Source organism: Pseudomonas sp. MWU15-20650, from assembly GCF_023242475.1.
Taxonomy (GTDB): domain Bacteria; phylum Pseudomonadota; class Gammaproteobacteria; order Pseudomonadales; family Pseudomonadaceae; genus Aquipseudomonas.
This window is the reverse complement of the sequence record NZ_JALJFG010000034.1, coordinates 1-57224: the sequence shown is the minus strand read 5'-3', so window position 1 is coordinate 57224 and position 57224 is coordinate 1. Positions and strand designations below refer to the sequence as shown.

General features: G+C 61.1%; 51 protein-coding genes, 1 tRNA gene and 1 pseudogene (1 of these 53 running past the window's edge). 12 read left to right on the top strand and 41 right to left on the bottom strand.

Features of this window, described 5'->3' with window-relative positions:
* Together M5B43_RS21845 and M5B43_RS21840 are read left to right on the top strand one after the other, a co-directional pair.
* Positions 1-27 carry the final stretch of an ABC transporter permease gene (locus tag M5B43_RS21845; RefSeq protein WP_248752024.1) on the top strand. The gene continues 1572 nt to the left of window position 1, outside the view, so only the last 27 of its 1599 coding nucleotides appear in the window; its start codon lies beyond the left edge, outside the window; its stop codon occupies positions 25-27.
* Entirely contained in the window at positions 24-839 is an 816-nt protein-coding gene (locus tag M5B43_RS21840; RefSeq protein WP_248752023.1) for an ABC transporter ATP-binding protein, read from the top strand. Before M5B43_RS21845 ends, M5B43_RS21840 begins: the two co-directional genes overlap by 4 nt.
* Positions 840-894: 55 nt before the next feature.
* On the opposite strand, the gene M5B43_RS21835 is transcribed toward M5B43_RS21840, so the two are convergent.
* Complete coding sequence (locus M5B43_RS21835; RefSeq protein WP_248752022.1) at positions 895-1968, bottom strand: fatty acid desaturase; 1074 nt, start codon at positions 1966-1968, stop codon at positions 895-897.
* A 101-nt stretch (positions 1969-2069) separates the two neighbouring features.
* Here M5B43_RS21835 and M5B43_RS21830 point away from each other — a divergent pair, with 101 nt between their 5' ends.
* Positions 2070-3074: an AraC family transcriptional regulator gene (locus tag M5B43_RS21830; protein WP_248752021.1), complete on the top strand. Its 1005-nt coding sequence runs from the start codon at positions 2070-2072 to the stop codon at positions 3072-3074.
* A gap of 114 nt (positions 3075-3188) precedes the next feature.
* Here M5B43_RS21830 and M5B43_RS21825 read toward each other — a convergent pair whose 3' ends face one another.
* A complete protein-coding gene (locus M5B43_RS21825; RefSeq protein WP_248752020.1) occupies positions 3189-3554 on the bottom strand; it encodes a response regulator in 366 nt (121 codons plus the stop codon).
* A gap of 38 nt (positions 3555-3592) precedes the next feature.
* On the bottom strand, positions 3593-4279 hold the full coding sequence (locus M5B43_RS21820) for a Crp/Fnr family transcriptional regulator (protein WP_248752019.1): 687 nt from the start codon (positions 4277-4279) through the stop codon (positions 3593-3595).
* Positions 4280-4362: 83 nt separating this feature from the next.
* Between M5B43_RS21820 and M5B43_RS21815 the strand changes: the two genes are divergently transcribed.
* Entirely contained in the window at positions 4363-4890 is a 528-nt protein-coding gene (locus tag M5B43_RS21815; RefSeq protein WP_248752018.1) for an Mpo1-like protein, read from the top strand.
* 53 nt (positions 4891-4943) lie between these two features.
* Here M5B43_RS21815 and M5B43_RS21810 read toward each other — a convergent pair whose 3' ends face one another.
* From M5B43_RS21810 to dibA, 6 genes are all read right to left on the bottom strand, one after another.
* Positions 4944-5924: a sulfate ABC transporter ATP-binding protein gene (locus tag M5B43_RS21810; protein ID WP_248752017.1), complete on the bottom strand. Its 981-nt coding sequence runs from the start codon at positions 5922-5924 to the stop codon at positions 4944-4946.
* A 3-nt stretch (positions 5925-5927) separates the two neighbouring features.
* Positions 5928-6800 (bottom strand): sulfate ABC transporter permease subunit CysW, encoded by an 873-nt coding sequence (gene cysW / locus M5B43_RS21805; protein ID WP_248752016.1) that lies wholly within the window; start codon positions 6798-6800, stop codon positions 5928-5930.
* A gap of 13 nt (positions 6801-6813) precedes the next feature.
* Positions 6814-7632, bottom strand: coding sequence for a sulfate ABC transporter permease subunit CysT (gene cysT, locus M5B43_RS21800; protein WP_248752015.1), 819 nt, complete (start codon positions 7630-7632; stop codon positions 6814-6816).
* A gap of 80 nt (positions 7633-7712) precedes the next feature.
* Complete coding sequence (locus M5B43_RS21795) at positions 7713-8723, bottom strand: sulfate ABC transporter substrate-binding protein (protein ID WP_248752014.1); 1011 nt, start codon at positions 8721-8723, stop codon at positions 7713-7715.
* A gap of 63 nt (positions 8724-8786) precedes the next feature.
* Entirely contained in the window at positions 8787-8969 is a 183-nt protein-coding gene (gene oscA / locus M5B43_RS21790; RefSeq protein ID WP_060755534.1) for a sulfur starvation response protein OscA, read from the bottom strand.
* 280 nt (positions 8970-9249) lie between these two features.
* Positions 9250-11163: a phosphodiesterase DibA gene (gene dibA / locus M5B43_RS21785; RefSeq protein ID WP_248752013.1), complete on the bottom strand. Its 1914-nt coding sequence runs from the start codon at positions 11161-11163 to the stop codon at positions 9250-9252.
* A gap of 166 nt (positions 11164-11329) precedes the next feature.
* Here dibA and desA point away from each other — a divergent pair, with 166 nt between their 5' ends.
* Both desA and M5B43_RS21775 read left to right on the top strand, forming a co-directional pair.
* Positions 11330-12514 (top strand): delta-9 fatty acid desaturase DesA, encoded by a 1185-nt coding sequence (gene desA, locus M5B43_RS21780; protein ID WP_248752012.1) that lies wholly within the window; start codon positions 11330-11332, stop codon positions 12512-12514.
* A 188-nt stretch (positions 12515-12702) separates the two neighbouring features.
* Positions 12703-13704 carry a sensor domain-containing diguanylate cyclase gene (locus tag M5B43_RS21775; protein WP_248752011.1) on the top strand — a complete coding sequence of 334 codons (1002 nt, stop codon included), beginning with the start codon at positions 12703-12705 and terminating at the stop codon, positions 13702-13704.
* A gap of 138 nt (positions 13705-13842) precedes the next feature.
* On the opposite strand, the gene M5B43_RS21770 is transcribed toward M5B43_RS21775, so the two are convergent.
* The 11 genes from M5B43_RS21770 to M5B43_RS21720 all read right to left on the bottom strand — a co-directional run bounded on the left by M5B43_RS21770 (position 13843) and on the right by M5B43_RS21720 (position 22516).
* Entirely contained in the window at positions 13843-15051 is a 1209-nt protein-coding gene (locus M5B43_RS21770) for an HDOD domain-containing protein (protein WP_248752010.1), read from the bottom strand.
* Positions 15052-15214: 163 nt separating this feature from the next.
* Entirely contained in the window at positions 15215-16492 is a 1278-nt protein-coding gene (gabT, locus tag M5B43_RS21765; RefSeq protein WP_248752009.1) for a 4-aminobutyrate--2-oxoglutarate transaminase, read from the bottom strand.
* A 182-nt stretch (positions 16493-16674) separates the two neighbouring features.
* Positions 16675-18117 (bottom strand): NADP-dependent succinate-semialdehyde dehydrogenase, encoded by a 1443-nt coding sequence (gene gabD, locus M5B43_RS21760; protein ID WP_248752008.1) that lies wholly within the window; start codon positions 18115-18117, stop codon positions 16675-16677.
* Between the two features lie 288 nt (positions 18118-18405).
* Positions 18406-18720, bottom strand: coding sequence for a RebB family R body protein (locus M5B43_RS21755; RefSeq protein WP_248752007.1), 315 nt, complete (start codon positions 18718-18720; stop codon positions 18406-18408).
* 50 nt (positions 18721-18770) lie between these two features.
* The gene (locus M5B43_RS21750; RefSeq protein WP_248752006.1) at positions 18771-19085 is read right to left on the bottom strand and encodes a RebB family R body protein; all 315 of its coding nucleotides are present in this window, start codon (positions 19083-19085) and stop codon (positions 18771-18773) included.
* 83 nt (positions 19086-19168) lie between these two features.
* On the bottom strand, positions 19169-19492 hold the full coding sequence (locus tag M5B43_RS21745; protein ID WP_248752005.1) for a hypothetical protein: 324 nt from the start codon (positions 19490-19492) through the stop codon (positions 19169-19171).
* Positions 19493-19532: 40 nt separating this feature from the next.
* Positions 19533-20159, bottom strand: coding sequence for a hypothetical protein (locus M5B43_RS21740; protein ID WP_248752004.1), 627 nt, complete (start codon positions 20157-20159; stop codon positions 19533-19535).
* An 82-nt stretch (positions 20160-20241) separates the two neighbouring features.
* Positions 20242-20820 (bottom strand): hypothetical protein, encoded by a 579-nt coding sequence (locus tag M5B43_RS21735; RefSeq protein ID WP_248752003.1) that lies wholly within the window; start codon positions 20818-20820, stop codon positions 20242-20244.
* Between the two features lie 18 nt (positions 20821-20838).
* A complete protein-coding gene (locus M5B43_RS21730) occupies positions 20839-21066 on the bottom strand; it encodes a RebB family R body protein (protein ID WP_003187543.1) in 228 nt (75 codons plus the stop codon).
* Positions 21067-21169: 103 nt separating this feature from the next.
* Entirely contained in the window at positions 21170-21712 is a 543-nt protein-coding gene (locus tag M5B43_RS21725) for a sigma factor-like helix-turn-helix DNA-binding protein (RefSeq protein ID WP_248752002.1), read from the bottom strand.
* Between the two features lie 87 nt (positions 21713-21799).
* Positions 21800-22516: a Crp/Fnr family transcriptional regulator gene (locus M5B43_RS21720; RefSeq protein ID WP_248752001.1), complete on the bottom strand. Its 717-nt coding sequence runs from the start codon at positions 22514-22516 to the stop codon at positions 21800-21802.
* A 207-nt stretch (positions 22517-22723) separates the two neighbouring features.
* Here M5B43_RS21720 and M5B43_RS21715 point away from each other — a divergent pair.
* Positions 22724-22800 (top strand) — tRNA-Arg (locus M5B43_RS21715).
* A 57-nt stretch (positions 22801-22857) separates the two neighbouring features.
* On the opposite strand, the gene M5B43_RS21710 is transcribed toward M5B43_RS21715, so the two are convergent.
* From M5B43_RS21710 to M5B43_RS21700, 3 genes are all read right to left on the bottom strand, one after another.
* Entirely contained in the window at positions 22858-23463 is a 606-nt protein-coding gene (locus tag M5B43_RS21710) for a hypothetical protein (RefSeq protein WP_248752000.1), read from the bottom strand.
* Positions 23460-24032 carry an RNA polymerase sigma factor gene (locus M5B43_RS21705; RefSeq protein ID WP_248751999.1) on the bottom strand — a complete coding sequence of 191 codons (573 nt, stop codon included), beginning with the start codon at positions 24030-24032 and terminating at the stop codon, positions 23460-23462. The genes M5B43_RS21710 and M5B43_RS21705 overlap by 4 nt, the downstream gene beginning before the upstream one ends.
* Positions 24033-24118: 86 nt before the next feature.
* Entirely contained in the window at positions 24119-25768 is a 1650-nt protein-coding gene (locus tag M5B43_RS21700; protein ID WP_248751998.1) for a VWA domain-containing protein, read from the bottom strand.
* 633 nt (positions 25769-26401) lie between these two features.
* On the opposite strand from M5B43_RS21700, the gene M5B43_RS21695 reads away from it, so the two are divergent.
* Both M5B43_RS21695 and M5B43_RS21690 read left to right on the top strand, forming a co-directional pair.
* Positions 26402-28048, top strand: coding sequence for a M10 family metallopeptidase C-terminal domain-containing protein (locus M5B43_RS21695; protein WP_248751997.1), 1647 nt, complete (start codon positions 26402-26404; stop codon positions 28046-28048).
* An 82-nt stretch (positions 28049-28130) separates the two neighbouring features.
* Positions 28131-29504 carry a M10 family metallopeptidase C-terminal domain-containing protein gene (locus M5B43_RS21690; RefSeq protein ID WP_248751996.1) on the top strand — a complete coding sequence of 458 codons (1374 nt, stop codon included), beginning with the start codon at positions 28131-28133 and terminating at the stop codon, positions 29502-29504.
* Between the two features lie 125 nt (positions 29505-29629).
* Here M5B43_RS21690 and M5B43_RS21685 read toward each other — a convergent pair whose 3' ends face one another.
* Together M5B43_RS21685 and M5B43_RS21680 are read right to left on the bottom strand one after the other, a co-directional pair.
* Entirely contained in the window at positions 29630-32194 is a 2565-nt protein-coding gene (locus tag M5B43_RS21685; RefSeq protein ID WP_248751995.1) for an autotransporter outer membrane beta-barrel domain-containing protein, read from the bottom strand.
* A 71-nt stretch (positions 32195-32265) separates the two neighbouring features.
* Entirely contained in the window at positions 32266-32958 is a 693-nt protein-coding gene (locus M5B43_RS21680; RefSeq protein ID WP_248751994.1) for a hypothetical protein, read from the bottom strand.
* Between the two features lie 181 nt (positions 32959-33139).
* Here M5B43_RS21680 and M5B43_RS21675 point away from each other — a divergent pair.
* A pseudogene (locus tag M5B43_RS21675) lies at positions 33140-33283 on the top strand (hypothetical protein); the annotation flags it as partial.
* Between the two features lie 95 nt (positions 33284-33378).
* Here the strand turns inward: M5B43_RS21675 and pgaD are convergent.
* The 13 genes from pgaD to M5B43_RS21610 form a co-directional block, all read right to left on the bottom strand.
* Entirely contained in the window at positions 33379-33861 is a 483-nt protein-coding gene (gene pgaD / locus M5B43_RS21670; protein WP_248751993.1) for a poly-beta-1,6-N-acetyl-D-glucosamine biosynthesis protein PgaD, read from the bottom strand.
* Positions 33862-33863: 2 nt separating this feature from the next.
* Positions 33864-35204, bottom strand: coding sequence for a poly-beta-1,6-N-acetyl-D-glucosamine synthase (gene pgaC, locus M5B43_RS21665; RefSeq protein ID WP_248751992.1), 1341 nt, complete (start codon positions 35202-35204; stop codon positions 33864-33866).
* A 2-nt stretch (positions 35205-35206) separates the two neighbouring features.
* On the bottom strand, positions 35207-37204 hold the full coding sequence (gene pgaB, locus M5B43_RS21660) for a poly-beta-1,6-N-acetyl-D-glucosamine N-deacetylase PgaB (RefSeq protein WP_248751991.1): 1998 nt from the start codon (positions 37202-37204) through the stop codon (positions 35207-35209).
* Between the two features lie 12 nt (positions 37205-37216).
* Positions 37217-39697 (bottom strand): poly-beta-1,6 N-acetyl-D-glucosamine export porin PgaA, encoded by a 2481-nt coding sequence (gene pgaA / locus M5B43_RS21655; RefSeq protein ID WP_248751990.1) that lies wholly within the window; start codon positions 39695-39697, stop codon positions 37217-37219.
* 299 nt (positions 39698-39996) lie between these two features.
* The gene (locus M5B43_RS21650; protein ID WP_248751989.1) at positions 39997-41493 is read right to left on the bottom strand and encodes a YdgA family protein; all 1497 of its coding nucleotides are present in this window, start codon (positions 41491-41493) and stop codon (positions 39997-39999) included.
* A 147-nt stretch (positions 41494-41640) separates the two neighbouring features.
* The gene (locus M5B43_RS21645) at positions 41641-42273 is read right to left on the bottom strand and encodes an NADH:ubiquinone oxidoreductase subunit N (RefSeq protein ID WP_248751988.1); all 633 of its coding nucleotides are present in this window, start codon (positions 42271-42273) and stop codon (positions 41641-41643) included.
* Between the two features lie 80 nt (positions 42274-42353).
* The gene (locus tag M5B43_RS21640; RefSeq protein WP_248751987.1) at positions 42354-43802 is read right to left on the bottom strand and encodes a TolC family protein; all 1449 of its coding nucleotides are present in this window, start codon (positions 43800-43802) and stop codon (positions 42354-42356) included.
* Entirely contained in the window at positions 43799-44707 is a 909-nt protein-coding gene (locus M5B43_RS21635; RefSeq protein WP_248751986.1) for an efflux RND transporter periplasmic adaptor subunit, read from the bottom strand. Before M5B43_RS21635 ends, M5B43_RS21640 begins: the two co-directional genes overlap by 4 nt.
* The gene (locus M5B43_RS21630) at positions 44704-44913 is read right to left on the bottom strand and encodes a DUF1656 domain-containing protein (RefSeq protein WP_012721577.1); all 210 of its coding nucleotides are present in this window, start codon (positions 44911-44913) and stop codon (positions 44704-44706) included. Before M5B43_RS21630 ends, M5B43_RS21635 begins: the two co-directional genes overlap by 4 nt.
* Positions 44910-46988, bottom strand: coding sequence for an FUSC family protein (locus M5B43_RS21625; RefSeq protein ID WP_248751985.1), 2079 nt, complete (start codon positions 46986-46988; stop codon positions 44910-44912). The genes M5B43_RS21630 and M5B43_RS21625 overlap by 4 nt, the downstream gene beginning before the upstream one ends.
* The gene (locus M5B43_RS21620; RefSeq protein ID WP_248751984.1) at positions 46985-47404 is read right to left on the bottom strand and encodes a MarR family transcriptional regulator; all 420 of its coding nucleotides are present in this window, start codon (positions 47402-47404) and stop codon (positions 46985-46987) included. The genes M5B43_RS21625 and M5B43_RS21620 overlap by 4 nt, the downstream gene beginning before the upstream one ends.
* A 327-nt stretch (positions 47405-47731) precedes the next feature.
* Positions 47732-47986 (bottom strand): DUF2789 domain-containing protein, encoded by a 255-nt coding sequence (locus M5B43_RS21615; RefSeq protein WP_248751983.1) that lies wholly within the window; start codon positions 47984-47986, stop codon positions 47732-47734.
* A 34-nt stretch (positions 47987-48020) separates the two neighbouring features.
* Positions 48021-49631, bottom strand: a complete 1611-nt coding sequence (locus M5B43_RS21610) for a glycosyltransferase family 39 protein (protein ID WP_248751982.1) — start codon at positions 49629-49631, stop codon at positions 48021-48023.
* 193 nt (positions 49632-49824) lie between these two features.
* Between M5B43_RS21610 and M5B43_RS21605 the strand changes: the two genes are divergently transcribed.
* Positions 49825-51990, top strand: coding sequence for an outer membrane assembly lipoprotein YfiO (locus tag M5B43_RS21605; RefSeq protein ID WP_248751981.1), 2166 nt, complete (start codon positions 49825-49827; stop codon positions 51988-51990).
* Complete coding sequence (locus M5B43_RS21600) at positions 51987-52691, top strand: DUF3142 domain-containing protein (protein ID WP_248751980.1); 705 nt, start codon at positions 51987-51989, stop codon at positions 52689-52691. The genes M5B43_RS21605 and M5B43_RS21600 overlap by 4 nt, the downstream gene beginning before the upstream one ends.
* A gap of 89 nt (positions 52692-52780) precedes the next feature.
* Here the strand turns inward: M5B43_RS21600 and M5B43_RS21595 are convergent, their stop codons facing one another.
* The 3 genes from M5B43_RS21595 to M5B43_RS21585 are packed head-to-tail and all read right to left on the bottom strand — an operon-like array spanning position 52781 to position 56865.
* Positions 52781-54259 (bottom strand): efflux transporter outer membrane subunit, encoded by a 1479-nt coding sequence (locus tag M5B43_RS21595; protein WP_248751979.1) that lies wholly within the window; start codon positions 54257-54259, stop codon positions 52781-52783.
* Positions 54256-55314 (bottom strand): HlyD family secretion protein, encoded by a 1059-nt coding sequence (locus tag M5B43_RS21590; RefSeq protein WP_248751978.1) that lies wholly within the window; start codon positions 55312-55314, stop codon positions 54256-54258. Before M5B43_RS21590 ends, M5B43_RS21595 begins: the two co-directional genes overlap by 4 nt.
* A gap of 15 nt (positions 55315-55329) precedes the next feature.
* A complete protein-coding gene (locus tag M5B43_RS21585; protein WP_248751977.1) occupies positions 55330-56865 on the bottom strand; it encodes an MFS transporter in 1536 nt (511 codons plus the stop codon).
* Between the last annotated feature and the right edge of the window lie 359 nt (positions 56866-57224).

Sequence of the window (57224 nt, the reverse complement as noted above, 5' to 3'; positions counted from 1 at the left end):
CGCGCCACCCGCTGGAGACACGCATGAACGTACCTATCGTCAGCTTCAACCATGTGGGCAAGAGCTTTGACGTCGATGGCTTCGAACTGGAGGCTATTCGTGAATTCAACCTGGACATTGCCGAAGGCGAATTCGTCGCGATTGTCGGCTCCAGCGGATGCGGAAAATCCACCTTGCTGCGCCTGCTGGTAGGGCTCGATACGCAGTTTCGCGGCCAGATCCAGGTCGACGGCAAGGCCGTGAGCGGCATCGGTGGCGAGCGCGGTATCGTGTTCCAGGAACACCGCCTGTTTCCCTGGCTAACCGTGGCGCAAAACATCGGCCTGGGCCTGGTCAACGAAGCGTTGAGCGAAGCCGAACGCACCCGGCGCATCCGCGACTTTATCGAGCTGGTCGGCCTCACCGACTTCACCCGTGCCTATCCCCACCAACTGTCCGGCGGCATGGCGCAACGGGTGGCGATTGCTCGCGGCCTGGTGGCCAGCCCGCGCATCCTGTTGCTCGACGAGCCCTTCGGCGCCCTCGACGCGCTGACCCGCCAGCAGATGCAGGACGAGCTATTGGCGATCCGCGCCCGCGCCAAGATCACCACGGTGCTGGTGACTCACGACGTGGAAGAGGCGATTGTCCTCGCCGACCGCGTGGTGGTGATGGAGCCCCGGCCTGGGCGAATCAAACAGGTCGTCGACATTGCCCTGCCCCATCCGCGCCAGCGCAGCAGCTTCGAATTTCACCAACTGCGCGAAGAACTGCTGCATGAACTGATCAGCGACGGCCACTACCAGCCGCCCGTGCGCGAACAGATTCGCGACCTGCCCCTGGCCTTTATTGCCTGCTGAATACGCCAGAGGCTGTAAGGCACAAACCTGTCTGTGGATTACCGGAAGGTAATCTTCACACCGGCGCAGCCTGGTTCACTTCAGACTGCGCCTGCTCCGCGCGTTCAAACCGATTGGCGCGGGCGAACGTGCCGAAATCATTGAAGCGCACGCCCATCTCAGCCATCACTTTGTGCGCCACCTTGGCGGTCATCTGGCGGATGTAGAAGGGTTCTTTGACCACGAAGTGATGAATGCCGTGGGTGCTGCCGAAATTGAAGCAGAACGCCTGCAACGGCCACAGCCACCAAGGGTTCAATACCTGGGTTTGCTGGATCACATTGCCCAGCTCCACATCGCCGTAGTAATGCATGTTGGAGCTGACAAAGTGCAGGCAAAACGTGCGCAACACGTTGGGGCCGATGATCACCACGGCGGCGATGTCGATCACCTGCATCATCTGCAAGGTGCCGGCTGACCATTCGATCGGCGCGCCCATCAAGCTGGCGATGCCGTTGGCGGCATGAAAGCCGAGAAACACATACCACGCGCCCCAGTGCAGCAACGCCAACGGTGCGTACACCAGCAGCGAGCGCTTGAGGATGCTGAGCTTGTGCTGCCAGGTCTTGGCGCGCAGCAGGCGGATGAACGCCGACATGAGGTTGTCCCCCACCATCAACAGGCGGGCGATGCCCCAGGGTTCGCCATTGGTAATCGCCCGTTCCTCCATGTCGGCCTCGGTGCCGGAAACCTTGTGGTGATTAAGGTGCAAATGCCGACGAATCCAGGGGTTGATGGTGCTCGGCCGCGCCAGCCACACCAGGCCCATCATCAGGTTGTGGGGCAGGCGCTGCTTGCGAAAGTACATGCTGTGGATCAGGTCGTGCTCCAGCTCGTGGGTCAACGAGGCCAGGAAGGCATTGAGTAACAGGCAGGCCCACCAGGCCAGGTGGCCGGTGATATAGAGCGCCGCCGAACCGAGCATGCCCAGCAAGGCAAAGGCCAGGATGCCCGCGCCCAGTGCGTCCTGCTGCAACAGCCAGGGGTGCCGCTGGCGCAATCGCGCGCCTTCGGCCAGGACCACCTCACGGATATGCGCTGAACACTGTTGTGCATTCATCTGCTGGGGGCTTGCAGAAATACCGTCCATGCTTCCATTCTCTTGTGGAGTGATGTGTACATCCTGCACCCGGCAATCTCGCAGGACGCTAGCCACAGACGCCAACCTGTTGACCCCAAGCGCCAATCGCCATGACCGAACCCACCTCCCTCGCCAGCTGGACCCGCGCTTTGCGCAAGCAGCTCGACGCCCTCGGCCTCGACAGCGCCGCACTGTGCGCCCAGGCCGGCCTCGACCCCCAGCAAATGGACGACCCCAACGCGCGCTACCCGCTGTCGGCGACCACGCGTTTGTGGGAGCTGGCAGTGCAGGCCAGCGGTGACCCGGCCATCGGGTTGCGGGTGTCGCGGTTTGTGAGCCCCACCACGTTTCACGCGCTGGGCTATGCACTGGTGGCCAGCGGCAGTTTGCGCGAGGTGTTCGAGCGTATCGTGCGCTATCACCAAGTGGTCAGCGATGCGTTGACGCTGGAGCTTAGTCGAGAAGGCGAACGCTACCGCTTTCGCCTGCTGCAACCGCCGGGCAGCCCGGCACCGGCGCTGGAAGCGATTGATGCGTTTGCGGCGATCTACGTGCGCACCTGCCGCAATCGCCTGGGCCGTGAGTACGCGCCGCTGGCGGTGCACCTGCGGCGACCTGCGCCTGCGGATCCAAAACCGTGGCACACGGTATTCCGTTCGCCGGTGTTTTTTGGCGCCGAGGAAGACCGCTTGGAGTTCGCCGCCCGGGACTTCGACAGCCATCTGGACGACGCCAACCCCGAACTGGCCGCACACAATGAAACCGTGCTCAAACGCACCCTCGCCCAACTGCAACCGCTGACCTGGGAGCGCAAGGTGCGCGCAGCCATCGAGGCGCAATTACCGGACGGCGAACCCAGCGCCGAGCGTATCGCCCAGACGCTGCACTTGAGCCTGCGCAGTTTGCAGCGGCATCTGGCCGATGAAGGCTGTCGGTTTGACGCGTTGCTCAATGAGTGTCGGGAGAACCTGGCATTGCTGCACTTGCGAGACCCGCAAAGCTCATTGGCAGAAATCAGTCATTTGCTCGGGTTCGCCGATACCAGCAGCTTCAATCGGGCGTTCAAGCGTTGGACGGGGATGACGCCGGGGCAGTTTCGCGATGGTTTGCGCTAGATAAATGTGGGGGGGTAGATGGCCTCATCGGGAGCGAGCCCCCTCCCACATTTTGATTTGTGAATACCACCCAATGTGGGAGGGGGCTTGCTCCCGATAGCGATATCCGAGGCACTACAGCCCGCGATCCCGGCGCAAAACCTTCCGCACCCGCGCCACCAACGCCTTGGCGTCGAACGGCTTGAGCAAGTAATCGTCCTCATGCAATTCCAACCCACGCAGCCGATCTTCAATCCCGCCCGGCGTGGTCAGAAACAACACCGGCGTCTGGCCCTTCTGCCGAATCGCCTGCTGCAACTTCCAGGCATTCAGGCCCGGCAGCATCACGTCCAGGATCACCAGGTCGTACTCTGCACTTTCAACCCAGCGCAACGCCGCCATGCCGTTGGCTGCGACTTCCACGCTGTAGCCCGCCTCGTTCAGGCCCTGGGCCATCCGCTGTGCTTCTTCGGATTCATGTTCCACTAACAGCACGCGCATAACACACCTCGATTAAACAGGCTTGCAGGCTAACACCCTCAGGTGTGCGCCGCCTCACGCAAGCGCTGGGCATCGAGGATTTCGATCTCGCCGTAGCCCAGGCGCACAATGCCTTGGGCTTGCAGGTCCTTGAGCAAGGCGTTGGTGGTCTGGCGCGACAGGCTCAACATCGCCGCCAGGTCTTCCTGAGGCAGTTGCAGCACCCGGCGCACGTGCTCGATATCGCCATAGCCCTCGGCGATCATCAGTAACCGATGAGCCACACGTATTGAAGCGGGCATCAGGCTCAGTTGTTCCAGGTTGATAAAACTCAGGCGCAGCTTATGGCTCATCAGCAGCGCCAAGTCGCGCCAATACTGCGGGGTGGTATCGAGGATGTTCAACAGCGCCTTTTGCGGCACCTGCAACAGCGTGCAGGGCCCGACGGCACAGGCATCGTGGGTGCGTGGCAGGCCGTCGAACAGGCAGATTTCACCGAACCAGTGGGGTAACTCCACCAGGCTCAGCACCGCTTCCTTGCCCTGTTCACTCACCGCACTGATGCGCAGGCTGCCTTCCAGCACCGCATACAAGCCACAGGGCGGGTCACCACGCTTGAACAGGTATTGCCCCGCCGTCAGCTGTCGCAGCTTGGCGTGGGCCAGCAGGCTATGCTGAAAAGGGCCGGGCAGGTGGCTGAACCAGTGACCGGTGGCCAGTTGCGGGCGCCATTTCTCTGCATCCATGAGAACTCCGAAGATTGTCGCCCAGCTGACAGTCAGGCACTGGCTGACGGGGCATGATCAAACATCCTACAGGAGGAACAACAATGAAAAGCCTCGTCGACCACCTCAGTCAATACGCCGCGTACCATCGCGACCCGCGCAATATCGCCAGCCACTTTATCGGTATCCCGCTGATTGTGGTCGCCGTGGCCGTGCTGCTGTCACGCCCCGAATGGACGGTCAGCGGGCTCTGGCTCTCGCCAGCGGTGGTGGTTGCGCTGTTTTCGGCGTGGTTCTACCTGCGCCTGGAACGGGCGCTGGGTGGGCTGATGACGGTGCTGATGGGGTTGTCGGTGTGGGCCGGGCATGTACTGGCGGCGCAGAGCACCATGGTGTGGCTCAGCAGCGGTATCGGCCTGTTTGTGGTGGGCTGGGTGATTCAGTTTGTCGGCCACTACTACGAGGGCCGCAAGCCTGCATTTGTGGATGATGTGTCGGGGCTGATCGTGGGGCCGCTGTTTGTGGTGGCGGAGTTGGCGTTTTTGCTCGGGTTGCGGCACGACCTGAAGCAGCAGATCGAAGAACGGTCGGGGCCGGTGGTGCGCCGCGATCTGAAACCCAGAGAAGTCTGAATGTGGGAGGGGGCTTGCCCCCTTCCCACAAGGGTTTTGCGCTGATTTTGGGCTTAGGCTTTTTGCCAGACCTTGGGTTTGAAGAACAACGTTTCACCTCGCGCCAGGCCGGTCAGGCTGTCGTGGTCTTTCACCACTTCGGCCTCGATCAGCTCGCTCTGGCCTTCGACCTTCAGGGTCACGCGTGTGGTAGCGCCCAGCGGGCGGATATCACGTACTTGCGCCGCATGGTGGTCTTCCAGTTCATGGCGCGACAGCGACACTTCATGGGGACGGAACAACACATGCTTGTCCTCGCCCAGGTGCAAGCGGTTGGAGTCACCGAGGAAGTGGTAGACGAAATCGCTGGCCGGGTTTTCATAGACTTCACCCGGTGAGCCGATCTGCTCGATCACACCTTTGTTCATCACTACGATTCGGTCGGCGACTTCCATGGCCTCTTCCTGGTCGTGGGTCACGAACACCGAGGTCAGGTTGATGTCTTCGTGCAGGCGCGCCAGCCAGCGGCGCAGTTCTTTACGCACCTTGGCGTCCAGGGCGCCGAACGGTTCGTCGAGCAGCAGTACCTTCGGTTCCACCGCCAGGGCGCGAGCCAGGGCGATACGCTGGCGCTGGCCACCGGAAAGCTGTTCCGGGTAGCGGTCAGACAGCCAATCGAGCTGCACCATGTTCAACAGCTCATGGACCTTCACCGCAATCTGGCTTTCACTCGGGCGCTGGTTTTTCGGCTTCATGCGCAGGCCGAAGGCGACGTTGTCGAACACGGTCATGTGGCGGAACAGCGCGTAGTGCTGGAACACAAAGCCGACGTTGCGATCACGCACATCGTGGCCGGAAACGTCTTCCCCGTGGAACACGATGCTGCCGGCATCCGGGGTTTCGAGGCCGGCGATGATACGCAGCAAAGTGGTCTTGCCACAGCCGGACGGGCCCAGCAACGCCACCAGCTCGCCACTCTGGATATCCAGGTTGATGCTGTCCAGGGCCTTGAAGGCGTTGAAGTTCTTGCTGACATTACGGACTTCGATCGACATGACTTATTCCTCACCGGCGCTTTTGCGCAGGCGGTTGATTCGGTTCTCGCTCCACTGCTTGAGCAGCAGGATGAAGAGCGCCAGGATCAGCAACAGGCTGGCCACCGCAAACGCGGCAACGTGGTTGTATTCGTTGTAGAGGATCTCCACGTGCAGCGGCAGGGTGTTGGTCACGCCGCGAATATGGCCGGAGACCACCGACACGGCGCCGAACTCACCCATGGCCCGCGCGGTACACAGCACCACGCCGTAGATCAGGCCCCATTTGATATTCGGCACGGTGACGTGCCAGAACATCTGCCAGCCATTGGCGCCGAGCAGGCGCGCAGCCTCTTCTTCCTGGGTGCCCTGCTCTTGCATCAGCGGGATCAGTTCACGGGCCACGAATGGCACGGTGACGAAGATGGTTGCCAGGACGATGCCGGGCAAGGCGAATACGATCTGGATGTCATGCGCCTGCAACCAGGGCCCAAAGAAACCCTGAGCACCAAACATCAGCACGTAGACCAGACCAGCGATGACCGGCGAAACCGAGAACGGCAGGTCGATCAGCGTGACCAGGATGCTCTTGCCACGGAACGAGTACTTGCTCACGCACCAGGCAGCGCTGACCCCGAACACCACGTTGAGCGGCACCGAAATCACCACGGCGATCACCGTGAGTTTGAGTGCCGACAGCGCATCCGGCTCGAGGATCGCGGTGAAGAACGCGCCCAGGCCATTCTTCAGGCCCTGGGACACCACGATAAACAGCGGCAGCAGCAGAAACAGGAAGAACACCAGCCAGCCAAGGCTGATCAGGATACGTCGCGACACCGCGCTGCCACGACGGGCAGCGTTGGCCGAGGACGCAGCGGAAATAGACGATTGGGACATGTTCCGCGCCTCCTTATGGGTGTTCGATGCGCCGCTGCAACAAGTTGATCAGCAGCAGCAGGACAAAGGAAACCACCAGCATCAGCACGCCAATGGACGTCGCCCCGTGGTAGTCGTACTGGTCGAGCTTGACCATGATCAGCAGCGGCAAGATCTCGGTTTTCATCGGCATGTTGCCGGCAATGAAAATCACTGAACCGTACTCACCCACGCCACGGGCAAAGGCCAGCGCGAAGCCGGTCAGCCAGGCGGGCAGCAATGCCGGCACGAGGATGTAGCGGAACACTTGCAGTGGCTTGGCGCCGAGACAAGCGGCGGCTTCTTCGATTTCCCGGGGGATATCAGCCAGTACCGGCTGCACCGTGCGCACCACGAAAGGCAGCGTGACGAAGGTCAGGGCCAGGGTGATACCCAAGGGGGTGTAGGCGATCTTGAAGCCCAGGTCGGCGGCAAACTGGCCGACCAGGCCGGTCGGCGTATACAACGCAGTCAGCGCGATACCGGCCACCGCGGTGGGCAGGGCAAACGGCAGGTCGATCATCGCGTCGATGATCTTGCGGCCCGGGAAGGTATAGCGCACCAGCACCCAGGCCAGCAGTGTGCCGATCACGCCATTGATCAACGCGGCGTACAGCGCCGTGCTGAAGCTCAGTTTCAACGCCGCCAGCACGCGCGGTGCGCTGATGATGTTCCAGAACTGATCCCAGGTGAGTTGAGCGGCGTGTACAAACATCGCCGCCAGCGGGATGAGTACGATCAGGCTGAGGTACACCACGGTGTAGCCCAGCGTCAGCCCGAAGCCGGGTATGACGGGGGAGATACGACGCGACATAAGAGTCCTTGGTTAACGGGTAAAAAACCCTGTAGAAGCTAGCCGGGCCTGGAAAAGCAGGCGCCTACAGGGAGTTCGGCTTACTGGGCCGTGTAAATCTGGTCGAACACGCCACCGTCGTTAAAGAATTTCGGTTGGGCCGTTTTCCAGCCGCCGAAATCTTTGTCGATCGTCACCAGGTCCAGTTTAGGGAACTGTTGGGCGTATTTGGCGGCGATTTTCTCATCGCGTGGGCGGTAGAAGTTCTTCGCCGCAATCTCCTGGCCAGCCGGGCTGTACAGGTGCTTGAGGTATTCAGTGGCGATCTCGGTATTGCCCTTTTTCTCAGCGTTCTTGTCGACCACGGCCACCGGCGGTTCGGCAAGGATCGACAGCGAAGGCACGACAATGTCGAACTTGTCGGCGCCGCCGTCTTCTTTCAACGCCAGAAACGCTTCGTTCTCCCAGGCCAGCAACACATCGCCCTGACCGTTGTTGACGAAGGTAATCGTGGAACCGCGTGCACCGGTATCGAGGATCGGCACATGCTTGAACAGTTCCTTGACGTATTCCTGGGCCTTAGCTTCGCTGCCACCGGTTTTCAGGCCGTAGGCCCAGGCGGCAAGGAAGTTCCAGCGTGCACCGCCGGACGTTTTCGGGTTGGGGGTGATCACCGACACGTCTTTCTTGATCAGGTCGCCCCAGTCCTTGATGCCCTTGGGGTTGCCCTTGCGCACCAGGAACACGATGGTCGAGGTGTAGGGCGTGCTGGCATCCGGCAGGCGGGTTTGCCAGTTTTCCGGAAGGGTCTTGCCCAGCTTGGCGATTTCGTCGATGTCACCGGCCAGGGCCAGGGTCACCACGTCGGCGCGCAGGCCGTCGATCACCGCCCGGCCCTGCTTGCCCGAGCCACCATGGGACTGCTGGATCTTGACGTTGTCGCCTGGGTGGGACTGCTTCCAGAAGTGGGTGAACTCAGCGTTGTAGTCCTGGTACAGCTCACGGGTCGGATCGTACGAGACGTTGAGCAACTCGTAGTCCTTGGCAACGGCGGAACCGGCAAACACGGCACTGGCCAGTGCGGCCAGGGCGTAACGGCGAATCGACGACATAGAAGGCTCCTGAAATGCTGGGGTGTGGGCTTTTTCTTATAAGGGGCGAATCGCCGTGACTGCTTAATTCGGTTTGTTACCCGGGTTCTGCAAACGGAATTTTTCCTTGCGTTCGATCTGTACCACTTGGGCGTTGTGCACCGTGATTTCCACCGCGCCAAACCGCAGATCGCGCAAGGCGCTCTGGATCTCACGCAAAATGGCTGCTTCGTCCTGGCCGTCGACGCTACGTAGAGATGCGCTCATGGTCTCGCTCCTGAAATGAATAGTGCCTCGCAGTGGCGGCACTGCTTGCGGCGTGAGGGCGATAGTAGATAAGCGCGGATATTCTTAAAAATACTATTTAAGAATGTTTATATAACCAGAAAGAATTTTCTGACGGGCCATGGAGTTGCGAGCGGAATTTGCATACAGACACTGAAATCATGTGGGAGGGGGCTTGCTCCCGATGGCGGTGGGTCAGCCAAGGTTTCTAACCTGATACACCGCTATCGGGAGCAAGCCCCCTCCCACAATTGAATGCATTTCAAGTTTGAATGGGGGGGGCTCGGGTCCAGTCGATATCGCCGGCCGGCATCGGCCGTCCAAACCAATACCCCTGCCCCATGTCACATTCCTGGTCCAGCAGGAAGCGCGCCTGCTCCACCTGCTCGATCCCTTCGGCATGCACCTGCATGCCCATGCTTTTCGCCAGGGCGATCACCACGCGCACGATGGCGGCGTCGTCTTCGTCCCACGGCAACCCGGCGACAAACCCTTGGTCGATCTTGAGCTTCTGCACCGGCAGGCGCTTGAGGCGCAACAGAGAAGAATAGCCGGTGCCGAAATCGTCTATCGCCAGGCGCAAGCCCAACTCGCGCAGGCGGTGCAGTTGCTCAAGGGCCACTTCAGGGTCTTCCATCACCGCGCTTTCGGTGACCTCCAACTCAAGGTACGCCGGGTCCAGGCCGGTGGCGTGCAGCACCTGCGCCACCTGCTCATACAACTCGCGCCGGGCGAACAAGCGGCTGGAGACATTGACCGCAATAAAGCTCAGCGGCGCACCGTCAGCCAGCCATTGGCACATCTGGCGGCACGCCTGGTCCATGACCCAAGCGTCGATGTCAGCAATCAGCCCGGTCCGCTCAGCGATGGGGATGAACTCACCCGGCGGCACCAAGCCACGTTCAGGATGTTGCCAGCGCACCAGGGCTTCGACGCCAACCAGGCGGCTGTCATGCAGGTCGTGCACAGGCTGGTAATAGACACGCAGCTCGTGCTGGTCGAGGGCACGACGCAGCTCGCTGGCGATTTCCACGCGATTTTGCGCATGGGCGGTCAACTCTTCGGTGTACAAGGCGTAGCCTTCGCGGCCCGCGCTCTTGGCCTTGAACAACGCAGAGTCAGCGTTACGCAGTAATTGTTCAGCGCTCAGGGCGTCGCTGGGAAACAGGCTGATGCCAATACTGGCGCTGATAAATAGCTGGTTGCCGTCAAAAATGAACGGTTCCTTCATGGCATTGAGCATGCGTTGCGCCAAGGCGGCCGCCTGCACCACCTGTGGACAACTTTCCGCCAGCACGGCGAACTCATCCCCACCCAGACGTGCCAGGGTCACTCCAGGCCCGAACAGGCCCCTGAGCCGTTCGGCCACTAACTTGAGCAATTGATCGCCGACGTTATGGCCAAGGCTGTCATTGATGATCTTGAAGTGGTCCAGGTCCATCAGCAGCAGGGCACAGCCACGCTTGTGCACTTGCGCCGAGGCCAGCGCCTGCTCGGCGCGGTCGGTGAACAGCAGGCGGTTGGGCAGGTCAGTCAGCGGGTCGTGATGAGCCAGGTGCGCCAATTCGTGTTCCGAGTCCTTGATTGCGCTGATATCGGAGAACACGGCGACGTAATGGCTGACATGCCCCAGGTCATCATGAATGACGCGGATGGTTTGCCACTGTGGATAAATTTCGCCGCTTTTGCGTCGGTTCCAGATTTCGCCGCTCCATTCGCCGCACTGTTCGAGGGTCTGGAACATCTGTTGGTAAAAATTCGACGAGTGGCGTCCGGATTTGAACAGGCTTGGCCGCTTGCCCATGACGTCTTCGCGCCGGTAGCCCGTGATCTCGATAAACGCTCGGTTGACGTGCACGATCAGCCCCTGGGTGTCGGTGACCAACACCCCTTCACGGGTGCAGTCGAACACGGCGGCCGCCTGGCGCAGGCGTTCGCGGTTTTCCTTCAAGGGTTGCTGCAACTGGTGGGCACGAGCAAAACGGGTGCATAGCAGGTAGATGGTCAGTGCGCTGAGGGCCACCCACACATAGCCGCGCATCTGCAACCAGCGCACTAATTCCTGCGGCTCATCGAGAAAGTTGATCAATAGCAGATGACTGAGCTGGAGCCACACAACGGAAACCAGCAGGTATACCAGCCCCACACGCAAGGCACCTCGGTACGAATACGGCATATGGTCAGTAATCCTTACCAAAAAAACAAAATCGCCCTACAAAGGCTGCGGATTATAGAATAAGAAACATCCGGTCACTCCTATCTGAAAGGGCGGCTGGTTTTCTCTGTAGGCTTAGTGATAATGCGTGAGCTGTTTTTTTCTTTATCTGAGGGCCATACAGCCTATGTGGTACAACGGTTTTCTTGACCTGTCAGCCTGGCAACTGGTGGCAGTCACGCTGTTGATGACCCACGTGACCATTGTTGGGGTCACCGTCTATCTGCACCGTTATTCAGCCCATCGCTCCCTGGAGCTCAATGCCGGCCTGAAACACTTCTTCCGCTTCTGGCTGTGGCTGACCACGGCACAGAACACCCGTGAGTGGACCGCCATCCACCGCAAGCACCACGCCAAATGCGAAACCGTCGACGACCCGCACAGCCCGGTGGTCAAAGGCTTGTCTACCGTTCTGCGCAAAGGCGCCGAGCTGTACCGCGCCGAGGCGGAAAACCCCGAGACCCTGCGCATCTACGGCAAGAACTGCCCGGACGACTGGATCGAACGCAAGCTCTACACGCCTTATCCACTGCTGGGCGTGGCGATCATGGGCGTGATCGACCTGCTGCTGTTCGGCACCATCGGCATCACCATCTGGGCGATCCAGATGATGTGGATTCCGTTCTGGGCCGCCGGTGTGATCAACGGCCTGGGCCATGCCGTGGGCTATCGCAACTTCGAATGCCGTGACGCCGCCACCAACCTGGTGCCGTGGGGCATCATCGTCGGCGGCGAAGAGCTGCACAACAACCACCATACCTACCCGAACTCGGCCAAGCTGTCGGTGAAGAAGTGGGAGTTCGACCTGGGTTGGGCCTGGATCAAAGTGTTCAGCTTCCTGCGCCTGGCCAAGGTGCAGCGCGTCGCCCCCATCGCCCACCGCGTCGAAGGCAAGGGCCACCTGGACATGGACACCGCCATGGCGATCCTCAACAACCGCTTCCAGATCATGGCCCAGTACCGCAAGTTGGTGATTGGCCCGCTGGTCAAGCAGGAGCTGGAGAAGGTCGATCATTCGGTGCGCCACCAGTTCCATCGCGCCAAACGCCTGCTGTCGCGGGAAACCAGCTTGCTGGATGACCGCCACCACGTGCGTATCCAGAGCATGCTGGAACACAGCCATGCGCTGACCGTGATCTATGAAAAGCGCCTGGCGTTGCAGCAGATCTGGCTCAAGACCAGTTCCAACGGCCACGATATGCTCGCCGCGATCAAGGAATGGGTACATGAGGCCGAGGCCAGTGGCATTCAGTCCCTGCGCGATTTCGCCCACCAACTGAAGACCTATTCGCTGCGCCCTGCGGCGGCCTGATGGAAGAGTGGGAGGGGCTGCCCTCCCACTCACTGGCTTTTTGGCGCCATTTTCCGGGCACCGTCAATCCATCACGATCACGGAACTTCACCGCAATTCCCCTCTCTCAAAGAACACTTCGCCATCATGGTGACCCCTTGTAGTGACCGCCGCTCCATCCTGCGGCGCGCCCAGAGAGAGTTGTTCCGATGGTTCACGAAACCCACTGCCTGCCCGATGTGCCCACTGCCGAACCGCCGCGTCCGGCTGCGGCGGCGACCCTGTTGGCACTGATGCATGCCCAGGGTGAAGTCGAGCGGCTCAGTGAACGTGAACAACTGCTCAGTTCACTGCTGGTCAGCGTGAATGCCGTGCTCTGGGCCATCGATTGGGAAACCCGCCGCGTGTTGTACGTGAGCCCGGCCTACGAGCGCATATTTGGCCGTTCAGCCGGCTTACTGCTGGCCGACCACCGGGAATGGCGCAACAGCATTCACCCCGAAGACTCCGACTACGCCGAGCACAGCCTGACCCGCGTGCTGGAGCAGGGTGCCGTGGAAGACCGCGAGTACCGCATCATCACCGCAGACGGGCAAATCCGCTGGCTCTGTGACAAGTGCTACATCAACCAGCAGGTGGTGCCCGGAGAACCGCTGACCGTGGTCGGTATCGCGGAGGACATCACCGAAAAAAAGTTGCTGGAGCTGGAACTGCACCGCCTCGCCACCACCGACGTGCTGACCCAGAGCAGCAACCGCCGACACTTCTTCGAATGCGCCAACCAAGCTTTCGACAACGCCTGCACCCAAGGCACACCGTTGGCGTTCCTGTTGCTGGACATCGATGATTTCAAGGACGTCAACGACACCTACGGCCATCTGGAGGGCGACCAGGTGCTGCGACGCATCGCCGAGTGTGGCCTTCGGGTGCTGCGTCGTGGCGACCTGTTCGGGCGCATTGGCGGCGAAGAATTCGCCGTCGTGCTGCCCGGTTGTGCGCCAGACATGGCCCTGCAGGTGGCCGAACGGCTGGGAAAGGAGATCCAGGCGCTGAGCTTCAACGCTGAAGGCCGGGATTTCACCGTGACCGTCAGCCAGGGGCTGGCCGGCCTGCGTGAAGACGACTCGACCCTGGACAGCCTGTTCGCCCGGGCCGATGCCGCGATGTATGAGGCCAAGCGCCTGGGTAAAAACCGCGTTATAGAGGGCTAAAACGCGGTCAACCATGTGGGAGGGGGCTTGCTCCCGATGGCGGAGTGTCAGTCGAGATGTTCATCAACTGGCACACTGCAATCGGGAGCAAGCCCCCTCCCACACAAGCGCCCTCCCATATTTGAAATTCATGACCTGCTAGTTTTTGCGCACCCGCGTCAGCTCCGACAGCCCGACTTTGAGCAACCGCGCAGTCTTGCTCCCGGCCAGGGCTTCCAGCCCTTCATGCTCAGTCAGCCGCGCCATTTGCGCCGCCAGGTTCACCACCAGCGCCTCCCGCGAATACACCCCGCCTTCGAGTGAGTAGGTCGCCGCGATCAATTGGCGCAGCTCCAGCGGCAAGCGCCAGCGCGTCCGTAACGCCGAACCGTAGGCCGCGCCAAAGGTATCGAGGGACTCGCCAATGGCTTCGTTATCCAATGCACCGCCGCCCAAGCGCCAATCTTCCAGGCAGCGCAACAAGGCCAAATCACCCAGCCGATGCAGAATACCGGCGCAGTAGCAGCGCTCGTGGTCCAGCTCCAGCATGCGCGCCAGGCGCCGGGCATAGTCGGCGGTGTCCTGGGACAACTGCCAGTGACGCTCGGCGTAGTCCACCAACGCAGGGTCGCCCAGCACTACATTGTGCTTGAGGGCCAGACCCAGGATGAGGTTCATGCTCTGCCCGGGCACCAACTTATGCAGCGCGGCCGACAGGGTTTGCACAGGCGTGCCATGGTGCCCGGCGCTGTTGGCCGCGGCGATCAGCACAGCGGTGATTTGCGGGTCCATGCGCACTTGCTCTTCCAGATGCTTGAGGTCCAGCCCTTGCGGCGCAAGGCTGTGCTGTACGGCGGCTTTTACGTCCACCCGTAACGGCGCACCATCGGCGACTTCGCGGCGACGCTCCAGGAACGCCGGCAAGGTCATTCCCGGCGCCAACGGGGGTATCTCGCAATACACACTTTCGCCTTCGTTAAGCAGCAGGTCTTGCAGGCGCTGGGTCAGCCCTTCCATGTTCAGCGGGCGCGTCAGATAGGCGGTGGGCGCCAGGGGCAAGGCTTCGCGCACGCTGGCGCTGTCATTGCGACTGCTCAGCAGAATAAACGGCAGCGCGGGGGTCCGTCGCTGCTGGCGCACATTGCGCAACAGGCTCAGGCCATCGACGCCCGGAAGCTCCCAGTCCGCCAAGATCAGATCGTAGGTTTTTTCGCGCAACAGCGTGGCAGCCTGCTGCCCATCCGCGCACACATCCAACCGTGCGTCACAACGCACATTCAGCAACACTTGCTTGAGCAGATCCCGCGACCAAGGGTCCGCCTCGGCAATCAACACTCGCGGCACAGCCGGTAAATCAACAGCAGTCATCCAGCACGCTCCATCGGCAATGCTGCACCTTAGACAAAGAAGCCGCCCGTGAGCAAAAAAAACCGCCTAAGCTGTTTTTTTGTTCACGGGCGGCTTCTTTGAGCGGCAAGTTTTAAGCTGCAAGCTGCAAGCGGTGCATCACTTGCAGCTTGTAGCTTGCCGCTTAAAGCTCTGCGAAGCAGTCTTCAATGATCGCCAAGCCTTTGTCCAACTGCTCGTCCGGCGAGGTCAGCGGCACCAGTACGCGCAACACGTTGCCGTAGGTACCGCAAGACAACAGGATCAGGCCCTTGTCACGCGCCTTGGCCACCACAGCGGCGACGGCTGCCGCATTGGGCTTGTGGCTGTCGCCCTCTTCGAACAGCTCGACCGCGATCATCGCGCCCAGGGCGCGTACGTCACCGATCACCGGGTACTTGGCCTGGATGGCCTTGAGGCCAGTGACCAGACGCTCTCCAACTGCCTTGCAGCGATCCAACAGGTGCTCTTCTTCAAACACTTCCATCACGGCCAAGGCCGCGGCGCAAGCGATCGGGCTACCGGCGTACGTGCCGCCCAGGCCGCCTGGGGCGATGGCGTCCATGTATTCAGCCTTGCCGCACACACCGGCCAGCGGGAAGCCGCCAGCGATGGATTTGGCGAAGGTGGTCAGGTCGGCGGCAACGCCCATCTGCTCCATGGCAAAGAAAGTACCGGTACGGCCGGCACCGGTTTGCACTTCGTCGGCGATCAGCAGGATGCCGTGCTTGTCGCACAGTTCGCGCAGGCGCTTCATGAAGGCTTTCGGCGCGACGTAGAAACCGCCTTCACCCTGTACCGGCTCGATGATGATGGCAGCGATATCACGCGGCTCGGCATCGTTCTTGAAGATGCGCTCGATGCTGGCGATGGCGTCGTCAACGCTCACGCCATGCAGTTCGTTAGGGTACAGCGCGCGGAAAATACCGCCTGGCATCAGGCCCATGCCGGCCGAGTACGGCACGACTTTACCGGTGAGGCCCAGGGTCATCATGGTACGACCGTGGTAAGCACCGGTGAACGCGATCACGCCGGCACGGCCAGTGGCGGCGCGGGCGATTTTCACGGCGTTCTCAACGGCTTCGGAACCGGTGGTGACCAGCAGGGTTTTCTTGGCGAAGTCGCCCGGCACCTTGGCGTTCACTTTTTCGCACAGCTCCACGTAAGGCTCGTAGGCCAGTACCTGGAAGCAAGTGTGGGTCAGCTTGTTCAGTTGCTCGGTCACGGCCGCGATGATTTTCGGGTGCACGTGGCCGGTGTTCAGCACGGCGATACCACCGGCGAAGTCGATGAACTCGCGACCTTCAACGTCGGTCACGGTGGCGTTCTTCGCGGATTCGGCGAAGATCGGGTGAATCTGGCCAACACCGCGCGGTACAGCGGCTTCACGGCGTTTCATCAGGGATGCGTTGGTCTTGCTCATAAAGTCCTCATTCGCCACTCATCGGGTGGCGCGGTCCAAGGAATACGTGGCGGGGAGGCAACTACGGCAGCATGCGATGATCGACTGCCACAGCTTTCCCGGCCACTACGAATAACGTCTTGAAACACGCAAAGGGTCAGCGCTCTCGTGCCCTTTGCGTTTGCAGCAATGCCTTGCCGGGCTTAGATGCCCAGGCAGAGGTATTTGATTTCCAGGTAATCCTCGATCCCGTATTTGGAGCCTTCACGGCCCAGGCCCGAAGCCTTGATACCGCCGAACGGCGCCACTTCGTTGGAGATCAACCCGGTGTTGACGCCGACCATGCCGTATTCCAGGGCTTCAGCCACACGGAACACACGGCCCAGGTCACGGGCATAGAAGTAGGACGCCAGGCCGAACTCGGTGTCGTTGGACATCGCGATCACTTCGGCTTCGTCCTTGAAACGGAACAGCGGCGCCAGCGGGCCGAAGGTTTCTTCCTTGGCCACGGCGGCGTTTTTCGGCACGTCGACCAGGATGGTCGGCTCGAAGAAGTTACCTTCCATCACCTTGCCACCGGCCAACAACTTGGCGCCTTTGCTCAGGGCATCGGCAATGTGTTCCTGAACCTTGGCCACGGCTTTTTCGTCGATCAGCGGGCCAGTGGTGGTGCCTTCTTCCAGACCGTTGCCGATCTTGAGTTTGGTCACGGCCACTTTGAGTTTTTCAGCGAACGCGTCGTACACCGAATCCTGGATGTACAGGCGGTTGGCACAGACGCAGGTCTGGCCGTTGTTGCGGTACTTGGAGATGATCGCGCCTTCGACGGCCTTATCCAGGTCGGCGTCGTCGAACACGATGAACGGCGCGTTGCCGCCCAGCTCCAGGGAGACTTTCTTGATGTCCTTGGCGCATTCGGCCATCAGCTGGCGACCGATTTCGGTCGAGCCAGTGAAGGACAATTTACGCACGATTGGGTTGCTGGTCAGCTCGCCGCCGATGTCGCCAGCGCTGCCGGTGACCACGCTCAACACGCCTTTAGGGATACCGGCGCGGTGCGCCAGCTCAACCAGAGCCAGGGCCGAGAACGGGGTTTGCGAAGCCGGCTTGATCACCATGGTGCAACCGGCGGCCAGGGCCGGGCCGGCTTTACGGGTGATCATCGCCGCCGGGAAGTTCCACGGCGTAATGGCTGCGGTCACGCCGATGGGCTGCTTGATCACGATCAGGCGCTTGTCGGGCTGGTGGCCAGGAATCACGTCGCCGTAGATGCGCTTGGCTTCTTCGGCAAACCACTCGATAAAGGAGGCGGCGTAGACAATTTCGCCCTTGGCTTCGGCCAGCGGCTTGCCTTGCTCGAGGGTCATCAGGCGACCCAGGTCGTCCTGGTTTTCGATCAACAGTTCGAACCAACGGCGCAGCTTGTTGGCGCGCTCCTTGGCGGTCAGTGCGCGCCAGGCCGGCAGGGCCTTGTCGGCGGCTTCGATGGCGCGGCGGGTTTCTGCGGCGCCCATCTTCGGCACGGTACCGAGAATTTCGCCCGTGGCCGGGTTGTTGACCTTGATGGTTTGACCGTTGTCCGCATCGACCCAAGCGCCATCGATAAAGGCTTGCTGGCGGAACAACTGGGTATCTTTGAGCTGCATGTCGGCTTTCCTTAACAGCACCGCGCGCACGCGGAGCGAATTAGAGTTGTTGAAAGGCGCCTTGTGGGCTGCCGTCAGGGAAATCAGCCCCAGCACGCGTGATTATTGAACGGCGCACGGGAGACAGAGCGTTTGAAATCTCAAACGAATCCTAGGATCAATGGGGGTACAGGGCAATAGTCTGTTCGAAAAAAAGAACGAAAACGGCGCATTTGCCCCATCTTTCGGATCAAACGACAACACCCCCGGCGCCTTGCGGGCGACGGGGGTGTCGGGGGCGGTTACGGCTTAAGCTTGGAACGATTTGAGGATGGTCAACAGGCTGGTCAGGTTGTCGGCCACGCCGCCTTGCGCAACTTTTTCGGTGGCCGCCGCGCCAGCGGTGGTGTCGACGCTGTAGATCTGCATCACGCCCTGGTTGGTGGCGGCCTGGGCCAGGGTATTTTGTTGCTGTTGGGCCGAGACCGAGTTCTGGAACAGGATCGCCGTGGCCTGGCCCATGGATTGGTAGATCGTGCTCATCGCCATCGCGGGCGATTCGGCAACGACCTTAACGTTAGTCTGGGTGACGGCGTCGGTGATTTGCGGGCTGACTGTGCTCATGGTTGGAACTCCTGGTTTGGGAAAGAACAACATCCGTTATCGCTCAGTGCTTAAGCCTGGAAGGACTTGAGCACGGTCAACAGGCTGGTGAGGTTATCCGACACGCCGCCCTGGGCGACTTTTTCGGTAGCCGCCGCGCCAGCCGTGGTATCGACGCTGTAGATCTGCATGACGCCCTGGTTGGTGGCCGCCTGGGCCAGGGTGTTTTGCTGCTGCTGGGCCGACACAGCGTTCTGGAACAGAATCGCCGTGGCCTGCGCCATCGATTGGTAGATGGTGCTCATCGCCATCGCTGGCGATTCGGCTACCACTTTGACGTTGGTCTGCGTGACCGCGTCGGTGATTTGCTCGTTGACAGTTGCCATGATCAATTTCCTTATTTAGTACACGGTGCATTCCGTGTTCATGAATGAACGTTGCGAAACAAGGGCTGTGAAGCGTGTGTCATTCAAGGTTTTGCAGCGGGGTCCAACGCCGCTTCAATCTGCGCGATCAAGGTTTGGATCAGCGCGTTCACTTCCTGGCGCTGTGCCTCCCGGTCCGGAACCGCACCTTCCAGCATTTGGCGTAGCGCCGCTTCACGCTGCTCGGCGGCGAGTTTTAACGCCTGCTCATTGGCCTTCGACTGCTCAAGCACCTGGGTGGCGCGCTTGAGGGTTTCGTCAACGATGGCTTGTGGCGTTCCGGCGAAGATCTGCGGGTTGCGCAGCATCGCTTCAAGCCGTTGGCGATCAGCAGCGGGCAGGACAGACGGGTTGGGTCGGGGAACCATTTCGATTTCCTCAGGCAGTACGTTGCCGGCGAAAGGGCCGCTAAAGCCGCACCTCGACGTTGTCTTGCCAGAAGCCGGCGAAGTAGAAATACGCCGAGGCATCACAGAACGTCGCCAGCTCTGCGGGCGTAATGGCGCTAGGTTGGTTACCGAAAATGGCCGGTGGTGGCGGCACCAGATTGGCCTCGTTATAGAGGTTGCCGACTTCATAGCAGTTGGCCGCGAACTGGGAACAGAACGAGCCGTTGCCAATCGCCACCGACTCATTGATGCGCTCTACCAGCGTGGTATCGGAGGTCCAGCGCCGAAAGGCTGAAATCATCGCGTTCCACACGCTGTAACGGCCACGGATATCGCCGCTGACTTTGTCGAAATAGAACTGCTTGGCCGCCAGGGCCGCCGCCTCGCCCAACTCACTGCTCACACAGGAGAACACCATCGCGGAACGCGGAGGCTTTTCAAGGCTGAGGTCGGTCAACGACAGCCCCTCACCCACGCTTTCAATCACCAGTGTGTCGCTCACTGCAATCGCCGGGTGAACCACATTCAGGTGCGTCGTATCCTGCGAAAACACCTTGGCCTTGACCAGTTGGCCTGCGCGAATGAACGCTCGCGTTGCGCTGTCTTCTTCTTGTTTCACCGAAAAAATAATATCTCCAGGCTGCATGATGTCGCTCCTCACTTAAGAAAAGTTGCGTTCAAGTTGCTGTTGCACCGCTCCAGAAGGCATCTGCAGCGCTGTGCTCGGTTCAGGCCGCGGGCGCAGCCCGGTTGGCCAAGGTGTCGGCGTACTTGGCGATGCTCTGGTCAATCTTGTCGATGGCCACGCTGGCCGCTTCGGCTTCCATCGCCCCGGCAGCGGCGGCCACGGCGGCAGCGGCACCCACCAGCAGGTCGGTGGCCAGCGCGCCCAATGCGTCCTCGGCGGCGGCAGGCAGCTTGTTGTTGACGATGTTCTCGGTCATTTGCTGGAGCAGCACGGCCTGGGCCGCCAGCGCGATCTTGCTGACGCCGTCGAAATACCCCGCCGCCGCCTGGGCCACCAGCCCCGCCGCCTGGCTGATCATCATGTCGGCCGGGACCGCAATCTGCGCCGGTGCATAGGCGAAGTTCTGCGCATTGGTGAACTGCACCGCCTGCACAATCTGGCTGTTGAGCGCCGCCGTGCTATCGGCCGACGGCGTGCTCACCTGGTTGAGCAGGTGCTCATTCATCCGCGCCATCACTGAGCGCGGGGCCGGGGCCGCAGGTGGTGGTGCGGGTGGGTCAGCTTCCGGGGCGGCTTGCGCGGAGGCGGGGGCGGGTTTCTTTCTACTGAACCACGACATAATCAATCTCCCCAGGGCTCAGCCCTTCTCGCCAATCTGCATGATCAGCGCGACGGCCTTGGAGATCACCGCATTGGAAATCTGGTTCATTGCCTGCTGACTGTTGACCGCGTTCTGCAACGACAGGCCCGCCGCGCTACTGGCCACCTGGTAAAGCGACGCGATGGCCTGGGCCGGCGCCTCTGCCACCACCTTGACGTTGGTTTGGGTTACCGCGTCGGTGATCTGACTGTTGACCTCTGTCATACATCTCTCCTTGATGGCATTTACCCAGGCATGGGCTTGGAAGGTGGCGGCGTGACGCGCTCATACAACTAGAACGCCCCACGCCAGGGTCTGTGAATGCGGTTCAGCGCAAGGCACTGCGCAGCAGTTGCACACGCTTGCGCACCAGTGGCAGCTTGACCTGCAGTTCGGCGGCGATTTGCGGATAAGGCAGGTCGTCGATGAAACGCATCTCAAACAATCGCTGCTGCGAGATCGGTAAGAGCGCCACATGAGCCTCGACCTGTTCCAGGCGCTCATAACACTCCACCCGCTCCAGCACCGACGCGCAGGGGGCGGCGAGCACAGCCAGGTGATCGCGCTCAAGGTCAATCGAATGATCGATCAGCCGCCCCTCGCGCTTGCTGCGCCGCAGGCTGTCGAGAAACACATGGTCGAGCACCAGAAACAAAAACCCTTGAGGGTCGCGAATACGCTCCGGCGAGCGCCGAAAAAACAGCAGGGCCTTGATGGCCGTGGCCGATAACCACTCCTGGCCCTGGTCCTGATTGCCCTTGGCACGCCGCAGGGCGCGGCGCTTGAGTTCTACCTCGACTGCACGCCAACTCGCTTCGAACAAACGGTCATCAGCGCCCCATTGATCCTTGAACCGAACAGTCATCCCCATCGTAAGCACTCCTGTGCGTCCTTGATGAAGGGCCAGTCTGCGAGGACGCGACAGGGGGGCGCTGTTACCTGGGGAACACTGCAACAACTAATTCAAGGCAAAGGCTTTGCGCCGCAAATGCTCGAGATCGTTGATCACCATCCGCTCCAGGCTGCCGCTGATCAGGCCGCTGCGGCGCCACAGTTGCAGTTGAACATTGAGCTTGGGACGACTGGTGTTAAGCATGGACGCCAGCACCCCCTGGCTGCCGGGCAACGACACGCACGGCATAGCCAGCGCCAGGTCGATATCGTCCATATTCGCCAACAGAAACCGCGCCAATCGCGACTCCAGCCGATGCAGGCACACCAACTCCAGCAACTCGATGGCATGGAGCAAACGCACCATCATCAGCATCAACAACCGCCGCAGAAACACCGGCTCTTCAAACAACCGAGCAAAATGTCGGCTGCCCAGTTGCAGCAAACGGGTCGAGCCGCTGGCGAACGTCGAAGACTCACGGCCATGGTCCTTGATCAACGCCGTCTCCCCCACCACCTGCCCTGCGCTCGTACTGCCAATGATCTGCTCCCGACCATCCGGCCCATGCACCACCGAATAAATCCGGCCCTCCACCACCAGTGCAATAAACTCAAGCGTGTCATCCTTGAAATAGAGCAGTTCACGGTCATCCAGCGTGCGCTCCACCATATGAACGGCGGCGTAGCGCAACAAGTGCTCCGGCATACCTCGAAACAGATCAGAGCGGGCAAGCAGGGTTTGTCTTAGCGGGAGATCGAGCATCACGGATCCTTTGGAATGCATGCGTTCACCTGGCCAGGGGAAGGAATTTGCGGCGCGACAGCAGTGCTGAAGCCACAAGAGCAAAGCAAACAAAGGGACGTACGGCGCGGGGAGTTGTGAAAGAACGTGGCAAATGGCCGCTTTTCTCAGTAACGCAGCCTACGCTTGCCAGTGAAAACGCCGGAATGGACGCATCTGGTCGACATGGGTATGATGTCGCCCGCACAAGCATCCGTAGCTCAGCTGGATAGAGTACTGCCCTCCGAAGGCAGGGGTCGTGGGTTCGAATCCCGCCGGGTGCACCAGATACAGACGAAAAAGCCCCAGGTCGAAAGACCTGGGGCTTTTTTGTGGCTGTTGATTCAGCGCTTTTGCAACGCCTCCAACCGCGCCGGCAAGTCCTCCTCGGGAAAGCGCTCATGCAGCGCCAACAATTTTTCATCCGCTGCTTTGCTTTCCCCGGCCAGGCGCAGGTTCACAATCTCTTGCAACTCCTCTTCCAACGAAGGCAGTGCAACCGGCGCTCGCTGACTGAGTTTGGCGACCGGTTCATCCGCCAACGCATCGGCGGCTTCTGCTTGGACTGGCGCGTGCTCGATCCTGGGCGCGACAGCCAGGCGTGCCATCGGCGCTGGTGCGGAGAACGCTTGCGGGGCGGGGCGGGCGGCTTCTGGGCGGGGGGCGGAGAATGTCGCCGTGGAGATTTCGGGTTGTGGCACGGGCGAGCGCAAGACCACGCCGATCATCAGCGCCAAACCGGCCACGGTGGCGAATGCCATTTGCCAGCGCGGGCGTTGGCAGGCTTGTAGCCAGCGTTGCCACAGGCTCGGCTGCGGGGCCGGGGTTTCGCGGCGGGCGGTGGCGAGGATGAAGGCGTCGAGGGACGCGGGCGGCTCACCCGTGCTGTGTTGACGGAAATGCTGGATCAGCACGTCGTCGGTGTCGGGGGTGTGTCGGGAGTCGGTCATGCGGGTATCTCCTCGGACAGCAGGCGGCGCAGTTTCTGCTGGGCGTAACGCAGGCGGCTTTTTACGGTTTCCAGCGGGGCACCGGTGAGGACCGCGATTTGCGGCACTTCGAGGTCGCCGTGCAGGCGCAGCAGGAGGACTTCGCGCTGGTCTTCGGGCAAGTCTTGCAGGGCCGCATCGAGGCGGGCCTGGTCGCGGCTGAGGCTCAACTGTTGCTCGGGGCCGGCGCTGTGGTCGGGCTGGGCATGCAGTTGCTCATCGTAACTGTCGTGCAAGGGGTTGTGGAGGCCGTGTTTGCGCCAGTGATCGATCAGGCGATTACGGGCGATCTGGAACAACCACGTGCGAAAACTCGCCCTGCCCTGTGGCTGGGTGTCGCTGCGGATCAGGCTGAGCCAGGTGTCCTGGTAAATCTCTTCGGCCAGCTCGGCCTTGTTGCTCAGGGACACCAGAAAGCGGTACAAGCCCTGGCGGTGGCGCGTGTACAACACCTCGAACGCGGCACCGTCGCCGCTTCGGTAACGGGCCAGCAGCGATTCGTCGCTGGGTGAATCATCTGGAACGGCCATGTCGTGGGCGAACTCCTTCTGTCTGCCGAAGCAGGACTAAGTGTGGGAGGGGGCTTGCCCCCTCCCACATTTGATCGTGGTCGTGTTCAAGGTCGGGGTTTGAGGCTCTGGGCCAGTTCGACCAGTTGTACGAATTCATTACGCAAGCCGAAGGGATCGTCGCCTCGGGCTGAGCGCGCCAGGGCGGCGGTATCCTGCAAGCCCATGCTGCCAGTGTAGCGGCCATCGCCCTTGAGCTGTTGGGCGAAAGCGGCCACGGCGGCAGCGAAGCGCAGGTCGTCGCTGGCCTGGGTGGGCACGTGGGCGATAGGGCGTTCGATCAACTGGCTGTCACCGCCCGAAGCGGGCTTGTAGCGCACCCGCAGCATCGCGAGTTCAGCGGTTTTGCTTTCGGCCGTCGGCGCATTGGCGTATCGCAAAGGCTCCAACCAGCCCTTCTCGCCCTTGGGCACTATTTCGTACAGTGCCGTCAGCGTATGCCCTGCGCCAATTTCGCCGGCATCGACTTTGTCGTTGTTGAAATCTTCACGCTTCAGGGCGCGGTTTTCATAACCGAGCAAACGGTATTCGCTGACCTGGGCCGGGTTGAATTCCACCTGCACCTTCACATCCCGCGCGACGATCGCCAAGGTTGAGCTGAGCTGGTCCACCAGGACCTTGCGCGCTTCACGCAGGTTATCGATATAGGCGTAGTTACCGTCGCCCGCGTCGGCCAGTTGTTCCATCAGGTGTTCGTTGTAGTTATCTACCCCAAAACCGAGGGTGGTGAGTGAAACGCCGCTTTTGCGCTGATCGACCGCCATCTGCTTGAGGCTGTCGAAGTCACTGACGCCCACGTTGAAGTCGCCGTCGGTGGCCAGCAGGATGCGGTTGATGCCGTTGTCGATAAACCCTTCGCGGGCCATCTGGTAGGCCATTTCAATACCCGAGGCGCCGGCCGTGGAGCCGCCTGCGGTGAGCTGGTCGATGGCGTTGCGGATCTTCGCCTTGTCGCGGCCGGAGGTCGGTTTGAGCACCACACGGGATTCACCGGCATAGACCACCAGGGACACCCGGTCTTGATCGCGCAACTGATCCACTAATAATTTCAGGGTGCTTTTCACCAGCGGCAAACCTTCGCGGCGGTCCATGGAGCCGGACACATCCACCAAAAACACCAGGTTGGCCGGTGCCAGCTGCGCCACGGCGCGGTCGGATGCCTTGATGCCGATGCGCAGCAGTTTCGTGCGCGGGTTCCAAGGTGTGGCGGCGACTTCGGTGGTCACACCAAAGGGCGAGCCGTCGGTGGGCAGCGCATAGTCGTAGGGGAAGTAATTGACCATTTCCTCCAATCGCACAGCGCCTTCAGGCGGCAGGCGACCTTGGTTGAGGAAACGTCGTACGTTGGCGTAGCTGCCGGTATCGACGTCCACGCTGAAGGTGGAGACCGGCATTTCAGCGACGCGATGCACCGGGTTTTCCGGCAGGTTTTCATACTGCTCGCGGGGTTCGCTGCGGTAGAGGCTGGCCACTGAATCGCTCATCATCAAGGGTATTGCCATGGGCGCGGGGGCAACACGCTTGACCAGAGCGTCTTCGATGCGGGCCTGCTCGCTGTGTTGCTTGGCACTGGCCGGTTCGACATGCTTGGCAAGATCTTGGGAAGTGGACAGTCCACATCCCGCCAGCAGCACCCAAGAGGTGATGGCAAGGCCTTGAACGACAGGGCGTAAGAGCGGCGATACAAGACGAGACATGGCGGCTGAACCTCAGTCGTGAATGATGCGTTCACTTGCTCAGACGCGGCAGGTTCCCGGTTCGGGTTAAGCGCTACGTTTTTTCTTAAACATCCGTGGCCAGACAGCGTGTCCTGTAAGTACATATTTGCTTCTTTTATTTTCTAAATAAGTGCTTTTTGAAAAACAACAAAATAAATAACTTCGGAACCAGCTCTAAATCAACCCTGCCTAAAATAACCATTAAAAAAACAACTGAAACAGCATACAACCCCCCTTTTTAAACCCCTATCACGTAACACTTCAACTGTTGGCACCCGCCTCTATCGGTGCGAACTTACCTCCTCGCAAACGGATTTTGCCTACAGACTTAACCATGATAAAAGAATCGCTTCTGGAAGCATTATTACGATGAGAGTCAATACTGGAATACCTGCGTTTTACCCCCCCTATCTTCCCCCTAAAACGTCGCAACAGTTCTTTCGCCCGTCCGATATCTACGGGGTCTTGCGCCCCTTTATCCAACCGTTCACCAGCCACCCCTGGCTGAGGCCATTCCTGCGCCCTATCGTTTGGCCGACGCCCCAGCCAGACAACCGGCCGACTACTCACCAGCCTGACAGTCCAACCTCCCGCACCTGGGATGGAAAAGACGTGACCCAGCGCCCGGACGACCCTTACATCACCAGCGTGAATAAACGTTCCTATAATGAACAGCAGATCATCGAACAGCTCACTCGCGACGTGTCAACGTGGCAAGACAAGAATCAAAACAACAAGACCGAAATTGCCTACTCATTCAACAACGGTGGTTTCAATGAAGTGCAGAAACAGGAAGCGCGACGCTCTTTAACGTCCTGGAGTGATGTGGCCAATCTGGAGTTCACTGAAAGCGGTGGTCCGGCAGAAGGCCGGATAACGTTTGGTCTTTCTAATAGAGTCCCCACCGCAGAAGGGACTTATCCGACGCCAAACGGAAGAGGGGGAGGTGAAACCCTCTACAACCCAAGTATGGCTTCACGCGTGGTGATGACCCACGAAATCGGACATGCCCTCGGTTTGAAGCATCCTGGCCACTACGACGGCAGTGCCTCAGAAAGTCAGCGCGTTTATGCGCAGGACTCTACCGCCCATACCGTCATGAGTTATTTCGGGGACCGCAGCAGTGGCAAACACCTCGGCGCCAAACCCCGCGCCCCGATGATGGATGACATTGCCGCGATCCAGAAGAAGTACGGCGTCAATCATCAGACACGCAAAGAGAACAACACCTACGGGTTCAACTCAAATACTCAACGGGATTACTACACCCTCAATGCCGCTCAGGATAAGTTCATCGCCTGCATCTGGGACGGCGACGGCAATGACACACTGGATGTCTCCGGCTACCGCTCCAACCAGAACATCAATCTCAAGGCCGGGTCTTTCTCAGACGTCGGCGGGCTCAAAGGCAACGTCTCCATCGCCAGGGGTTGCACCATCGAAAATGCCATTGGCGGTTCGGGTCACGATGCGCTGATTGGTAACGAGGCCGACAACCGACTCACCGGCGGCGGCGGTGCAGACCAACTGCGAGGCGGTGGCGGCGCCGATACGTTCGTCTACAACCATGCCAGCGACTCCGCACCCGACCAACCCGATACGCTCATGGACTTCACCAGCGGCACTGACAAGGTCGATGTGTCCAGGGCGATGAAGAGCGCCAATACCTCCACCCTGGCATTTGTCAGCGAAATGACTGGCAAGGCGGGTGACACGGTCCTGGTCTATGACGAGAAAAGTGGCAAAGGTAGCGTGGCGATTGATCTGACGGGCGACGGCAAGGCCGACCTGCTGATCCGGACTCATGGGCAGGTCAAACCCGGGGATATCATCGCGTCTGGAAATAGCACAGTCCTTAATCAACCGCTTGATACCCCGAGCACTCGCTCCACAGTGACGCCTCCCGACCGGCGTCGGCGCTCGAGTACATACACTTACGAGAAAGCCAGCGACTCGCCCTATCACAATGCCGACCTGATCAACGACTTTGTCAGTGGTAAAGACACGATCAACCTCGCGGGCTTGGTAAAGAACGCTGCCACGCCGTTACAACTTGTCGAGCACTATACCGGTCGTATTGGCGATACCGTTGTTAAGTTAAACCCACAAACCGGTCGATACTTTGTGGGTGTGGACCTTACAGGAAATCGCCGTACAGACTTTCTGGTCAAGAGTACCCAGCTCATAAAACCCGACGACATCATCGGTTTGACGACCCCCATAAAGCGTTCAGCCCGTGTCTTTCCACGACCGTTGTAAACCAGCACCTGACAACGCATTCACTGCCGCCATGAGCCTCAACGTTCACGCCTCACGCCGTCTATTAAAAGGATCAAAATAGATGTTTTCAGTTAATCCCAACACCTCTCGCAGTCCGACATTATCCACGTACGCCCACCCACAACCGGGTGTCATAAAAGATACCTCGCTGCCCTCCTACACCACCGATAAAGCCGCCAGGAATATGCTACGCACCAGCGTGGCCAGAGGATTTAAATGGCAAGACAAGAACCGCGACGGCGTCATCGACATTGCCTATGAGTTTTTTACTCCAACTGACCCACGCAGGGTCAGCAACGTCCCCAAAGGCGCCAGTGCGTTAAATGAGGACCAAAAGACGCGGGCACGCGCGGCCATGCAAGCCTGGTCGGACGTGGCCCGCATCAAGTTCTCGGAAAACAGTGCCAGTACCGAGGGCCGGCTGACCCTGGGTCTTTACGCAGGCGACGGCGAGTCCTACGCGTCGCTGCCCTTCCCCCGGAACGTCAAGAAAGGTGGCGAGGCGTGGCTGGACGAAGAACATGCACAACCCCAGACTGATCGTCACGACCGGCAGGTCATCGCTCACGAAGTGGGTCATTCGCTGGGCCTTGATCATCCTGGGGACTACACCCAACACCCTCCCACGCGTCATTATCTTGAGGATACTCAAGCCTACAGCCTGATGAGCTACAACCCCGAGATCAGAAGCGGTCAAGACTTCTCGAAAAACGGCGAATGGACCCACTACCCGGCCGCCCCCATGATGCATGACATTGCGGCCGTGCAGGCGCTCTACGGAGCCAACTATAAGACCCGCCGTGGTGATACCGTTTACGGGTTCAACTCCAATACCGAGCGTGACTATTTCAGTCTCACGTCTTCACGGGACGCGCCGGTTTTCTGCATATGGGATGGTGGTGGCAACGATACGCTGGACTGTTCTGGCTTCAACCAGAAACAGACCCTCAACCTGAACGCCGAAACGCTCTCTGATGTGGGCGGAATGAAAGGCAATGTCTCCATCGCCAAAGGCGTCACCGTGGAAAATGCCATTGGCGGCGCCCATCACGATACGTTGATCGGCAACAACGCCAACAACCGGCTCAAGGGCGGAGGCGGTGCCGACACGCTGACAGGCGGCGGTGGCGCAGATGTTTTTGTCTACGACAAGGCGACCGACTCAACCGCCGCCAACGCAGACCTGATCACCGACTTTGTCAGTGGCACAGACAAGATCGACCTCAACGGATTAAGCAAAGACGCCCACACCCCACTACGGCTTGTGCACGCCTACACAGGCCGCATTGGCGACACATTGGTGAGATTCAACCCGTACAGCGGCCGGTACTTCGTGGCCATCGACCTTACCGGGAATGGTCAAACGGACTTCCTGGTGAAAAGTACCCGGTTGATCAGGCCGCAAGATATCAACGGCCTGGTGACCCGCAACTAACCCGCCGATAAACACGCTGCTTCAACACCAAGGGTTAGAGCAGCGCCTGACCTCGTGTAAAAAGCCGGCACGCTGCCAAATGCCAGCCCGTTAAGCGGAGCGCTGGCATTAGGCACGTGCCTGGCTTAAAACGCGTAACGAGCCTTGAGCATTACCCCGTCAGCATCAAACCCACTGCGCGCCTGGCGCGTATAGCTGGCGCCGAGGGTGAAGTCAGACACTTGGTAGTTCAGGCCCACACTGGCTTCGTAACTGTCACGCGCCACCGATGCACCGGTGACGGTAAACGTCGATCCACCGGCCACGAAGCTGGAGGTTTGCGCCACACGATCCCCCATCAGGTCGTGATAGGCCATCAGGGTGGCTTCCGGTTGCACGCTACCGACGCCCATCGGCAGGTTGCCGGCCAAACGCACGCCCGCACCCAACTCGCCCACTTCATAACGCTGCGACGCAGTACTCAGGGCGGCCGAAGAGCCTTTTTCGTGGAAACCATCCATGCGCACGTTGGAATAACGTGCGGCCACGCGCGGCTCGATCACCACCGCCTGGGACGGCTTGAAGCGGTAGCCACCGATCACGCTGGCCGACAGCACGTTGCTGTCGAAACTGCCCTTGGCCGTGGTGCCGGCGATGTGACGCTGGCTGTCGTTGTCGTTATGACCGTAGCTGAGGCTGCCATCGACAAACCCGTTTTGCAGCGCCCAGTTGCCGTACAGCGACAGCGCGTGGCCTTGCACATCGGTCTTGTTGCCGAGGTCGGAATGGAGGTTGGAATTGAGGTAGCTGTAGGCCACGCCCAGGGTGGTGGTGTCGTTCACGCGACCGTCCACGCCCACGGCCATGCCGCTGCTGTTGGCCGAGTAGCCGTTGCGGCCGCCACGACCGTCCTGGTCCATGTTGCTGCTCAAGCCCTGCACCCACACGCCACCGGTTTGACGGCTGTCGCGCTGGTCGGTGAGGCGGTTGAAGATCGCACCGTTGACCACGCTTTGCCCGGCCAACGCCACGTCCAGCGCGCCGCGGTTGACGTCGGGCTTGAGCTGGTCGGCAATCGTCGCCAGCTGTTGCGTGGTGCCGGCGTTGGCCAGGGCCTTGAACACCGGATCGTTCTGGTTGAGTTGGCCAAGCACGTCATTCTTCAAGGCGTTGACCGCCGTGGCCGACGACGCACCGGCGCCCACGCCTGCGAGCTCCTGTTGCACCTGCTGGTTGCTTTTGACCGCAACCACGGCTTTGACCGTTTGCGCATCGACCGAAGCACTGAGCACATTCAACAGCGACGACGCACTGCTCACCGCCAGGCCGTTGTTCTGCACACTGCTGGCTTGCAGCAAGGTGTACTGCGTGCCGGCTTGCGGGCTGGCGAAGTCGCCAGGGTTGGCGCTGACGGTGAGCTTCGACGCCTGGGCAAAACGAGCAACGCCGTTGACCGTGAGGTACGGCGTAGTCGGCACCACGCTGTCGGCCAGGTGCATATCGATACCGGCGCCGCTGGCCACGTTGAGGTCACCGGTCATCAGGGTGCCGGGTGCAGAGAGGTTCAGCGAACCCGCGTTGATCGACACCGGCGCGATGATGCGCTGGCCGGTGAAGTCGGCCTGGCCGCTGACGTTGACCGCGCTGAGGTTGAGCAGGTCGCCGACGATTTTGCCGCCGGTCCAGTTCAAGGTGGCGAGGTTCGCACCGTCGATGGCGGTACCGGCCTTGCTGCGAATTTCCCCGGCCTGTTGGTTGATTTCAAACGCCGTGAGTTGTTCTTCAGGCGTCACCCGAATGGCCGTACCGTCGGCGCTGATCACGCCCCGGTTGATCAGCCCACGTGCACCGGACGCCAGGGTGGTGGTGAAGTTCGCACCGCGCAGGCTCACCGCGGTGGCGTCGGCGCCAGTGGCTTGGAGGGTGCCGGTGTTCAGCAGGTAATCAATGCTGCCTTCGTACACCTGTACCGCTTTGCTCTGAGCGCCATTGGCAGAAATCAGCCCACTGTTTTCAATCTTCAGGTCGCTGGTCGGCGCTTCGATGTCCAGGCCCGTGCTGTCTTCGCCGGTCACCCGAATGGTCCCGGAGTTGAGCAGCTTGCCGCCGATTTTCACCACCAGGTTGTTGTGATGGTCGATGACCAGGCCGGTGCTTTCATTACCGGTTATATCCACCAGGCCGGTGTTCGACACGTCGCCTTCAACGCGCGTGCCGTTGAGGTAGATACCCTCACCACCGCCATATTGCTGGCTGGAGGTGTCAACGATGATCGTGCCCGAGTTGATGATGCTGCCACCGACCTGGGTCGCGCCGACTTCAAAACCTTCGCCGTCGCGCACGCCCTTGAGCGTCAGCGTACCGGCCTGGATGATGTCTCCGGTGAGGGTGCCACCGACCGGCAATACGAGCCCACTGAACACGCCATCCACTGCGAACGCACCCGCAGCGCTGGTGTTGCCGGACACCGTGATATCCGCACGGTTGGTCAGCGTGCCCTGAATGTTCGTGTCGGCAAAATTGGCGCCGTAGGCAAAGGGTTGCGTCAACGCCACCACTCGGTTGCCTACCAGGGTCAGCGACTGGCTGAGGTTTTCGCCGGTCCAGACGTGCTGGCCGGTGGTGATATCCGTTTCCACTGCATGCACTTGCGTTGCCACCGCGCTGACCATCACGGCCAACAGGGTTTTACGTATTTCCTTGCGTTTCATTTCCAACTCCAGGAACAACTTGAATCACCGCCCGATACCTGGACGGCGTGGGTGTTTCGAACTGCCGAAAACTATTTGAGCTCTTTGACCAGGTATTCGCCCGAGATCCGGGTGATGCCGGTCAAGGCCCGCCGCAGAGCCTGCGGGTCGGTGCGGTAGGTCAGCGGGGTATAGCCGTAGACGTTCTGGCCATTGAACGGTGTGATCGCCTCACTGGTGCGCCAGAGCATTTCATCGCCACGGTTCATCTGCGCCACGACGTTGAGCGTGGGGTACACCACGCTGCTGAAGCCTTGGGTCAGGCGGAAGCCCCACTCGGCCACGGTCAGCTGGATTTGCGCATCGGCGGGCTCATCGTCACCCACCACTTTGAGGGTTGAGGTCTTGCCCAAGGCGTCGATAAAGCCTTGCTTGAGCAACACGCCCACATCGATTTTTTCTTCTTCGATCAGTGTCAGGATCGCCACCGGTGTCGGCATCTCAGCCAACTGACCGGCCTTCATGCCCGCCGCAAAACCCGCGCCGGACAACGCCGCCGTGCCCACCTTGGAAGCGCCCGTGGCCATGCCGGCGCCCGCGCCCAGCCCGGCCCCCAGGGCGGCACCCCAGGCTTGCTCACGGCCGAAGTACACCATGTTCTTTTCCCACTTCACGGGCAGTACCTTCACGGTCTTGATCTGCGCGCGGTTTTCGGGAGTCAAAGGGTGGCTGACACAGCCACCGAGGATGAGGGTGCTGAGGAGGATGAAGAGGAGGTTTTTCACATCAGTCCTTGAGTGTTTGCGGGGATGAGAGGTGACAGCGATTACTGGCACGTGTCCGTTGATGCGCTTAGTCATCGCCAGTGTGTCGGCAAGGGATGGCAAGACATGAGGCACTAGGCCATTATTCTGATGCCTTGCGCGGTTTTGGGTGGGGGGCTTTAAGTCGGGCCGTCACTCATGGTTGGAAAACCTAGCCTTCCGGGAACAACTCGGCAGCGATGCCGTGGTGCTGTCAGACTTCGCCCATTTACTGGCCATTCCGCTGCGCGATGGGTGTGATTTGCTGGATGTCGTCAGCCGTCGGCTGAATGCCGAGCCAACCTGAGTAAAAGCCGGGCGGCCTTCACCGCCCGATGTGTGCGCGGACGGTTTCTCTCGGGATCGTTCCCAGACGTGGGAACGATCACAGGGTGGGCAGTTTCAGCCGGCGTCTTTGTCTTTTGGCGGGCCGGGCACCAGTGTCAGCGGCGGGCGTTCCACGTCTCGGGACACGTGGGCCTTCACTTCCTCCACACCGCCTTCCTCGTCGTTGTGGATCACCAGCACACCGGGCTTGCGAAACTGCTCCAGGTGGCCCTTGCCCAAGTTGAAGCTTTCACTCAGGTGCTTATCGCTGAGCGCATTGGCCTCGGCGCGGCGTTGGGCGAACTTGCGGCCTCGGCGCTGCTGGTAGCGCGCCCAGCTGATCAGGATCACCGCGTTGAACAAGGCGATCCACAGGTAGATTTGCAAGGTGTTGAGCGCCGCGAAAATCGGCGCCTCAATGCGTGGGCCCCCGTGGGTTTCAAGCATTGCGCTAATCCCACGGACCAGCAGCCAAATCAGCCCACCCCAGGCCAGCAGGGTCAGCAGCACATCGATGATCCACATCACTGTGTTTTGGCGGGTTCTGACCAGTTTCATGATCACGCCTCCTCTTCGCTTGGTTTGATACCGCGATCCGGGCTGACCCAGCGTGCGCGCTTCTGGTGCTGGTTGAACAGCACTTTAGGAAAGCTGACGAGCGTGGTGAGCAAGCTGACCAGCCAGAACACCATCGGGTACCACACGGTCCAGAACAGGGTTTTCCACAGGTCTTTTTCGTAGCGCCGGTCGATCAGGATGCTCACTGCGAACTGCATCAGGCACACCATCGCCAGCACCAGACCGGTAAACGCCGGTGGCACCAGGGAGTGCACGGCGATCGCGTCGGGTAGCACCACGAATTTACCCACGCCCCAGAAGATCACCGAGAGCAGGAAGGTGAAGGCCCAACCGGTGGACAGGCAATATTCGAACAGCAGCGGCCAGAGGTAGCGATGGCGCCATTGCCAGATGCCACGGATGTTTTTGAACAGCACTTCGGCGCCGCCCTGGGCCCAGCGCAGCCGTTGTTTCCACAGGCCACCGACAGTCTCGGGCATGAGGATCCAGCAGAGCGCGCGAGGCTCGTAGAAAATGGCCCAGTGGTCGAGCTGCAGCTTCCAACTGACATCGATGTCCTCGGTGATCATGTCGGTGCTCCAGTAGTCAATGCGGTCCAGCGCCTTCTTACGGAACGCTACCACCACACCCGAGACCGTGAAGATCCGACCGAACACCCGTTGCGTGCGCTTGATCAAGCCGATGATCGAAGAAAATTCGCCCACCTGTACCCGGCCGATCAGGGTCGAGCGGGTGCGGATGCGTGGGTTGCCGGTCACGGCCCCCAGGCGCGGGTTTTCGAGCATCGGCGCAACCATGTAGGCCGCCGCGTTTTTGTCGAGCAGGGCATCACCGTCGATACACACCAGGTATTCACTGCGGGCGGCCACGGCGCCCATGCGCAGGGCCACTGCCTTGCCTTGGTTCTGGGCCAGGTGCAGCACGCGCAGGCGTGGATGTTCCAACGCCAGCGCATCGAGCACGGCGGCGGTGTTGTCGCTGGAGCCGTCGTTGACGGCGATCACTTCGATGTTGGAGTACAACTGGCCCAATGCCGCGTGAATGGTGTCGGCGGCGTTATCGCCCTCGTTGTAGCAGGGGATGATGATCGAGATCAGCGGATTACCCGCCAGGGTCGGCGCGGGCGTGTCTTCTTCCCAGGGCCAGTGGCGCTCCCAGTGCAGCCAGAAATACAAACCGCCGGCAATCCACAGGGCCGACATGAACAGCGGGTAGAAGAACACGAAGTCCATCAGGAACTGCCCGGTGACCAGGAAGATCAGGCCCAGGGGCACGCCCAATACCAGCGCCAACACGAATATCGCCAGGATTCTGTCAAACATGGTCAAGGGTTCCATTGGTTGGACAGGGCCGGACGAACCGTCTTCAGGTCCGGCGAGTTTTCCAGGAAGTTATCCGGGTAGTAGCCAAAGCTCTTGACCCCCTGGCGTTTGAGCACGCCCATCCATTCGGCCATCTGCGCACCGCTGATATCGGGCGCGGCCGAGGTGCGCCAGTCTTTGGCTTGCAGCTCGAACACCGTTCGCTCAAGTGCGCCAGGGCGAGCCTTGACCGTCGCCACCAGCTTTTCCAGCCAGGCATTGGAGTTCTTCAACGTCTCGCCTTCCATCAGCGGCATGGCCATCGGCGCTGTCCAGTCATAGGTCTGGAGGAAGTCATCAAGGTTCTGCGCGAACCAGGTTTCGCTCTGCGGATTAAGCATCGGCTCGGCAAAGATATTACGCGCGGTCAGCACCTGCGGGCCGCGCAGGGCACGGACCTTGGCGGTCAACTCGTTGGTGAAATCGATCAGGTAACGACTCTTGAAACGCGTCCAGCGTTGCATGACTTGCGGGTCGGCACGCAGCGCCGCAAGGGTGCCGGGCAGGCCGTTGGCGGCGTAGGCTTTGAGTGCGACGGGGCTGGCGTCTTCGAAGTCGTTGAGCACGGCATCATCGTGGTAAAGGATGCCGTCGATTGGCCCTACACGCGCCAGGTCCTCATAAATCTCACCGATGACCTGCCGTACCTTGGGATCAAACGGAGACAGGCGCTGGTACTGGCCGGGTTCGAGGCTGATCGCTCCGGTTTTCGGGTCCCACCGCTTCACGCGCGGCAGCTTGGAGTCGAGGGCAAAACTCAACACCGGCATCCAGGCATAGACGCTGGCGTGAGCACGAGTATGCAACTGCCAGGCGACGCGGTTGAACAGGTCGGCGCGCATGGGCAAGTGGCGGTTGGGGAAGTACAGCGAACGCACCAGGCCGTCGCCCTTGGGGTCGGCAAAGGCTTGCAGGAATACAGTGCCGGCGCCCATGTCCACCACCCGTTGAACCAGTTGGTCGAGGTTGCGAGCCTGTTGGGCCGGGTCCGGGTCGTACACATTGTCCAGGTCCACATGCAGCACGCGCAGCGGTGCCTTGGCTTGCACGGCGACCATGCTGTTGGCGAAATGCTCGCCGTCCGGGTCGGAAGCGACCAGGAAGCGTGGGCTGTTCATCAGGTCGCCGAGGTTGTCGAGGCCGTCCTCGAGGGTCAGCGCCATCTCATAGCCGTGCTCGCCGATGACGGCCAGGGAAGTACCGTCAGCCGCACCATAAGGCCACACCCATACCCGTGGCGCCTTGCCGGTGACCGCGCGGATTTTGTTGGAAATCGCGCTGACGTCAGCTCGCATACGGGCCTGGAATTGCGCTTCGCTCTCATAGCGGTTGGTCGCCGGGTCAAAACGCCGGGTCGTGGCGGCCGGCTCCAGGTTGCCCTGAGGGTTGGCCAGAATCCCTTTGTGACTGGCGTCCGTATGCGCGGCAATTTCCACCAGGCCGGACTGGGAGACTTCCTTAATCTGCTGCCACGTGAGGAACTCGCCGCGCGGCCGTGGTGAGCCAGCGAAGTCCACCGGTTGGTTCAGCGGCGTATCGATCCAGGTGCCCACTGGCGCCAGCAAGGCTGGCCAGTGATAGGCGCGCAGAATCGGCATTACGCGGGTGTAGAAGCTGGAATAGCCGTCGTCGAAGCTGAGCATGATGGCCTTGGGCGGCAACGGCGGCCCGCCACGGCGTGCCGCCAGGATCTGGTCGACGCTGACCGCTTGGTAGCCGTTCTCTCTCAGCCATGCCAGCTGTTCGATCAAACGCTCGGTACGCACCGCTACCACCGCTTGGTCGGGGTCGCGATCTTCAACATCGTGGTAGGCAATGCCCAGGAAATGGTTTTTCGGCCACGGCGCTTCATTGGCCGCGATCGGCCGTTCGGCGGGCGGGGTATAGGGCGCGGGCTGCTGGGAGCAGGCGGCGGCCAGCACGGCCCCCAGGAGCAACATGCAACGGCTGAGAACAGTCATGGTCAGGCTCTTCTAGAAACGGTAAGTGAGGTCGACGAGCAGGCGCAGATCGCGTTCGCGATTGCCGTCATAAGGTCGGCTGATCAAGCTCAGGTTCGCGCCGGCTTCCAGCACGTCATTCCAACGAATGCGTTGGCCGTAGCCGATCATGCCAACGCCACCGGTGGAGTAATCCCGCTGGCTGTAGGTACCTGCACCGACTTGGAACTGCTGACTCCACTGGGTCTCGTAGCGGTGATAGAGCACATGGTTGACCGTGACGGTCGGCAAGACGCTGAAATCCGATTTCGGGTTGAAGTACACCGTGTCTTCCTTGGTGTTGCGGCTGGCGCCGACTTCCAGGCCCAGGTCCACCTGCACATGGGGCGAGCTGTAGATGCCCTCGCGCCCCGTGAGCAAGGCTTCGAGCCGGTCGTTGCCATCGCTGAAGTGGGATGGGCTCAGGGAAAGTTTCCACTCGCGGCTTTCATTCGCACGCCAGCGGATAAAGCCACTGCCGCCGTTGGCCGTCACATCGGCATTCAACGCCCGCAGCGGCGTGGTAGTCAGGAGGTAGCCGAGGCTGCCGCCGTATTGCCAGTTGTCATTGATGTCGCGGGCAATCGACACGCTGGCGCCTTGTTTGGAGCCATAGCCATAGGAATGGTTGGACACCTCGGCTTCCAGGGTCATGTCACGGGTACGCCGCTCCACGCCCACCACTTGCCAGCGATGCTGGCCGGTGCCTTCGGCGAAGTCGGCCGTGGCATACCCGGCGCCGGCGAACACCCGCCAGTCTTCGTCGATGGGCGGGGTGTAGATCCGACTTTCAATACCCCAATCGCGACTGCCGGCAACCGCGCCGACGTCGCCATTATTGCCGCCGCCATAGCTTTTACCGGTGTAGGCCTCGACGCGCAGTTCGGCCATGTCATGCACATCACGCAGACGACTGAGGCGCTGCACCTGGCGGCTGTCAGGGTTGCGGGCGAGGACGTCATCGGTGAGCGCGTCCATTTGGCGCCACTCCTGCAAGTCCATGGCGGTGTAGGCTTGGGACACTTCCAGGCCGATATCACGCGGGACCTGAGTTTCGACCTCCTTGAGAGAACCTTCGGCGCGACGCGGCCAGTCACGGGCGCGGTACATATCGGCCTGGGCCAGGCGCAGGCCAACGTTGCCCGGCGCCTTTTGGACCAGCGCGTCCAGCCCGACTTCGCTGCCCGGCAGGTCGCCACCGTAGGTGCCGGCCTGGGCGGACAGCTGTTGTGTGTCCATCCAGCTGTCATTGGGGTTGCCGATCGGCAGCCCCTTCAGTTCCACGCGCGGGTTCTGGGTGTTGGCCAGTTGGTTGGCGACTTCACGAGCCTCCAGGGCTTTGTCGCTTTCCAGCAGGGCGTAGAACAACGCGGTGCTGTCTTCAACATGGTCGTCAGGGTCGGCGTCCGGTGCGCCCAGCACCTGGCGGTATAACGGTTCGGCTTTCTCCGGCTGGCGTTGGTCGAGGTAGGCGGCCGCCACCCAACGCACGGCGTAGGTCGGCAATTGCACGCCTTCACCCTTAAGGATTTCGTACTCGCGGATCACCTCAGCGGTGCGCGCACGCGCCTTGAGGGCACCCAGGCGGTCGATGCGCCAGCGCACCACGTCGTCGTGGGCGCTGGGGTCCGGCGCCCATCGAGCAAGCAAGGTGTCGTAGTCGTTAAGGGCGCGGTCGGCGATGACATAGCGTTCTTTCTCGGTGCGCGTGGCGAACTCGGCCATGCGCACGCGCTCGGCGGCGAGGTCACCTTCCAGGCGGCGCTGGGTGACGGCATCCAGCACACCCGGATGCTGCGCAGACAGGCGCAATGCTGGTTCAGGCAAACGGGCCTTTTGCAGGGCGACGATGTATTCGCGGACCACCTCGGGTTTGTCGCCGGCGCGAATAAACGCCTGGTCGAACTCGAACAGGGCGTCGTAGTTCAAGCCCGCGCGGGTCAACGCATAACCCAGGGCCATGCGGCGGTTGGGGTCACTGGGTTGCGCCGCCACCAATGCGCGCAAGCGTGGCACCGCCTCCGTCGCTTGGCCACCGTCTGCCTGGGTCAGGGCCTGGCCCAATTGCAAGTCGATATTATTCGGTTCACGCCCCAGCGCCTGGCGATAGACCGCCAGGGCCTGCGGCCACTGCTTGTGATTGCGATAGGTACGCGCCACCGTGGCAAGTGCCTGGGTGGTCAGGTTGCGGTTCTTGCCCTGTGCTTCGTAAACCTTCAGCACTTCGGCGTCCTGCCCGGCCCAGCCGGCAATGATCAGGTGGTCGCTGATCTGGCCCGGAGTCTGGCGCTCAGCGGGGAGCTGGCGCAGTTGCGTCAGGGCGGGTGTGAAGTTGCCGTTGCGCGCCTGGATGATCAGGGTGTCGTAGGCTGGGTCGGCGAACGCGAAGCCCGGGACCAGCAATTGGCTGCACAGGGCGGCCCCGATGAGCAGACGCAACCGGCCTGAAGCGCTGTAGGAGAGGTTTCGCAGCATACCGTGAGCTTCCTTACACACCGAAAGCTATAACGATAGGTGGTCCTGAGCAAAACGCATCAGGACGCCGGCGTCTCATGACCCGGCCTAGCTTTCCTGTAGGAACTATCCCTTAGGAAAGTAGGGGAAAGACCAATCCAGAACAATTATTCAGAATTGCACGGCCAGCAAAAAAACCAATGGGGGAGCGGACTTGCCTGAGCCAAGCGATGACAGAGGGCCTGTATGCCGACTGTTTGACCGCTGGCTCGGGCTCCCCCGCTCCCCCACTATTTATTTCTTACTGAAGTAAGAAAAATTTACTGCGCGTGGCTGACTGCACCCACTTTGGCCATGACCAGGCTAATGAATTGCTCGACGCTCATCTTCTGGCCGTTGAAGGTCACTTCATTGTTGGCGTAGTGCAGCTTGGAGACCACGTCAGTGCCTACCAGCGTCGCCAGTTGGGTACCGACGGCCATGCCGCTGACCATCTCGGCCGCCATCTGCGATTGCTGCTCCAGGACTTTAGGGTCGGTCACGCCACTGACCTGCGCTTGCAGGGTCGCCACATCGCCAATCATGGGCTTGGACAGGCTCAGGTTGGCATCCAGCAACGCGATGACCTGCTTGCCCAGCTCAACCGGCGGCAACTCCATGGACGCAGGTTTGGTCAGGTCCATCACCAGGTTGAATTTGCTTTCGCCATGGGTGGTTTTCAGCGACAGGTTTTCCACCGCCACTTGCGGCTTGGCGGCCAACACTTGGTTGACGTTGGCCTCGGCCAGGGCCTGCTCGGCTTCGGTCAGTTGCAGCTCCGGCGCGGGTTGACCGGCCGCGACGGCGGCTTGCGCCGGTTGCACCTTGTCTTGGTAGAGTTTGGTCAGCACCAGCATCGCCGGGATATCGATGTTCTTCATGCTCAGCGCCATGGCAGCGGAGCCGACCGCTTTGCCCTGGTAACCGATCTCGTCGATCTTGTAGTCGACGCGGCCGGCCAGGTTGTTGTCCTTGATCTGGGTCGTGTCTTTCTGCTCGAAGCCCTTGAGGGTCAACACGGCTTTTTGCGGGCCGAAGGTGACTTTGGTGTCACTCAGTTCCACGGTGTTTTGGCCGGTGTAGAAACCGAAGGTGGATTTTTCCAGGTTACTGGCAACCGTCAGGCCGGCCAGTTCCGCTTCGAACGGCGCGCCATCGGCATCGATCGCTGTGACCTTGAGGCTGTTCATGTAGCCGTCGGCCTTGACCTTCTGACCTTCGGCATTGCTGTCGAAGTCCAGGTTGGCGCCGGAGAAGCTGACCGAGGACTTGTCGTCCTTGAGCTCCAGGGGCAGCAGTTCGACGTTGCCGTTGACCGAACGGCTATAGCCGATATTGGCCACGCCTTTAAGCGGTGACACGTCTTGGCTGGCCGCGAACCACTTTTCAGTGGTGGCGTTCTTTTCCAGCGCATAGTGACTGGTGGCCATGACCGGCAGCCATTTCAGCGTCACCAGCCGCGAGAACGGCAGCGGACCGTGTTCGATATGGTCGACGAACAGCAGCTCGGGGTTCGGGTGTTCGGCGCCGAATACGCTGCCTTGGCCCTTGAGGCGATAGTGAGCGGTGCTGCTGAACACGCCACGGTCCAGGGACACCAGCTCCAGGCTCAGGGTGCCGTCAGTGCCGGCCATGGAGGTTTGCAGTTCCTTGTTGGCGTTCTGGATCGCGGTTTGCAACACCGGCTCCAGTTGTTTGCCGGTGTACCAGGCGCCGCCCGCACTGACGGCGCCGATGGCGACAACAAAACCCAAGAAAACAACTGCTGGCTTATTCATGAGGTGACCTGATCAAATCCTGTGAGAAGTGGGCTGTCTTCCTTGAACCCCGAAGGGGTTGGCTCAAGCCCGCCGAAAACGGGGGAAGATTAGCACTGGCGGCCGGAAGCGGCCCAGCTTTTCAGAGGGGTCAGGTCAGCAGATGGTTCACGAGTACTCCAATTCGATTTCATCGAGTTGGTGATCAAAACTCTTCAAGCGCGCCGTCCAGGTGTACACCAACACCTCAAACTCGCGGTGTATCACGGCATTGCTCGGGGTGTCGGCCTTGGGGTCACAGAAGTCCAGTTGGTAGCGCTCGCGCGCCATCTGCGTGGCCACATCGGACAATTCCCGCGCGTTATTGAGCCAATGCCTGCCGTCTGCGACCTGCTGGTCGAGCAGCACGCATTGTTTTTTCAGGGCTTCGAGGCTCTTCTCCAGTGGCGTGCCGGTGAGTTCACCCATGACTTCCTGAAAAGTACGCCCAGGTTGCCAGTAGCTGCCCCAGAAATAACGGTCGAACACGGTTTCGACGCGGCGCAGGGCAACTTTGGTGTCCCAGATCGCCACACGGGTCTTGCCTTGTTCGAGCAGTTTTCGCTTCACTCGTTGGTTTTGATAAGACGCCCACGCCACCACGCCGATGGACAAGGTGCCGATCACCAGGCAGGCGCTGTCGAGAAACACCATGGCCTTGTCGATCTGATGGGCGAGCATGACGCCGTAGAAGTAGGCAGCCGATAACAATACCAGTGCGAAGAACACACACCAGAAAGCGGGAGCATAAGGGTTTTTCATTATTGGAATCCCCATGAGCAAACGCGAGCCGTGACAGGCGGGCCTCAAGGTGGCCCACCTGTCAAAGCATAGCTTTGTGCTCAGGGTTTGCCGGATTGTGACGCTTGCGTTCGTCCGCTTTCCCAGCCGCCGCCCAGCGCCAGGAACAGATCGATCTGGCTCATGGCCACCTGGGTGTTGGCCGCCGCCAGTTGCGCCCGCACATCCGTGTAAGTGCGCGTGGCTTGCAAGTCAGCCAGGAACGACGCACGGCCGGCCTGGAAGAAGCGATGGGTCTGCCCCGCCGCTTCCTTGGCCGAGTCACCCGCTTCGGCCAACGCGTCGCGACGTTGCAGTTGCGCGGTGTATTGCGCCAGGCTGGTCTGGGTTTCGCGGACGGCGTTGAGGACGACGCCGTCGAAGTGCGCCAGGGCGCCCTGGGTGGCGGCTTCGGCTTCGTGGATACGCGCCCGTGCGCCGTTGGTCGGCACCGACCAACTGATCAGCGGGCCAAAGCCCCACCGGTTGGTCGCCGGCGTGCCCAAGTCATCCAGCAGGCCGACCGTACCCACGGTGGCGCCAATGCTGATGTCCGGGTACAGCGCACCGGTGGCCACGCCAATACGCGCGGTCGCGGCGGCCAGTTGGCGTTCGGCTTGGCGCACGTCTGGGCGGCGCTTGAGCAGCGCGGCGCCGTCGCCCACCGGCAGCAACTGAGCGATGTGTGGCAGCTCGGCGCAGGTGCCAGTGCCGGCCGGCAGTTGGTCAACGGGTTTGGCCAACAGCATCGACAGGCGGAACAAGCCCGCTTGGCGCGCCGCTGCGTAGCGCGGCATGTCGGCGCGCAGGGATTTGTATTGGGTTTGCGAGCGGGTGACCTGGGTTTCGTCGCCACGCCCGGCGTCACGCAGGCGCTGGGTCAGCTTTGTGCTCTGGCCTTGCAGGTCCAGGGACTCGTTGGCAATCGCCAACTCTTCGTTGGCCGCACACACCTGGGTGTACGAACGCACCACATCCGCCACCAAGGTGATACGCGCAATGTCGGCGGCAGCCTGGGCCGCGTCGGCGCTGGCCTGGGCACTTTCAATGCCGCGCTGCAAGGTGCCGAACAAATCGAACTGGTACGAGGTACTGATACCGACGCTGCCGATATTCCCGACCGGCACCTTTTCCGGCAGCAAAAATGCTTCACCGGACTCCTGCAAGCGCTGGGCTTCGGCTTTGACACCCGCACTCCAACCGCCCGCGGACTCTGCCTGTTGGGTTTGATAGCGTGCGCGTTGCAGGTTGGCCGCCGCCACACGCAGGTCGGTATTGGACGCCATGGCCTGGCGCACCAATTCATCCAATCGTGGGTCTTTGTAGAGCTTCCACCAGTCAGCCGGCACCGGCGCTGACACCACGTTGCTGCCCTCACCCGCGATCCGGCCTTGCAGGTCGCCGCGGTTGATCGCGGACTTTTCCGGCAGTGTGTAATCCGGGCCCACCATCTGGCAGGCCGACAGCAGCAAGCCCAAGCCAGCCGTAGCCAGCAACGCCGCCGGTTTCATGGCTGTTCTCCCTGCCGCGCTTTTTCTTTGGCGGCGGTCTTGTCATCGATGATTGACACCGTGGCCGTGCGACCGGCGATCATGCGGAAGTCCGGCGGCACATCATCAAAGGCAATGCGCACCGGAATCCGCTGGGCCAGGCGCACCCAGCTGAATGCCGGATTGACGTTGGGCAACAGGTTGGAGCCGCTGGTACGGTCGCGGTCTTCGATACCGGCGACGATGCTCTGCACATGGCCGCGTAAGCGGGCGTTGTCGCCAATCACACGAATATCGACGCCCATGCCGACGTGGATACCGTCGAGCTTGGTCTCTTCAAAATAGCCGTCAATATGGAAGGAGTTGCTGTCCACCACCGACAGCACCGGGCGCCCGGCGGTGACAAATTCCTGGGTACGCGGTGCGCGGTCGTTGACGTAGCCGTCCACAGGGCTGCGGATGACCGAGCGGTCCAGATTGAGCTGGGCAGCGTCCACGGTCACCTGGGCTTCGGCCAGGGCCGATTGGGCGCGGGCTACGCGGGATTGGCTTTCTTCCAGTTGTTCGCTGGGCACCAAGTTGCCCAGGCCACGGTTACGCTTGTTCTCGCGCTGGGCTTGGGCCAGGGTTTCCTGGCGATCGGCCACGGCGGCCTGGGCTTGGCGCAGGGCCAGCTTGAAGCGGTCCTGGTCCACGGCAAACAGCACCTGGCCCTTGGTCACCAGCTGGTTGTCGCGCACCTCCACTTGCTGGATCAGCCCGGACACGTCCGGGGCGATCTGCACGATGTCGGCACGAATGTGCCCGTCGCGGGTCCAGGGCGCAAACATGTAGTACATGACCATGCGCCACACAACGACGACCGCAAAGCTCACGATCAACAAGGTCAGGACTACACGGCCGATGGTCAAAAAAGGTTTTTTCATGTCATCAGGTATCGACTGAGTGAGTCCACTGCGCCCAGCAACAGCGCGTAGAGCCCCACATTGAACAATGCCCGGTGCCAGACCAGGCGATAGAAGTGGACGCGGGTCAACAGCCCGTGCACCACCAGGAACAACACATACGTAATGCCCATCAGCACCAGTAGCGTGGGCAGGAACACCCCGCTGATATCCAGATCACCGATCATAAAGGCGCTCCATCAGGTAGCGGCGCTTCCATTTCAGTGCCGCCAATAAATTCCACGCCAGGCAGCAATGACAAGCGCAGGCCTGCCAATGCGTGCAGCAGATGCAGGCGGGTGTCGTCTTCGTTTTGCAGACCTTGCCCGTTGAGGGCGCGGCGTGTGCGGTCGAGGGTCATCAGCAGACCGCTCGGCGCAGGCAAGCGTTCACCCGCCTTGAGGCAGGCCTTGAAGTAACCGCCGACGCCTTCGACCACTTGGTTGAGCAGTACCCGCGGCACGCCGTAGATGCGTGGCGAGTAGGCCAGCAGGTCGAGCAGATTCAGCGCCACGCGCAAATCGCGCAGGGCGCTGCCGGTGTCCTGGCCGATGAGGCCCAGGCGCGGCAGGTGCTGCATCAGGCGGTCGAGCATCTGCGCAGCCATGTGCCGGTGCTCGGCCAGGGTCGCAGGCTCCGTGAGGCTGACGATGTCGCGCCAGCTGAAACGGGTCAGGCGCTTGGCCGCGAGTTCTGCGCCGAAGGGCCGGGCGATCAACGTCCACACAAAGGCGAACAGCAAGCCCACCGGGCCGGCCAGGTTGACGTTGGCGAAATTCAGAAAGTCCGCGTCGTAGGCGCCCTGGATGCTGATGAACGACGAAGTGTTGACCAGCGTCAGCAGCATGCCCAGATAGAAGCGTGGCTGCACGGTAAGGGTGCCGATGCAGATAAACGGCACCGCGAAGGCCAGCACCAGCATGGGGAAATCGTGCAGGTTGGGCAGCACCAGAAACAGATACAGGCTGGCAAACAGTACCGACATCGCGGTCCAGAAAAAGAACCGATAGATCTGCGGCGCCGGGTCATCCATCGAGGCGAAAAAGCTGCAGGCGACGGCGGCCAGGATCACCGCACTGCCGCCGTCGGTCCAACCCAGCAGGATCCACAGCACCGAGGCGACGATGATCGCGGTGACGGTGGAAAACGCCGAGTAGAACATCAGCCCACGGTCAAGGAATGGCGTCAGGCGCCCCAGGCGCCAGTGGCGGTACACGGCGCGCCAAGTGTCTTGGCTTTCGCATTGGATGGCGGCTTGCAGGCTGCGGCAGTCTTGCCACAGATCGACCCATTCCGCCAGACGGTACAGCGCGTTGGAGAACAGCAGCGTGTGGCGGTCGTCCAGCGCTTCGCCTTGAGGTTGCAGGGCGTCGATCTGGTCGCGCAGCGAGCGCCACCGTTCAAGGGGCGCGTCTTCAGTCGTGCTCTCCAGCCAGGCGTTGGCCTGCGCCAGCAACGGCGTGAGCCGATCAAGAAACTCCGGTGCGCGGTGTTCGATGGCGTACACCGCGTCATCCAAGGCATCGATCACGGGCAACAGGTGAATCATGCGCCCGCGCAGTTCCTTGGTATTGCGCACTGTCTGCGGCCGCGCGCCTTCGTGGGGCAGTTGGCCGATCATCAATTCGAGGGTGTTGAAGGTGGCGACCATGCCGCCGCGCAGGTTACTGACTTCTTCAGGCGCTACAGAACGGGTGAGGAAGCGCTGGCTGTAGACCTGGGCATCGGCAAACCACTTGGCCACCGAACCGTCAAACACGGGCATCAGCCGCCGTGGCCAGAACATCGCGCCCACCACCGCCGCTACCGCGATGCCGAGGAAAATCTCCTCGGTGCGCGCCTCGGCCACATCCCAGACCGCGAGCGGGTTATCCACCACTGGCAAGGCAATCAGCGGCAAGGTGTAACCGGCCAGCATCAGCGCATAGTTATTGGCCGTGCGCAGGTGCATGGACAGGAACAGCAGAATGCCCGTCCACAAGGCGATCACCACCACCAGCACATACGGCGACTGTACAAACATCGGCACAAAAAACACCGCGGCCGCCGCGCCCATGAATGTGCCGATGGCACGGTACAGGGCCTTGGAGCTGGTCGGGCCGACAAACGGGCTGGAGACGATATACACGGTGGCCATCGCCCAATACGGACGTGGCATTTGCATGAGCATGGCGATGTACAACGCGATCATCGATGCCGCAAACGTACGCACCCCATAGAACCAGTCGCGGGCTGGCGGGAAACCGGTAAAAAATCCGTTCAAGACGTAGCAACCCCGGCCGCTTCAAACGCCCTCAGTACACGCAGGGCGGCTTCAAGATCGCTGTGGGCAACATCCGCCAGCACTTCCTGGCGCAGGCGCACCAGTTGCCCTTCCACCGCTTGCACCAGCTCACGCCCGCGCTCGGTGAGGCTCAACGCCTTGGCGCGGCGGTCGTGGATGTCTTCGGTACGGCACACGTAGCCGCCGCTGCACAGCTGGTCGAGCAAGCGCACCAGCGACGGGCTTTCCATCCCCGATGCCTGGGCCACTTTGACCTGATGCACACCGTCGCCCAAGCGACCGATCATCAACAATGGCACGGCACAGGCTTCGGAAATACCGTAACTCATCAGCGTGGTCTGGCAGATTTTGCGCCAATGACGGGCGCCCACCACCATGCTGCTGCTGAGGTTCATATGGAGTTGTTCGAGGGTTTGGGACACTGGATCGTTCGCATACAGTTAGTTTGCTAACTATCAATATGGTGGAAGGATTGGACGTCGTCAAGTTTTGAAACAAATTTGTGGATGGGTGGCGGGAAGCGTGAAGGGGGTGAGGTAAGTAAAGCGGGTTTTCAGCAGCAGGAGGGTGATTTATGCAGCGTCGATGTAACTGTGGCGAGGGAGCAAACTCCCTCACAGTTACCGGTTGCGCCAAAAGAAGAGGGTCAAGCACTGAATCAGCAACAGGCGTGGGCGCGATGGCTTTCGACTCCGATCATTTTCTCAAGTTTTTGCTTTTTTCTAAGGCTGTTGCACACCTCGCCCAGTACGCAACAACACATTCAACTCGTCCACCACCTCGGCCCAATCCGCATCCTCCAAAATCTCCTCGAGCAAAAACGCCTTTTGGCTTGGCGTCCAAAAGAACGCATCCGCGAGTTTCAAATCCGGCTTGAGCGGTGAATGCACGGCGACAAACCGGTCAATGCTGACCGGGTCGTCCGCTAAACCCAGTTGTTTGAACAGTGACGGCAGGGTGTGCACCGGCGATTCCATGGCGAGCTCCAGATGAGAGACGGTTTAACTGAGTCTAGCGGCAACCTTCGGGTTGCGGCGCTGGTACGTGGCACAGCACGAACAAGCGTACCCTGGCGCCGCCGCCATCCTGGCGACTCAGCTCACGCCAGCCTTCAGGCAGCGGAGCAAAGTCATCCGGGGCTTCGTTGCTGCTGATCAACCACACACGACGGGTATCGGCCGGCAATGCCGACAGGCGGTCGAGGTAAATGCGCCCGCCGTCCTGGTCCACCAGTGTGCCGAAGCCATAGGCATTCGGCCGGGTCGATGTACCGTCGGGCTTGGGCGGTGTGTAGAGCTGCAACTGGGCATCGGTCTGGTCGTAATACACGTAGGGCAGGTACCACAACATGTCGCTGAGAACGATGCGATCGTCTTCTTGGTAGTTGCGGTTGACGAACTCCACCGGCGCGTTGAATTGATCCTGCTCATCGACGGTGAAGTTGTTCTTCAGCCCCATCAGTTCCACACCCACAACCAGCACCAACAGTGCCGCACCGAGCAGTGACAGGCGCGCAGGCAGGCGGTCGATGGCCAAGGCCACGAGGATCGGCAAGCCCAATGCGTACACCGTGAGGTAGCGCTCGATAAACACCGGGGAAATAAACGACACCCCGTACACCAGCAGCAGCGGCAGCAGGAAAAACAACGCCAAAAGGCTGGCCGGCCGGTAGCGCTCACGGTCTCGCCAGGCCGTCACCGCAACAATCGCGATCAGCATTGACGGGAACAACCAGAACAGCGGCGGCCAAAAGCCAACACCCTCGTCCTGGAGCAGAAACGTCCAGATCATCGACGGTACCGAGGACGCGTTGACCGGATCTTCCCAGCCAATGTCCCCGCCGACCTTGAGTTCATCAACGTGCTGCACCAGGTCCAGCAGGTTGGGCAGCCAGGGCAGGTACAACAACACGATCATACAATTGGCCGCCCACCACGCCGGGCGCCCGATTAAACGCCGGCCTGACAGCCCGGAGCCACCCAACAGCCCCAGGTAGACCCAATGCACCAACACGCAGAGCGCGGTGAAATAGTGGGTGTAGAAGCCGGCGGTCATCAGCAGTACATAGGCCACCAAGTAGCGCATGCGCTCGGGTTGCCGTACCCAATACACCAACGCCAGCGTGGCACCCAACAGCCAGACGCCCAGCAGTGAATACATGCGCACTTCCTGGCTGTAGCGCACGGCGGTGGGAAGCAACGCCAGCAGGATTCCCGCCAGCACAGCCGCCCGACGAGTCGACAGCTGCTGCGTCAGCCAGATACCCAGGCCGACGGCAACTACGCCAGGGATCGCACTCATACCGCGCAGGGATAAAATCCCATCGCCAAACAACCCAATCCAGCCGCGCAGCAGGAAAAAATACAACGGCGGGTGCACATCATGGGCCGCGTGAAACCACAGATCGCCTGCAGCGTATTCGCTGAGCAGCAGGCTCGAGGCTTCGTCCCCCCAGATGGCGGAGGCCGTCAGGCCGTAAAAGCGCATCCCCGCAGCCAGCACCAGGATCGGCACCCACCATAACCGAGTCATCCAGGTAGCACCTTGCCAAGCCTGCGAGAGGCGATTGAACGTGGGTAATGACCCAACTTTGTCGTCTTGCTCTACCACAACCCGTCGCACCTCGATTCCCCTGCCACTGCCCATTTCCTAGGCAAAACCTGCACCTATGCAAACAACCGCCACTCTAGGACAAAAGGCCTCGATTCGCTGCTGGAATCGGACAAATCTTTGATTTGTGTAGGTCTTCACCGAAGCGCTTATCAGATCACGCTATTATTGCCCCCTTCAAAGGACTAAGGATCAAGGATACGTCATGCGCATCGGTTTTCTGTCTCCCCTGGTAATAGCGTTGCTCGCCGGCCTTTCGCTCCAAGCCCAGGCCAGTGGCGATGACTCGTGTTACCCCGACTGGCGGGTATCACGCGATAGCCTTGAAGGATGCAGCAACCTGCCCTTCTTGAGCCCCGGCAACGATAGCCGGGTCAACCTGCGGCTGTTGCTGGCAGACAAGCAGGTGGCGGCCCTGACGCCGAACGCACTGGGTGAAACGGACCTGGAACAAGGTTTCGGCCCGGTGCCATTCCCGGTGTATCGCCTCACCCCGGCAACCGATGCCAGCGTCGAAAAAACCGACGCAGCCCCCACCCCGAGCACACTCGCTCAACTGCTTGCGCCTCTGGGTATCCCGCGTGAAAACGACAAAGCCGCCGGTGACGCGTTTCTGACCGGCGAAGGCAGTCGCTGCCGTAGCAATGACGACAGCAGCGCCACGGCGTTTATCGGCCAGGTCATCAAAGCCGATCTGCCTGAAGCGGAACGCCGTCTCCTGGTCACAGGCCGCCTGCACCTGCTCGGCGCGTGCACCTGGGAAGGCGCAAGCCTGGGTGACCCGGATCAGATCCAGTCGGCCTCAGGTCGCGAACTGCGCACCTACCTTCAAGCAGCCGGCGACTTCTACAGCGGTCGTTTTGGCGACGCACAACGTGGTTTTGTCGCCGCCACCGCCGGCAGCCTGCCGTGGGTCAAGGAAACGGCGCTCTATATGATCGCCCGTACCGAATTGAACCAGGCCCAGGAAAACGCCTTCGACGAATACGGCATGCCGCAATTGCAGCGTGTGGATAAGTCGGTACTGGCCGATGCCGATACGAGCTTCAACCTGTACCTGAGCACTTACCCACAGGGTGAATACGCGGTCTCCGCCCAGGGTTTGTTGCGTCGGGTGCATTGGCTGGCGGGCGATACCGACAAACTGGCGAACGACCTTGCTGCACAATTGACCCAATTCAACGCCGAGCACAGCAACGTGTCGTTGGATGACCTGGTGCAGGAAACCGACAACAAACTACTGAGCGCCATCAACACCCCCGGGGCCAACCCATTCACCCTGGCGCTCAATGACTTGATGTGGATGCGCGCCGGCAACCCGCCCAAGCTGACCCGCGAAGCATTGGCCGAGCAAAAGCCGGTGTTTGCCCAGGAACCGGCGTTGTACGACTACGTGCAAGCGGCGTTTGCCCTGTACGTCGAGCACCAACCCGATACCACCTTGAAACTGCTGCCCCAAGACGTGCCTGCACGCCTGGATTACCTCGCGTTCAGCCAGCAGACCCTGCGCGGCCTGGCCCTGGAGTCCAAGGGTGACTGGAAAAGCGCCGAAGCGCTGTGGCTGAAACTGATGCCCCTGGCCAAGCAACCCTTGCAGCGCGACCAATTGGAACTGGCCCTGGCCATGAACTACGAGCGCAGCGGGCAAGTGGCCAAGGTGTTCGCGGCCGACTCGCCGATCAGCGCCAAGCAGGTGCGCTACATCTTGCTGCGTAACGTTGCAGGCCAAGCGCTGCTGCGTCAGCAGATCACCCAAGCCAGCGACCCGACCGAACGCGACACGGCCCAGTTTGTGCTGCTCTATAAGGACTTGATGCGCGGCCAATACGCCACTTTCGCCGAGGACTTCAAGCAACTGCCGGCGTCGGTGCCCGAGGGCAAACTCAGCCCGAGCCTGGGTTATGTCTACGCTGACGGTCGGTCGCTGCAGATGTTCCAGTGGAACGGCGACAAAGCCGAGTCCGGCTACGCCTGCCCGAGCGTTGCGCAAATCGCCAGCACCCTGCAGGCCGACCCGAAGAACCCCAAGGGCCTGAACTGCCTGGGCGAATTCATCCTGCGTAACAATCTGGATGGCATGCCGCTGGACCAGGCGCGCTCCGCCGGTAGCCTGGGCAGCACCGACTCGCTGTTCAAAGGCGAAACCTTCTCGCGGCTCGACGGTTACCGGCAGGTCATCGCCAACCCCAAGGCTGCCCACAACGACAAGGCTTACGCCCTGTTTCGCGCAATCAACTGCTATGCCCGGGCCGGCTATAACAACTGCGGTGGCGTCGATGTGGACAAGTCCGTGCGCAAAGGCTGGTTCCGCCAGTTGAAAACCGGGTTTGCCGACACCGAGTGGGCCGAGTCGCTGAAGTACTACTGGTGAAGCACGTGTGGCTAGGCTTGCTGTTGCTGGCAAGCCCGGCCTTCGGCGCCGTTGACGCCCGCGACTACGACGCCTTCTGGCTGTGGAGCGGCGTCACGCCCCAGCCGGTGCTCAAGCAGGCGAAAACCCTGTACATCCTCCAAGGCCAGATCAACTCCACCCGCCGCGCGCCCCAGCGCGGCGTGCAGTTCATCGCCCAAGGCATCAGCGTACCGCGCATTACCCAAGGGGACGTCTGGGTGGTCTACCGCGCCCACACCTTGCACTGGCCGGAGCGGGTCTACACCCAACTGCTCGGCCAGGTGCAACGCTGGCGTGACGCGGGCAACCCGGTGGTCGGCATCCAGATCGATTTCGACGCCCGCACCCAATACCTGCACGAATACGCGGGTTTTCTGCGCGACCTGCGCCAACGCCTGCCTGCCGACCTGCGCCTGAGCATCACCGGCCTGATGGACTGGAGCAGCAACGCCGACCCAGCCGCCATCGCCCAGCTAAAGGGTGTGGTGGATGAAGTGGTGGTACAGACGTATCAAGGGCGCCACAGCATCCCGGATTACGCGGCGTACCTGCCACGCATGAATCGCTTGGGAGTGCCGTTCAAGGTGGGGTTGATTCAGGGGGGCGCGTGGCAAGCGCCAGGGTATTTGAAGGGCAGTGAGTGGTTTCGGGGGTATGTGGTGTTCTTGCAGAATCCGTGACCGAACACCCCCTTACGAACAGCACATTTCCCCTGTGGGAGGGGGCTTGCTCCCGATAACGGTGTGTCAGACATCAGCATATGAACTGATCAACCGCAATCGGAAGCAACCCCCCTGCCACATTTGGATTGGGCAGTTTGCACGGGATACACCGACTCCCACCCGCCTCCCAACGCCTTGTACAACCCAACCATCGCCAACGACACGCCGGTAGAGCTTTCCACCCACTGCTCCTGGGTCGCCAGCAGCGCGCTTTGCACAGTGAGTACGTTGACGAAATCCACCACGCCTTCGACGTACTGATGTTGCGCCGTGATGAGGGCAATCTGGTTCTGGCGTACGGCCTCGGCGAGGCTGTCGCGGCGCAGTTGGCTGGCGTTGTAGCGGGTCAGTTGATCATCGATTTCATGCCAGGCGCGCAGCACTGTTTGCTGGTACGCAAGGGCCGCTTCCTGTTGCTGGGCTTCACGCAAATTCAACATGCCCTGCAGGCGCCCGCCGTTGAACAGTGGCAGGCTGAACTGTGGGCCGAAGGCGAAGGCGCGTGAGCCCCAAGTGCCGAAATCCGACAACTGCATGGCTTGGGATCCGAGGCTCCCGGACAAGGTGATCCGCGGGTAGAAGTCGCCCTTGGCCACGCCGATATTGGCGGTGGCCGCGTGCAAGCGCGCTTCTGCCTGGCGAATGTCGGGACGGCGTTCGGCGAGTTCCGACGGCAGGCCGATAGCGACCTGGCGTTGGGTTTGCGGCACAGCAGCGTCCTTGGAGAGCTGCGCGTGCAGGGCCTGGGGCGGCTCGCCCATCAACAGGCTCAAGGCGTTGATCAACTGGTCCTGGCGCTGTTGCAACGCCGGTAGGCGCGCTTCGATGGTGGCCACCTGAGCGGCAGCCTCGGCGACGTCCAGGTCTGTCGCAACACCGTCGGCCAGACGCAGTTGCGAGAGCTTGAGGCTGTGGCGCGCAACATCGAGGTTTTGCTCGGTGACGGCGCGGGTGTTTTGCACGCCGCGCAGTTGGATGTAGTCCTGGGCGGTCTCGGCCAGCACCGACAACAGCACGGCCCGGCGGTCGTTTTCCGCGACTTGCAGGGTGGCGTCGGCGGCTTCGGTCTCGCGCTTGACCCGGCCCCAGAAGTCCAGCTCCCAAGCGGCCGAGAAGCCCATGTCCCACTGGCTGTAGGCCGAACGGCCGTTCTCGCCAGAGGGGTCGTTCAAGCCTTTGCCGCTGTTGCGTTTGCGCTGGTAAGCACCCGTGGCTTCGACGTCGGGGTAACGCTCGGCGGTGGTCACCTGGCGCACGGCACGGCTTTGTTGCAAGCGGCTGCTGGCCAGTTTCAGGTCGAGGTTATCGGTGAGGGCTCGGCGAGTGAGGGCCGAAAGCTGCGCGTCGTGAAACACATCCCACCAGCGTTCCTGCAACGGGTCGGTGACCGCGCGGCTGACGGCCTGGCGCCCCTGAGGCTCGCTCCATTGCGTGACGCTTGGGCCTTGGGGCCGCTGGAAGTCCGGGCCGACGCTGCAGGCGCTCAGGCTGATGAGGCTCAAGGTGAACCAAACGGCGTGTCTCATTGCTGCGCGACCTCACGCTGTGGTGCAACGGCCTGAGTGTCGACGCTGGCTTCTACTGACATACCGACACGCAGGCGCTCGGTCAGTGGCTGGTTCGGCTCCAGGACGATCTTGACCGGAATACGCTGCACCACCTTGGTGAAGTTGCCGGTGGCGTTATCCGGTTTGACCGAAGCGAACGTCACCCCGGTAGCCGGCGCGAGGCTTTCCAGGTGGCCGTTGAGCGGTTCACCGTCGAGGCTGTCGACGCGCACCTGCACGGCTTGACCGGCGTGCATATGGAACAGTTGCGTCTCCTGGAAGTTGGCGACCACATAGGCTTCATTCAGCGGCACCACCGCGAGAATCTTGCTGCCCGGCGTCACATAGGCGCCGACCCTCACGGCGCGCTCGCCCACCATGCCATCCACCGGCGCGACAATGCGCGTGTAGGACAGCTGGTAACTGGCCATTTCCAACGCCGCCTGGGCGCGCTTCAGCCCACCTTCAGCGGCGTCCCGCTGGGCCGTGAGGATTTCCACCTGCTTGCGTTCAGCCGCCAGCACGGCGGTAGCGTTAGCCAGGCGCGCGGTAGCCTGGTCGATGCGGGTCTTGGCTTGCTGGGCGTTCTGCACCGTGCCCGCGCCCACGCCGGCCAGGTGGTTGTAGCGGTTCAATTCGTGCTCGGCGAAAGCCACCTCGGCGCGATCCGCCGCGACGGTGGCCTGGGCCTGGGCGATCACCGAGCTTTGGCGCTCCAGGGTTGCGGTGGCGTTTTTCAGCTGGGCCTGGGCGACCAAAGTGTCCGCATCGGCAGCCTGGGCGGCGGCGCGCAAATCACGGTCGTCGATCAGCGCCAACAGTTGGCCGGCTTTGACGCGCTGGTTGTCTTCTACCAACACTTCCTTGATGAAGCCGGCCACGCGCGGCGCGACCAGGGTGAAGTCAGCAGCGACGAAGGCGTCGTTGGTGCTCTGGTGCTTACTGCCCAGTACGCCCGGCGCGACCAGGTAAACCAATACGCCGACGGCAAACACAGCAATAACGGAGACGGCAATTTTGTCTTTGCGTTTCATGGAGAGTCCTTGTGGCTAGGTCGGAGCGCGCGGCGGATAGATCCGCGTGGGCATCCAGAAAATCAGCAGGATCAACGCCGCCGCGACACCGGCCATGACGAAATAGAGATCCGAAGAGGTCAGCACCACCGCCTGCTCATGCACGCGATGGGCGAGGCCCGGTGCATCACCGTCGACCAGCGGCGAATTGCCCAGGCGATCCACCAACATCGTCGAGTGAACGTGCAGGCGCTGGGTCGTCAGCGTATCCAGCACGGCGGTGGCGACCACCGCGGCCAGGCCCTTGACGGTGTTGAACCAGGCCGAGGCGAATGGCCCTTCTACCGGCTGGATACTGCCGGTGGAGAGCATCAGCAGCGGCAGCACCGCCATGGGTTGGCCAAAAATCTGCAGCAGATAGAGGCCGTAGAAGTCGTCGCGAATCCACGCTGAGGTCAACTGCGCACTGCCGATACAGCACAGGACCAGCATGCTCAAACCGATCCCCAGCACCCAGCGACAATCAACCCAGCGCAAGTTGCACAACGCGGCCACCAGCGGCAGCGCGACCAACTGCGGCAGCGCCATCAGCAACATCACCGGCGCCGTTTGCAACGGCCGATAACCCTGGACCTGGGCGAGGAAACTCGACGGGATGATGATCACCGAGGTCAGCACCATCAGCACACCGGCGAGTACGATCAGGGCAAATGCCAGGTTGCGCAGGCCCAGCATCTGCAACTTGAAGAACGGCATGGGGTGCGACCATTCATTGAGCATGAACAACACCAGCAACAGCGTGCCGCCACACAGCATAAAGGTGATCAAGCCCGACTCGAACCAGTCCAGGCGATTGCCCTGCAACAGGCCGATCACCAGCATGCAGATCGCCGGGAAGCCCAACAGCAGGCCGCGCCAGTTGAATTGCTTGAAGCGCTCCAGGCGCAGCGGGTCTTGCGGTATTCCATAGGCCACCGCCGCCATCGCCAACAGGCACGGCCCGACGATCTGCCAGAACGCCCATTGCCAGCCGACATACTCGGTCCACAGCGCCGCCAACGGTGTGCCCAGGCTCGGGCCGAAGGTGGCGGTCAGGGCATACCCGGCCAAGCCATACAGCTTGACGCTGGCCGGCAAGAAACGCAGCGCAACGGTCATCAACATCGGCGGCAATGCGCCACCGGCCAAGCCTTGCACCGTGCGCAGCACCAGCAGGCTTTCGTAGTTCGGCGCAAATGGGCACAGGATGCCCAACACGGTGAACAGGCTGATGGCACAGAGGGTGAAACGGCGCAGGGAAAACGTTACCGAGCACCAGGGCGCAAACGCCATGGCCGCCACGGAGGTGGCCGTGTACGCCGCGACCAGCCAGGTGCCTTCGTCAAAGCCGATGTACAGCGCGCCGCGAATATCGGCAAGGGCGACCTTGGTGACCATTTCGTTGAGACCGGACACCAGCACCGCCAACAACACCCCCACCAGGCCGATGATGATACGCGGGCCGAACACGGGCGGGCTCAGGGCAGTCGGTTTGGCTGCGGCCTGGAGAGCGGGGGCAGCGAGGGATGTCATGAACGGGTAACTCGGGATTAGAAATACCCGAGCAGTTTACTCAGCCTGATACATGACAAAAAAGTTACTTACCGGAAGCTTATAAGTGCGTCAAACGCAATCCATCCAACACCGCCAGGCTTAAATGTGGGAGGGGGCTTTTCCCAATGCCAGTCAGTTAAGAAGGAACACTATCACTGTGGCGAGCGGGCTTGTCCCACGTCGGGCTGCGTAGCGGCCCCAAAAGCTGTCTCTGCGGGGTATCGGGTACACCGCATTCGTCCCTCTTTGGGGGCGCTACGCGCCCCAACGCGGGACAAGCCCGCTCGCCACAGGTTGCCGGTTGCTCGTTCTAGCGCTTAACTGACTGGCATTGGGGC

Bases quoted from the DNA above. Each gene is read 5' to 3' on its own strand.
- M5B43_RS21710 (WP_248752000.1), bottom strand. From the start codon at position 23,463: ATGACCGACTCCCGACACACCCCCGACACCGACGACGTGCTGATCCAG.
- oscA (WP_060755534.1), bottom strand. From the start codon at position 8,969: ATGAGCGCATCTCTACGTAGCGTCGACGGCCAGGACGAAGCAGCCATT.
- M5B43_RS21635 (WP_248751986.1), bottom strand. From the start codon at position 44,707: ATGAAAAAACCTTTTTTGACCATCGGCCGTGTAGTCCTGACCTTGTTG.
- cysT (WP_248752015.1), bottom strand. From the start codon at position 7,632: ATGTCGCGTCGTATCTCCCCCGTCATACCCGGCTTCGGGCTGACGCTG.
- M5B43_RS21605 (WP_248751981.1), top strand. From the start codon at position 49,825: ATGCGCATCGGTTTTCTGTCTCCCCTGGTAATAGCGTTGCTCGCCGGC.
- M5B43_RS21750 (WP_248752006.1), bottom strand. From the start codon at position 19,085: ATGGCAACTGTCAACGAGCAAATCACCGACGCGGTCACGCAGACCAAC.
- gabT (WP_248752009.1), bottom strand. From the start codon at position 16,492: ATGAGCAAGACCAACGCATCCCTGATGAAACGCCGTGAAGCCGCTGTA.
- M5B43_RS21595 (WP_248751979.1), bottom strand. From the start codon at position 54,259: ATGAGACACGCCGTTTGGTTCACCTTGAGCCTCATCAGCCTGAGCGCC.
- M5B43_RS21630 (WP_012721577.1), bottom strand. From the start codon at position 44,913: ATGATCGGTGATCTGGATATCAGCGGGGTGTTCCTGCCCACGCTACTG.
- gabD (WP_248752008.1), bottom strand. From the start codon at position 18,117: ATGCAGCTCAAAGATACCCAGTTGTTCCGCCAGCAAGCCTTTATCGAT.
- cysW (WP_248752016.1), bottom strand. From the start codon at position 6,800: ATGTCCCAATCGTCTATTTCCGCTGCGTCCTCGGCCAACGCTGCCCGT.
- M5B43_RS21705 (WP_248751999.1), bottom strand. From the start codon at position 24,032: ATGGCCGTTCCAGATGATTCACCCAGCGACGAATCGCTGCTGGCCCGT.
- M5B43_RS21770 (WP_248752010.1), bottom strand. From the start codon at position 15,051: ATGACTGCTGTTGATTTACCGGCTGTGCCGCGAGTGTTGATTGCCGAG.
- M5B43_RS21645 (WP_248751988.1), bottom strand. From the start codon at position 42,273: ATGAAAAACCCTTATGCTCCCGCTTTCTGGTGTGTGTTCTTCGCACTG.
- M5B43_RS21700 (WP_248751998.1), bottom strand. From the start codon at position 25,768: ATGTCTCGTCTTGTATCGCCGCTCTTACGCCCTGTCGTTCAAGGCCTT.
- M5B43_RS21775 (WP_248752011.1), top strand. From the start codon at position 12,703: ATGGTTCACGAAACCCACTGCCTGCCCGATGTGCCCACTGCCGAACCG.
- M5B43_RS21815 (WP_248752018.1), top strand. From the start codon at position 4,363: ATGAAAAGCCTCGTCGACCACCTCAGTCAATACGCCGCGTACCATCGC.
- desA (WP_248752012.1), top strand. From the start codon at position 11,330: ATGTGGTACAACGGTTTTCTTGACCTGTCAGCCTGGCAACTGGTGGCA.
- M5B43_RS21720 (WP_248752001.1), bottom strand. From the start codon at position 22,516: ATGCATTCCAAAGGATCCGTGATGCTCGATCTCCCGCTAAGACAAACC.
- M5B43_RS21745 (WP_248752005.1), bottom strand. From the start codon at position 19,492: ATGGTTCCCCGACCCAACCCGTCTGTCCTGCCCGCTGCTGATCGCCAA.
- M5B43_RS21830 (WP_248752021.1), top strand. From the start codon at position 2,070: ATGACCGAACCCACCTCCCTCGCCAGCTGGACCCGCGCTTTGCGCAAG.
- M5B43_RS21620 (WP_248751984.1), bottom strand. From the start codon at position 47,404: ATGAACCTCAGCAGCAGCATGGTGGTGGGCGCCCGTCATTGGCGCAAA.
- M5B43_RS21810 (WP_248752017.1), bottom strand. From the start codon at position 5,924: ATGTCGATCGAAGTCCGTAATGTCAGCAAGAACTTCAACGCCTTCAAG.
- M5B43_RS21685 (WP_248751995.1), bottom strand. From the start codon at position 32,194: ATGAAACGCAAGGAAATACGTAAAACCCTGTTGGCCGTGATGGTCAGC.
- M5B43_RS21650 (WP_248751989.1), bottom strand. From the start codon at position 41,493: ATGAATAAGCCAGCAGTTGTTTTCTTGGGTTTTGTTGTCGCCATCGGC.
- M5B43_RS21585 (WP_248751977.1), bottom strand. From the start codon at position 56,865: ATGACATCCCTCGCTGCCCCCGCTCTCCAGGCCGCAGCCAAACCGACT.
- M5B43_RS21590 (WP_248751978.1), bottom strand. From the start codon at position 55,314: ATGAAACGCAAAGACAAAATTGCCGTCTCCGTTATTGCTGTGTTTGCC.
- dibA (WP_248752013.1), bottom strand. From the start codon at position 11,163: ATGCCGTATTCGTACCGAGGTGCCTTGCGTGTGGGGCTGGTATACCTG.
- M5B43_RS21840 (WP_248752023.1), top strand. From the start codon at position 24: ATGAACGTACCTATCGTCAGCTTCAACCATGTGGGCAAGAGCTTTGAC.
- M5B43_RS21615 (WP_248751983.1), bottom strand. From the start codon at position 47,986: ATGGAATCGCCGGTGCACACCCTGCCGTCACTGTTCAAACAACTGGGT.
- M5B43_RS21735 (WP_248752003.1), bottom strand. From the start codon at position 20,820: ATGTCGTGGTTCAGTAGAAAGAAACCCGCCCCCGCCTCCGCGCAAGCC.
- M5B43_RS21755 (WP_248752007.1), bottom strand. From the start codon at position 18,720: ATGAGCACAGTCAGCCCGCAAATCACCGACGCCGTCACCCAGACTAAC.
- pgaD (WP_248751993.1), bottom strand. From the start codon at position 33,861: ATGAAACTGGTCAGAACCCGCCAAAACACAGTGATGTGGATCATCGAT.
- M5B43_RS21690 (WP_248751996.1), top strand. From the start codon at position 28,131: ATGTTTTCAGTTAATCCCAACACCTCTCGCAGTCCGACATTATCCACG.
- pgaB (WP_248751991.1), bottom strand. From the start codon at position 37,204: ATGACTGTTCTCAGCCGTTGCATGTTGCTCCTGGGGGCCGTGCTGGCC.
- M5B43_RS21825 (WP_248752020.1), bottom strand. From the start codon at position 3,554: ATGCGCGTGCTGTTAGTGGAACATGAATCCGAAGAAGCACAGCGGATG.
- M5B43_RS21835 (WP_248752022.1), bottom strand. From the start codon at position 1,968: ATGGACGGTATTTCTGCAAGCCCCCAGCAGATGAATGCACAACAGTGT.
- pgaC (WP_248751992.1), bottom strand. From the start codon at position 35,204: ATGTTTGACAGAATCCTGGCGATATTCGTGTTGGCGCTGGTATTGGGC.
- M5B43_RS21820 (WP_248752019.1), bottom strand. From the start codon at position 4,279: ATGGATGCAGAGAAATGGCGCCCGCAACTGGCCACCGGTCACTGGTTC.
- M5B43_RS21640 (WP_248751987.1), bottom strand. From the start codon at position 43,802: ATGAAACCGGCGGCGTTGCTGGCTACGGCTGGCTTGGGCTTGCTGCTG.
- M5B43_RS21795 (WP_248752014.1), bottom strand. From the start codon at position 8,723: ATGTCGTCGATTCGCCGTTACGCCCTGGCCGCACTGGCCAGTGCCGTG.
- M5B43_RS21740 (WP_248752004.1), bottom strand. From the start codon at position 20,159: ATGCAGCCTGGAGATATTATTTTTTCGGTGAAACAAGAAGAAGACAGC.
- pgaA (WP_248751990.1), bottom strand. From the start codon at position 39,697: ATGCTGCGAAACCTCTCCTACAGCGCTTCAGGCCGGTTGCGTCTGCTC.
- M5B43_RS21725 (WP_248752002.1), bottom strand. From the start codon at position 21,712: ATGGGGATGACTGTTCGGTTCAAGGATCAATGGGGCGCTGATGACCGT.
- M5B43_RS21730 (WP_003187543.1), bottom strand. From the start codon at position 21,066: ATGACAGAGGTCAACAGTCAGATCACCGACGCGGTAACCCAAACCAAC.